Source organism: Streptosporangium sp. LJ11 (assembly GCF_051918945.1).
Lineage (GTDB): Bacteria > Actinomycetota > Actinomycetes > Streptosporangiales > Streptosporangiaceae > Streptosporangium.
Genome location: NZ_JBPXMB010000035.1, coordinates 1 through 54,858 on the forward strand (window position 1 = coordinate 1; position 54,858 = coordinate 54,858).

The following is a 54,858-nucleotide window of genomic DNA, read 5'->3' on the forward strand; positions in this document are numbered from 1 at the left end:
TGGAACGGCTGGCCCAGTACTTGGCTGCGCGACAGGCTGATGAACGCGAACTTCGGCTCCGCGACCATAAAGATCAACGACGGCAGGTTCGGGGACCTCCTCTCGCGCTCCAAGCCCGGCGGCATCCCCTTCGACCCCTGGGCCTGACCGGCCCGTCGACGGCCGGCTCCTTCTCCCGAGGCGTCCGCGGCGCGGCCGGCGCGGCCGGCGCGGCCGGCACGACCGGCACGACCGGCACGACCGGCGCGCCCGGTCGTGCTCGCGCCGGGGAGAGGAGCGAGGGCCCGGCCAGGAGATCCGGGAGCCGGCCGCCGGCAGGTCTCAGCGCTCGTCGACGACCTGGCCGTTCAGGGCGGTGTCGTCCTTGGTCAGGGCCATGGCCAGCGGCGCCTCCGGGAAGGTGGGCAGGGCGGCGAACGCGGCGCCCATCTGCTCGGCGGTCTCCCAGTGCCAGATGTCGGTGTAGGTGCCGTCCTCGAGGTGGATCAGCACGGCGCGGGTGAGCCCGGGGTGTCCCTCCCGGACGGTCGCGATCAGCGAGCTCCGGCGGGCCAGGAACTCCTCCAGGTCGGCGTCGGCGACGGAGTAGCGGTGTGAGCGGGCGACGGACATGGCGGTGCCTCCTGCGCGAGGGCCGGCGCTCACCAGCTGCCGGCGATCTGCCGGATCGGGGCGTTCAGGCGGTTGAAGAGGTTGGTGACGGCGGTCATCAGCAGGATCGAGGCCAGCTGCCGCTCGTCGAAGTGGTCGGCGGCGTTGTTCCAGACCTCGTCGGAGACGGCGTCGTCGCGGTCGGCCAGCCGGGTCGAGGCCTCCGCCAGCTCCAGCGCGGCCCGCTCGGTGTCGGTGTAGTACGGGGCCTCGCGCCAGGCGGCGACCAGGCCGATGCGCTCGTCGCTCTCGCCGAGCTTGCGCAGGTTCTTCAGGCCGGCGTCGACGCAGAAGCTGCAGCCGTTGATCTGGCTGACCCGCAGGTGGATCATCTCCATGAGCTCCTGGGGCAGGCCCTGCGACTGGGCGGCCTTCATCAGCTCCTGGATGGGCCGGCCGGCGGCGGGGATGAGCGTGGCGGGGTTCTTCATGCGGGCTTCCATGGTGTTTCCTTCGTCCCGGTTCGTGTGAGATCAGAGTGGCTGCCCGGATTGATACATTCGCTATGCGCGCGCGATGCGACGTTGCTGGAGGGACGATGCTGCGTTTCACCCTTCTCGGTCCCGTCCAGGTGATCGTCGACGGTGTGCCTGTGACGGGTATCGCTCCACGTCATCGGGCTGTTCTGGCCTATCTTCTGCTCAACGGCGGCCGGGTGATCGGCATCGAGCGGCTGATCGAGGCGATGTGGGGTCATGATCGGCCGGACACCGCCCGATCGCAGATCCACGCCTCGGTCACCGCGATCCGCAAGGTGTTGCGCGGTGTGGGAGCGGCAGGGCTTCTCGAGACGCGTGCCGGCGGCTACGTCGCGCAGCCCGAGCCCGGGCAGCTCGACGTGCGGGAGTTCACCGAGCTGGTGGCCGCGGGGGAGCTGCGCGGGGCTCTGGATCTGTGGTGTGGCGAGGCGCTGGAGGATGTGCACGCGCACTATGTCAGCGGTGCCCGGGAGCTCTGGGGTGACCGGCGGCTGTCGGCGTACGAGCGCCTGGTGGAGGCCGAGCTCGCCGCCGGGCGGCACGGCGGTCTGCTCGACGAGCTCGCCGCTCAGGTGAGTGCCGCTCCGCTCCGCGAGAAGCTCAACGGCCACCTCGTCCTGGCCTTGCACCGGGCGGGGCGGCAGGCCGACGCCCTGGCGGCGGCGCGTTCCTATCGCGCGGCTCTGGCGGAGGAGCAGGGGCTCGATCCTGGGCGTGCCTTCGCCGGGCTGGAGCGGGCGGTCCTGGTGGATGATCCGGCTTTGCGGTTGGCCGACGCGGTACCGGCGGTGGCCGACGCGGTGCCGGTGGGGCCGGTGGCTTCCGGCTCGCCGCGTCGCTCCACCTTCTTGCCTTATGACATTTCTGATTTTTCCGGGCGGAATGTCGAGCTGGAGCGGCTCGTGGGTGAGCATCGCGGGCCGGGGGTCGTCACGATCGACGGCATGGCCGGGATCGGTAAGACCGCGCTCGCCGTCCACGCGGCCCACCGGCTGGCCGCTCGCCATCCGGACGGGCGGCTCTTCATCGACCTGCAGGCGCACACCGCGGGCCAAGAGCCGATCGAGGCCGCCGCCGCGCTGGAGGCCCTCCTTCGCCAGCTCGGGGTGCCCGCCGACCGTATCCCGGTCACGCCGGTCGAGCGGGGCGCTCTGTGGCGTGCCGAGCTGGCCGATCGCCGCGTGCTGGTCGTGCTGGACAACGCCTTCGACGCCGAGCACGTGCGTCCTTTGCTGCCGGGGCGTTCCGACACCCTCGTTCTGATCACCAGCAGGCGGCGGCTCGTCGATCTGGACGGCGCCCACGCCCTGTCGGTCGACGTGCTGGGGGAGGAGGACGCCGCCGGGCTGTTCGGGCGGATCGTGGGCGAGCGCGCCCACCGTGAGCCGGAGGCCGTACGCGAGGTGTTGCGGTTGTGCGGGCACCTGCCGCTCGCCATCCGGATCTCGGCTGCCCGCCTGCAGCACCGTCCGCGCTGGAGCGTGTCCTACCTGGCGGGCCGGCTGCGGGAGCATCGACGGCTTCTGGACGGGGTGTCGGCGGCCTTCGCCCTGTCCTACGAGCAGCTGGACGAGGCCGAGCAGCGCATGTTCCGCCTGCTCGGGCTGGTGCCGGGCCGCGACATCGATCCGTGCGGCGCGGCCGCGCTGGCGGGGAGCTCGGAGGAGGAGGCGGAGGAGCTTCTGGAGGGTCTTCTCGACGCCCACATGCTCCTGCAGCTCGAACCGGGCCGGTACACCTTTCACGACCTGCTGCGCGAGCATGCCCGCTCGATCGCGGAGGACGACGGTGCCGTCATGCGGCTGCTCGCCTACTACCTGCACCGCTCCCGGGCGGCGATGGACCGTCTCTTCCCCGACAGCGTCGGCCGGCGGGAGGGCATCCCGCAGCCGGCCGCTGCGGTCGCGCCCGTCCGCGACGCCGCGGAGGCGCTCGCCTGGCTCGACGCCGAGCGTGCCAACATCATCGCGACCGCCGTCCACGGGCCCGAGATCTGTCTCGGTTTCCTGGCTCTGACGATGCGCCCCTTCCTCGACCGGCAGGCGCACCACGACGACGCGCTCACGCTCCACACCCTGACGCTCCAGCGCAGCCGCAGGCTCGGCGACCGCGCGGTTCAGGCGCGAGCGCTCACCGACCTGGCGTGGACCTACTGGCGGCTCGGCGAGTACGAGCGGGCCGAGGAGCACGCCCACCAGGCTCTCGAGGTGTGCGAGGAGGCCCGCGAACGGGCGCGGGCGCTGCTCACACTGGGCAACGTGGCCCTGCGGCGGCGGTGGGACGAGCGGGCGGAGCAGTACCTCAAGCAGGCGCTCGACCTCACCCGGATCGGCGCCGACACCTGGGGGGAGGCTCACGTGCTGGGCATCCTCGCCCTCGTCCTCGATCGGGCCGGCCGCCCGCAGGAGGCCCGGCGCCATCTCGATCTGGCGCTGGCGCTCCATCGCAAGGTCGGCAACCCCGCCGGAGAGGCGGTGATCCTCAACCATCTCGGTGTCGTTCTCCGCCACCAGGGCGAGTTCGACCAGGCACGGATGCGCCATGAGCAGGCGGCGGCCCTCTACCGCAGGCTCGGCAACGCCGCCGACGAGGCGGCCGCGCTCAACGGGCTGGCCGAGGCGGCGGGCGACCCGGCCCGGGCGGCCGAGGAGCACGCGGCCGCGCTCGCGCTCGCCGACGTGACGCGTAACCGGCCGGAGCGGGCGCGCGCTCACGACGGGCTCGCGCGTGCCCATCTCGCGCTCGGGCGCCCGGGGCAGGCCGGGGAGCATGGGCGGCTGGCTTTCCGTCTCTACCGGGAACTCGGTGTTCCGGAGGCCGAGGAGGTCCGCGCCCTCCTGGAACGTGCCGGGGAGTTCGCGAGCGGGCCGTGACCGCGGAGCGGGTGGCAGGTGTGCGATGGGAAATGCGAGATCAGGCACACCGACCTGGATTTGCTATTTTGGTTAGCCTAACCTAACTTTGTCGCGAAGTTTCCCTTTGCGAGATAGGAACACCGCATGCGCACGTCGCGTCGGGTTCTCGCCGTGGCGGCGTTGGGCCTTGCGCTCACCGGTTGCGGTGCACAGAACTCCCCGGGCACGCAGAACTCCCCGGGCGCACAGCCCTCGTCGTCCGGCCCGTGGTCGTTCACCGACGGCTCCGGTGAGACGGTCAAGGCCGACAGGACCCCCACCCGGATCATCGCGCACGCGGGTGAGGCGGCCGCGCTGATGTCGTTCGGCATCAAGCCGGTCGGCGTCTACGCCGACGAGTCGGTCAAGACCGACCCCAACCTGAAGGACCTCGACCTTTCCGGGATCGAGCTCCTCGGCCAGGAGTGGGGCAAGATCGACGTGGAGAAGGCGGCCGCGTTGCGGCCGGATCTGATCGTCGCGGACTGGTGGCCGGCCGAGAAGGCGCACAGCGGCCTGGAGGAGGGGGTCGACGAGAAGAGCAAGAAGCTCGCCGAGCTGGCTCCGGTGGTGGGCGTCTCCCAGGGCAAATCCATCGAGGACCTGGCCGAGGGATACGAGAGCCTCGCCAAGAGCCTGGGCGCCAAGGTGGACGCTCCCGAGATCGCCGCGAACAAGAAGCGTTTCGAGGAGTCCGTCGAGAAGTTCAAGGCGGCGGTCGCGGGCAAGCCCGGGCTGACGGCCCTCGGCATGTCGCCCGCCGACGACAAGCTGTACGCCGCCAACCCCGAGTACGCGCCCGAGCTGCTGGACTTCCAGCGCTGGGGCCTGAAGGTGATCAATCCCGCCAAGCCGGACGCGGGTTTCCCGTACTGGGAGAACCTCAGCTGGGAGAACGCCGACAAGTACCAGCCTGACCTGATTCTGTGGGACGGCAGGTCCTTCACGCCCACGGCCAACGCCGAGTGGGGCAGGAAGCAGCCCACCTGGTTCAAGATCAAGGCGGCCAAGGCCGGTGCGGTGGCGGCGTGGCCGGCGTACTGGCTGCACACGTTCGGCGACTTCGCCACCGAGGTGGACAAGCTCACCGAGGCGGTCAAGGTCGCTGACGAGAACCTCGGCGACTGATCCTCTTCGATGCCCAGCACGCTTTCGATACGACGGGCCCCGGTCCTCGGACTCGGGCTCGTCGCGCTCTGCGCCCTGCTCGCCGCGGTGGCCTTCCTCAGCGTGACCCTCGGCTCGCGCGACATCGGCCTGCCCGATGTGCTGCGGGCACTGGGCGGCCTCGGCGCCGACGAGTCGATCACCGGTACGGTGACCCTGGAACTGCGCGTGCCGCGTACGCTCCTGGGCGTCCTGGTGGGTGCGGCCCTGGGCGTCGCGGGCGCGATCCTGCAGGCGGTCACGCGCAACCCGCTGGCCGACGCCGGCATCATGGGGATCAACTCCGGCGCGGCCGTCCTGGTGGTCTTCGCGTTCACGGTCCTGGGAATCCGGGGGGTGGGCGTGTACGTGTGGTTCGCCTTCGCGGGCGCGATCGTCGCGACCCTGCTGGGGTACGCGATCGCGTCGCTGGGCCGTGAGGGCGCCACCCCCGTCAAGCTGGCCCTGGCCGGCGCGGCGGTCACCGCCGGCCTCGGCTCCGTCACCACGGGCATCATCATGACCAACGTCGACGCGCTGAACGAGCTGCGTTTCTGGCAGGTCGGGTCGCTCGCCGGTCGGTACGCGCCGATCCTGACCGGGGTCGCGCCGTTCCTGCTGGCGGGCCTGGCGGCGGCACTGTGCCTGGGCAGGGCGCTCAACGGGCTCGCGCTCGGCGAGGACGTCGCGCGCGGGCTCGGCCAGCGGGTCGGCCTCACCAGGGCCGTCGCCTTCGGGGTCGTCGCGATACTCGCCGGCGCGGCCACGGCGGCCTGCGGGCCGATCGTGTTCATCGGGCTGGTGGTGCCGCACCTCGCGCGGGCGCTCTGCGGCCCGGACCACCGCTGGGTCCTGCCGTACTCGATGCTGCTGGCGCCTGTCGTGCTGCTGCTGGCCGACGTGCTCGGCCGGGTCGCGGGCGCCCCCGGGGAACTGCAGGTCGGCGTGGTCCTCGGAGTGCTCGGCGCGCCGGTCTTCGTGGTGATCGTGCGCTACGGCCGGCTGTCGGAGGTATGACGAGATGGCCACGACTCACGACGCCTTCACGACCGTCTCCGACACCGTCCGCGCCACCCGGCGCGGCCGCACGGCCCGGATCGTGGTGGTGATCTCCGCGCTGGCCGCGACCGTCGCCACCCTGTTCGTGGTGACCATGATGGTGGGCAGCTTCCGTCTTTCGGCCGCCGAGGTGCTCGGGTCGCTGCTGGGCACGATCGACGACCCGAGCCTCGACTTCGTCGTGCTGGGACTGCGGCTCCCCACCGCCGCGACCGCGCTCTCGGTCGGGCTCGCCCTCGGCGCGTCCGGGACGATCTTCCAGCAACTGCTCCGCAATCCCCTCGCCTCACCCGACTTCGTGGGCATCTCCTCCGGCGCCGGCCTGGCCGCGGTCACCGGCATCGTGTTCCTGCAGGCCGGCGGGATCGCCATCGCCGGGCTCGCGTTGGGCGGGGCCGTCGTGGCCGCGCTGCTGATGTACGTGCTCGCCTGGCGCGACGGGGTGAGCGGCTACCGCTTCATCCTGATCGGCATCGGCATGGCGGCCTTCTTCGAGGGCCTCACCGGGTTCGTGCTGACCCGCGCCCAGCTGTTCGAGGCGCGCCAGGCGATGCACTGGCTGACCGGTTCGGTCGGGCAGGCCAGTGACACCGAGCTGCGGCTGCTGCTCGTCGCGCTGGTTGTCCTGCTGCCCCTGTCCATGCTGCTGCAACGGCAGCTTCGCGTGCTCGAACTCGGCGACGACGCCGCGCGAGGGCTGGGCGTGCCCACCGAGCTCGCCCGCGCGGGCCTGCTGGCCACCGCCGTGGTCCTGGTCGCGCTGGCCGTCGCGGCGGCCGGGCCCCTGATCTTCGTCGCGCTCGTCGCGGGACCCATCGCCAACCGGCTGCTCGGCCCCGCCACCGGCGGCGTGGTCGCCGCCGCCCTGGTGGGCGCGGTGGTCCTGCTCACCGCCGATCTGATCGCCGTCCATCTGCTGCCGAGCGCGCTGCCCACCGGTGTGGTCACCGGCGCGGTCGGCGCACCGTACCTGTTGTGGCTGCTGGCCACCACGAACAGACAAGGAGCAGGCGGATGAGCCGCCTCCGCGCCGAAGGCCTGTCCCTGGGCTACGACGATCGAGCCGTCATCACCGACCTCGACCTCTCCGTGCTCGACGGGAAGATCACCGCGATCGTCGGCGCCAACGCCTGCGGCAAGTCGACGCTGCTGCGCGGCCTGGCCCGGCTCGTCAGACCGCGCCGGGGAGCCGTGTATCTCGACGACAGGGCGCTCGGCGACCTGAGCACCCTGGACGTGGCCAAGGTGCTCGGCCTGCTGCCGCAGACCCCCGTGGCGCCCGACGGCATCACGGTCGCCGACCTGGTCTCCCGCGGCCGCTACCCGCACCAGGGCTGGTTTCGCCGGTGGACCGACCGTGACCACGAGGCGGTGACCCGGGCCCTGGCCGCGACGGACACGGCCGACCTGATCGACCGCCCGCTGCGCGCTCTCTCCGGCGGGCAGCGGCAGCGGGTCTGGGTCGCCATGGCGCTGGCCCAGGACACCGACCTGCTGCTGCTCGACGAGCCCACCACGTTCCTGGACATCAACCACCAGGTGGAGCTGCTCCGGCTGTTGCGCAGGCTCAACGCCGAGTCCGGCAAGACCATCGTCGCGGTATTGCACGACCTCAACCTCGCCTGCCGCTTCTGCGACCACATCATCGCCATGGCCGGCGGCGCCGTCGTCGCCGAGGGCCCCCCGGCCGAGGTGATCACCGCCGAACTGGTCGAGAAGGTCTTCGGCCTTGCCTGCGTGATCGTCCCCGACCCGGTCGCCGGAACTCCCATCGTGGTGCCCGCCTAGAAGATCACCGATGTCGCCGGCGCCGGGCCGGTTCAGCCGGCGGGACCTCCCGGGATCGGCGTCGCCGGCGGTGTCGGCTCCCGATCCGGCCTCATCCCCTCTTCGAGAAGGGGGCTCGGGTCCTGCTGTCGCAGGGCGCTCACCGCCTCGGGCAGGGTCAGGCGAACCTCGAAGTGATCCACCATGCGCGTCAACACGAAGAGACGGCGCGCACGCCCCTGCGGGGGAAGGACCACGATCAGGCGCCCCCGGCGCCGGTGGACTTTCCGCCGCATCTCCACCAGGGCGCCCACCCCGACCGAGGCGATGAAGGTCACCTGGGTGAGGTCGACGACCAGCGACAGGTCGTCGAAGGTGAGCAGCGCCTCATCGAACTTCACCGCGACGCCCGGGACCGTCACGGCGTCCAGCTCACCGATGACACGCAGCACCCGCACCGGCCCCAGGCGCCAGCTCTGCACCTGCGGCGCAGTTCGATCACCCGGCACGACGCCACCTCCTCGCGGTCACGCCATGTGCCAACCGGATCATTGACCGGATTGTTTCAGGCGGCGTCCATTCGGTCCTCGGGGACCGGTGGGGGAAACAGCGGCCGAGGCCGGCACCCGCGGCTCCGGCGAGTGGCCGCGCCACGCCATCACGCCGGAGGCGGCGAAGGCCTATGACGACCCCTGATCCTGGTCGAACGTGCGGGTGTCGCGAGGCTCGACGTAGGGTTCCCGCCCCTCCGGCTGCCCCGCCTCGATGGCTCGGCCGCGGGCGAGCTCGGCGTCGAACTCCACGCCGAGAAGCACCGCGACGTTGGAGATCCACAACCAGATCAGGAAGACGATGACCCCTGACAGGGCGGCGTAGGTCTTGTTGTAGGCGCCGAAGTTGGCCACGTAGAAGCCGAACGCGGCGGAGGCGACGATCCACAGCACGACGGCGAGGGCGCTGCCGGGGGTGAGCCAGCGAAAACCCGGGTGCCGGACGTTGGGCGCCGCCCAGTACAGCAGGGCCAGAATGCCCATCACGACGACGACCAGCACGGGCCATTTGGCGATGCCCCAGACGGTCAGCGCGCTCTGCCCGACTCCCAGGACCTTTCCCGCCTGCTCGGCGAGCCCGCCGGTGAACACGACCGCGACCGAGCCGGCCGCCATCAGGACCACCAGGACGGCGGTGATGGCCAGGCGCAGCGGCAGGGTCTTCCAGATAGGCCTGCCCTCGGGCATCTCGTACATGACGTTGGCGGCGCGCATGAAGGCGCCGACGTACCCCGAGGCGGACCAGAGGGCGACGGCGATACCGATGAGGGTCGCGATCCCGGCCGCGCGCTGGTTGCTCTGCAGGGCCTGCAGCACGGTGTCGAGGATCTGCTTGGCGGGTCCCGGGGCCAGGGCGCCGAGGTTGTCGATGAGGGGCTTGGTGGCGGACTCGCCGAACAGGCCGAGCAGCGAGACCACGGCCAGCAGCGCCGGGAAGATCGACAGCACCGCGTAGTAGGTCAGCGCGGCGGCCCAGTCGGTCAGGTTGTCCTGCTGAAACTCCTTGACGGTGCGTTTGAGTACCGCCCACCACGACTGTCTGGGTAGTTCGGTGGGGCTTCCCGGAGCCCTGTGCTCTCCCGTCGCGCGTTCGGCGCCGGCGGTCGGGCGTCGCGTGTCGTGGCCGGACATGGGGGCACCGCCTCCCTCGGGGGTACCGCCGCCCCCGAAAACGGGGGCGGCGGTGGTCGGATCCGTTCCTACTGGTGACCGGGGGTGGAGCGGGCGTGTTCGCCCACCTGCCGGGCCTGCTCGCGAGCGTGGTCGCCCGTCCGGTGCGCGGCCTCCGCGGCGGTCTCCTTGACCTGCTGGGCGGCCTGCTGAGCCGCTTCCCTCGCCTCATGGCCGAGGGTCTGGGCCGACTCCTGCACCGCCTGCCTGACCGGCTGGATCACCCCGTCGGCCTGCTCCATGAGCTGTCCCGCGGCGCGCTCCTCGGCCTCGGTCCTGGGAATGAGGGCGGCCGCCAGCAACCCGGCGCCGAAAGCGATCACCCCGGCCGCCAGCGGGTTGCCCTGCGTGCTGCGCATCGCCTGCCGCGGCGCGTTCTGGACCACCTCGGCGGCCTGCTGGGCACCGTGCTTGACGGTGCCGGCGGTGTCGGAGGCGACTTCGCGGACGGTCTCGGCCGTGCCGGAGGCCGTGTCGCGCACGCTGTCCGCGGCGTACGACGCCTGCCTGCCGACCGTGTGGGCGGCGTGGGACGGCGTCCCCATCACCCGCTCGCGCACCGACCGCAGGCGCCGGCGCACGTTGTCGGTGCGCCGCCGCGCGATCCGCGCCGGGCTGGTGCGGTCGGCGAGACGCTCCACGTCCGCGGCCAGCTCGGCCCGGGTGGCGTCGATCTCGGCCCTTATCTCGTCAGGTCTCGCGCCCATCGCGCATCCTCCTTGAGCGTTTCAACGGTACGTTCCGGCTTGGGGGAGACCTGGCGCAGCCGGGCGCGCCCGGTCACGTACAGGGCCGCACCGGCCGCCGCCCAGATGACGGCGACGATGAGCGCGGCCCAGCCCAGGTCCATCACGTTGCCCAGGCCGAACATGACGGCCAGCGTCACCAGGACGGCGACCATGTATCCGGCGAACCCCGCTCCGCCGAGCAGCCCGGCCGCCTTGCCCGCCTCCTCGCGGACCTCGGCCTTGGCCAGCAGCAGTTCCTGGCGGACCAGTTTGGACAGGTCCTCGCCGATCTCCCCGACCAGCTCTCCCAGCGACGGTTCCCGCGCCCCGGGACCGGGGTGGGTCATCGGACCTCACCGCCCGGACTCCTGGGCGCGGGCGTGGTTGCGGAGCCGCCGAACTCCTCCTGCGGTGTGATCGGCCGGCCGGGATACGGCTCGACCGGCGGCTGCACCGGCGGCTGGGCGGTGACCGGCGCGGGCCGGGCCGAGACCGGTGGCTGGACCGGCGGCCGGACCGGAGCAGGCGGCACGGTGGCGGCCGGAGCCGGGGTGTAGGTCCCCGGCCCGTACGGGCTGCCGGCCCTCGAGCCGGGAGAGCTCGCCGAGTCGGTGTTCCCCGACACCTTGGCGACCCTGCCGATGAGGAAGCCCACGGCGGCCGCACCGGCCAGGAACGCTCCAGGACGACGGCGCGCGAAGCTCTGGACCTCCTGGACCACCCCGGTCAGGCCGTGCTGGTCCAGGTAGTCGGCCGCCCGCCGCCCGCCGTCGGCGACCTGCTGCACCACACCGGAGACCGGCGAGTCGGGCTTGGCGACCTCGCCCATCGAGGCCAGGTCGTCGGCCCACTGGCGGATTCCCTGGGCGGCGCGCTGGCTCTGGTGCTGCGCCTGGTCGCCGACCCGGTTCCGTAGCCGGTCGACCACCTGCCGGGCCTGCTGCTTGACCTCTCCGGCCACTGCCTGCGTCTGCCCCTTGGCGGTATCGGCCACCTCTCCGGCGGCGGACCTGGCGTGCTGAGCCGTGCTCTGGAAATCCTGGCTCTGGCCTGGGCGCTCCCCCGCCCCGGTGGAATACTCACTCATCGATGCCCTCCAAAGGTTGTGCATCTTCGACTGAGCCGCCGATTACCCTCATGACTTCGTCCCATTCCGCGAAGTGCCGGGAAGCTTTCCCGAAGATCGGTAATTCCCCGGGTTTTCGACCACTGAGCTGCGCGTGGACGCCTTGGATAATTTTCTGTCACCTTGCCCTGTCCGGGGCAGGCGGCCCGGGTCGCGGGCCGAGGGCTTCAGGCACCTCGCGCGAGGGCCGTGCGGAAACCCGCCGGAGCGTGATCCACCGGGACGACGGGGCCCGGCCCGACCGCGCAGGCTTCATCCGGCGCGTCCGGCCGGCCGTGGACACGCCTGTCGCGGCGGGCGAGCCATCGCCGTGCGCCGCACGGGATGATCGCCCATGATGTGCCGGATGCGGTCATCGCCCATTCGCGGATTACCAGTAAAGCTAACAATATGGTGATATGTGGCATTGTCGCCGATTCAATGAGCCACCGGTATCGGCCGGTAGGTGCAAAGGTAGAGGACTGGTTCCACTCTTTCCTATTTGAACGGATATCAGGGCTTAAGTCAGGTTTGTTGCCGAGGGTGGGCTCATGGCCTCCGCCCTTGTGTCACCCCGGCTTTCTTCTCAGTGGTGATCCCGGACCAAGGCTTTGTGTTATGTGGGGTGAACGTCCGGATGTCCGGGAACTAGCGTTTTACGTGACGTCGATTCAACATATTTCCGGAAACTGCATTGGCGTTTTGTCAGCCGTGAAAGCAGGCCGGGCCCGACATCAGACACGGAGTGATCTTTCATGTTCAAGCAGGCTCTCACCGCCGGCGCATTGACGGCTTCCGGTTTCGTCATCGCCATGGCGATGACGGCTCAGCCCGCCGGGGCGAGCGCGGCAGTCCGGGAAGCCGCTCAGGTGCACCTCCTTCTGAGCGATCCCCCTCCCGGCCATCACCACCATCACCCCTGGCCCGGCCATCACCACCATTGGCCCGGACACCATCACCCCTGGCACGGCCACCACCATCACCATCACCCCTGGCCCGGCCACCACCACCATTGGCCCAGCCACCACCATCACCATCACCCCTGGCCCGGACACCACCACCATTGGCCCCACGGCCACCACTAGATTCCCTGTCCCGGGCGGTGTCCCCGCGGTCCCCGCGGTGCTGTTCACGACCGCGGCGGCGCGTGAGATGGCGGCCTCGCCGTAGCGGGTGCGGCCGGCGTCAGGAACTCGTGAGGATGACGAGTTGCCCGGTCGCCCGGGTCATGGCGACATAGCGGTCGACCGCTCCCTCGATGCCCGCGCCGAACGCCTCCGGGTCGACGAGGACGACCAGGTCGAACTCGAGCCCCTTCGACAGCTCCGGGGTCAGCGACCGGACGCGGGACGTCGCCCGGAACGTGGGATCGCCGATGACACAGGCGATCCCGTCGGCATGCGCGGCGAGCCAGGTGTCGAGGATCGAGCCCAGATCCGCAGCGGATCCGTGTACGACGGGGACGTCGCTGCTGCGGATGGAGATGGGCACGTTGGCGTCCGGGAGCACGGCCCGGATGACCGGCTCGGCTTCCGCCATGATCTCCTCCGGCGTCCGGTAGTTGACGCTCAGGGAGGCCAGGTCGATCCGGTCGAGCCCGATCCGCTCGAGCCGTTCCCGCCACGACTCGGTGAACCCGCGCCTGGCCTGGGCGCGGTCCCCGACGATGGTGAAGCTCCGGGACGGGCAGCGGAGCAGCAACATCTGCCACTCCGCGTCGGTCAGTTCCTGCGCCTCGTCCACGACGATGTGCGCGAACGGTCCGGCGAGCAGGTCCGGTTCGGTGCCGGGCGGCGCGGTCTCGTCGACCAGGGCGTCCTTCATGTCCTGTCCGCGCAGCATCGTCACCGCACCCTCGCCGTCGTCGTCGGCCTCGAGCAGGGCCTCGACGACGGTGGCCATGTGCTCGCGCTCGGTGGCGACAGCGGCCTCGTGGCGGCGCCTGCGCCGCGCCGCCTCCGGGTCGCCGAGCCGCTGCCGTGCCGCGTCCAGGAACGGCAGGTCGGACACCGTCCAGGCCTGGGCGTCCTCACGCCGCAGCTTCCGGAGGTCGTCGGGGCTGAGCCAGGGGGCGCACATCCGCAGGTAGGCCGGTACCGACCACAGGTCCCCGACGAGGTCGGCCGCCTCGATCAGCGGCCACGCGCGGTTGAAGGTCGTGAGCAGCTCCCTGTCCCGCAGCAGTGACCTGCGCAGCAGGTCGGCCGAGACCTCGCCCTCGTGCTTGTCCGTCAGGATCGTGAGCAGTTCCTCCCAGATCCGGTCGCGCGCCTCGTTGTGCGGAGTACCGGGTTCCGGTGCCTCGAACGCCTCGGCCCAGTCCTCGGCGCTCAGCCAGATGTCGGACCAGGGGGTCGTGACCGTCATCCCCTTGCCGGGCGGGTTCTCGTAGAACCTGACGGCCGGCTCGATCGCCTTCACCAGGTCCGCGGACGACTTCAGCAGGGCCACCTCCGAGTCGGCCTCGACCGCCGCCGCGGCTCCCTCGGCGACGAGGTCTCGCAGGGTGCAGGTCTGCACGCCCTCCTCTCCGAGGCTGGGCAGGACGTCGGCGACGTAGGCCAGGTAGGGCTGGTGCGGACCGACGAACAGCACGCCGCCCCGGCGGTGACCGAGGCGAGGGTCGGAGTAGAGGAGGTAGGCGGAGCGGTGCAGAGCCACGACGGTCTTGCCCGTGCCCGGACCGCCGTCGACGACGAGAGCGCCACGAGATCCCGCACGGATGATGGCGTCCTGGTCGGCCTGGATGGTGCCGAGCACGTCCCGCATCCGGGGCGACCGGTTGCCGCCCAGGCTGGCGATGAAGGCGGACTGGTCGTCGAGCGCGGCGTGCCCTTCGAACCCGTCCGAGGTGAACACCTCGTCCCAGTAGTCGCTGATCCTGCCGCGGGTCCAGCGATACCTGCGGCGGCTCGCCAGCCCCATCGGGTTGGCGTGGGTGGCTCCGAAGAACGGCTCGGCCGCGGGGGAGCGCCAGTCGAGCAGCAGCCGGCGGCCCGCGCTGTCGGTGAGGCCGAGCCGCCCGATGTGCACGGGCTCGGGGTCGTCCGCGCCGACCATGTGCCCGAGGCACAGGTCCAGGCCGAAGCGACGCAGCGCGCGCAGCCGAACGGTCAGCCGGTGGATCTCCAGGTCCCGGTCCAGCACCTGCCGGCCCTTGCCGCCGGGTGCCCTGCGCTCGGCGTCGAGACGGTCGGACAGGTCGGCGATCGACCGCTCGAGGCTGTCCGCGATGGCCGCGAAGTGCTGCTCGTCGCCGGCGATCAGCGCCGGGTCGGCCTTGGGGGAGAGGTGGTCAGGAAGGTCAAACGCGCTGGTGGTCAGCGGTTTCACGTTGTTTGCTCCGATCTGATGACGCTTGCGCTGTCGCGCGTGGTGAGGGGGATGAACCACACCGGCCGGCGGCTCCGCGGACTCCCTGTCCGGCGGCGCGCACACCCGTATCCGCGCGCAGGGTTCCCGTGATCGCACCGTGGGTGCCACCGGTTCGACGTCCCCGCGCGACCCGTGCGCCGACAACGCCGGCGCACGTCGTACCCCCCGTTTCCGCAGGCTCTGGCCTCGGCCGACGATTCTGCAGCACGACCTGGGTCTTGTGGCAAGCCCCCCGGTGCGCTATACATTGAGAGTGGAAAGGAGTGGGTTCTCCCCTTTCCGCCTCATTGTCCGCTCTGGGCGGGCGACCTCCTCGCGAAACGGCGCGACCTCCTCACGAAGCGGCGATGCGTCGCGTACGCCGGCACCGCCGGCCCAGGGGGATCGCAAGGCGCGGCCACGACGCCGTGCCGGCGGCCCCGAAGCGCCGGAACCCTCGCCGTGTCATCGCATCGCGGTCAGCACGAACCCGAAGACGAGGGTCGCCCTCGGCGCGGGCCGCGTCGCGTTTCGCGGTCATTCCCGATGAGCCAGGTGGGATCGCGTCTCCGTTTATTTCTCGTTCGCCGGGAAGACGGAGCGCGTCATCGTTCTCGGAAAGCAGGGAGAAGGCGACGATGCCTGGTCTGCGCATGGGCGACACGGTCACGGCGGCCGTACTGGTCGGTTGTCTGGCCGCGTGCGGGGGAGTCGGGGCCGATCGCAAGGCGAGCGAGCCGGGCGGGGGGCCGGCGACGCTGACCACGATGGGGTTCGGCCTGCCCGACGAGATCGCCACCGTCCGGGTGGACGCCTTCAAGAAGGCGCGTCCCGACGTGAAGCTGACGATCAACCAGGGCCAGTTCGACGAGCAGGCGTTCCTGTCGGCGGTGGCCTCGGGCAACCCGCCCGACGTCGTCTACCTGGCCCGGGAACGGATCGGCGGCTACGCGGCCCGCGGCGCCATCCAGCCGCTGGACCGCTGCGTGGCCGAGCAGTCCATCGCGACCGGCGACTTCTACCCGGCCGCCCAGCAGCAGGTGAAGTACGACGGCGCCTGGTACGGCATGCCGGAGTTCTACAACTCGATCGTGCTGGTGGTGAACAACAAGGCGGCCCGGGAGGCGGGGGTGGACCCGGCGCGCATCGACACCTCCGACTGGGACGGGCTGGCCCGGCTGGCCAAGAAGATGACCCGGATCGAGGACGGCAGGATCGAGCGGTTCGGCTTCCACCCGAAACTGCCCGAGTTCCTGCCCCTGTGGGCCAAGGCCAACGGCGCGGACCTGCTCACCGCGGACGGCCGTACCTCCCGGCTGGACGATCCGAAGGTCACCGAGGCGATGCAGTACGCCGCGCGGCTGGTGGAGTCCCAGGGCGGCTGGAAGAAGCTGAAGGCCTTCACCGACACCTTCGACTACTTCGGGCAGGGCAACCCGTTCGCCAAGGACCAGCTCGGCGCGATGCTCACCGAGCAGTTCGTGGTCAGCGCGATGGCCGGCGTCGCGCCGGACGCGGACATCACGGTGCTGCCGTTCACCGACCGGCAGGGCAGGCCGGTCAACAACGTGGGCGGCAACGCCTGGGTGATCCCCAAGGGCGCCCGCAACCCCGACGCCGCCTGCTCGTGGATCAAGACCATGACCGCGGCCGACACCTGGGTCGCGGCGGCCAGGGCCCGTGCGGACAAACGCGCCAAGGAGGGCAAGGTCAACATCGGGACCTACACCGGCAACGCCAGGGCCGACGAGGTGATCTTCTCCGAGCTGGTCAAGCCCAGCGGCCACCAGGCCTACGACGACGCGGTGAAGACCATCCGCGCCGTACAGAACGCCGGTTTCGTGGTTCCGCAGTCGGCCGCCGCCGCGGAGTTCACGAACGCCTGGAAGGACGCGGGCACCCGCGTGCTGCAGGGACAGCAGGACGCGGCCGCCGCGCTGCGGCAGGCGCAGGCCGAGGCGCAGAAGGCCATCGACCAGGCCACCTCATGACCGCCACCGCTCCCGCACGCCTACCCAGGTGGAGGGCCCTGAGCGGCGAGACGCGCTGGGCGTACGTCTTCCTGCTGCCCTGGCTGATCGGCCTGCTCGTCTTCCAGCTGGGGCCGATGATCGCCAGCCTCGCGCTGTCCTTCACCGACTACGACCTGATCGGCGCGCCGCGCTTCACCGGCCTCGACAACTACACCGCGATGGCACAGGACCCCAAGGTCGTCCGCGCCGTGGGCAACACCCTGCTGTACACCGTGACGCACGTCCCGCTGTCGATCGCCCTGGCCCTGGCCCTGGCGCTGCTGCTGAACCGCGTCACGGGCCGGTCCGCCGGGGTGTTCCGGACGATCTTCTACCTGCCGTCCATGACCCCGCACGTCGCGGTCGGCGTGCTGTTCTTGTTCCTGCTGAACGGCCAGGCGGGCGTGGTCAACCGGATCCTGGGCCTCTTCGGGGTCGAGGGGCCGCAGTGGACGACCGATCCCGACTGGATGCTGGCCGGCATCGTGCTGATGTCGCTGTGGAACCTGGGCTCGACCACGATCATCCTGTTCGCCGCGCTCCGCAACGTCCCGCGCGAGCTCAGCGAGGCCGCGATGATCGACGGTGCCGGCCCCTGGCAGCGGTTCCGGTCGGTCACCGTTCCCATGATCAGCGCCGCCCTGTTCTTCGTGGTGATCATCAACACGATCACCTCGCTGCAGATGTTCGACCAGGTCTACACGATGTTCTTCGGCACCCAGAGCGCCCGGGAGGCGTACGGCGACGCCGCGCTGTTCTACGTCGTCTACCTGTTCCAGCAGGCCTTCCAGTTCCTGCACATGGGGTACGCCTCCGCGCTGGCCTGGCTGCTGTTCCTGGTCATCGCGCTCATCACCGCCGTCCAGGTGAAGGTGGGCAACAGGCTCGTCCACTACGAGACCGAGGAGCACGGCCGATGACCGCCGTACGAGACGCCCGGCCCGTCATCGCCGTCCCGCCGGCCGCGCCGGACACCGCGGCGCGGCCGACACGCAGGATCTTCTTCCTCACCGTCCTGTCCGCCGTCTCGGTGGTCTTCCTCTATCCGTTCGTGTGGCTGGTCACCGCGTCGCTGAAACCCCGTGACCAGACGTTCTCCAACCCCTTCCTGCCCTGGCCGGTGCCGTTCCGCCCGGAGAACTACCTCGCGGTCTGGGACGCGGCACCGATGTTCGGCTGGCTGGTCAACACGCTGGTGGTCGGGGTGACGGCCGCGCTCACCGTGACGCTGTCGAGCGCCTTCGTCGCCTTCGGCTTCGCCTACTTCCGCTTTCCCGGCCGCAACCTGCTGTTCGCGAGCGTGCTGGGCACCATGATGTTGCCCGCCGCGGTCACCCTGGTGCCCACCTACCTCATCTGGAAGTCGGCGGGGCTGACCGGCACGCAGGTGCCGCTGTGGGCGGGCAACCTGTTCGGCTCGGCCTTCTACATCTTCCTGCTGCGGCAGTTCCTGCTCGGCGTGCCCCGCTACGTCTTCGAGGCCGCCCGCGTGGACGGAGCCTCCTACCTCGACCTCTTCCGGCGGATCGCGCTGCCCCTGTCGCGGCCCGCCCTGATCATCGCGTTCGTCTTCGAGCTCAAGGCCAGCTGGTTCGACCTGATGAAGCCGCTGATCTATCTGCAGGACCCCGCGCTCTACACGCTGCCCCGGGGGCTGAAGGCGGTCGTCGACCAGTTCTACCAGGGCGGCGACCCGAAATGGGAGATCGTCCTGGCGGCCAGCGTGATCACGACCGTGCCGCTGATCGTGATCTTCTTCCTCGGCCAGCGGCACTTCCTCCAGGGAATCGCCACCACCGGTCAGCGCGGATGAGACCGCAGGAGGAGCATCAAAAAGGTCTGGGGCGGTGACGAGGACGACGGCCTTTTCCCGGCCGGGTACCGATCGCGTTCTGCCTGCTCATCACACTGGCGATCGCCTTTTTTCAGGTGCCTTCGGCTTCGCCGCCGAGGGTGTCGGCACGGAGATCGGGGGTAGGCGAGCCGACACCCGAACCGCCCGCTTCGGGCGGCAGCGACGAAAGGAGCGGAGAATGTCCACGGCACGAGAGATCATGACGCCGGACGCCGAGTGCGCGCGCGCTGAGGAGACGGTGTTGGAGGCGGCCGAGAAGATGGCCCGGCTGGATGTCGGCTCGCTGCCGATCTGCGGCTCCGACGACCGGCTGCAGGGCATGCTCACCGACCGTGACATCGTGGTGAAGGTGCTGGCCGCGGGCAGGGAGCCCAAGGCGTGCCAGGTCGGCGAGTTCGCCCAGGGCAAGCCCGTCACCATCGGCGCCGACGACGACGCCCGGGAGATCCTGCGCACGATGGCCTCGCACAAGGTACGGCGCCTGCCGGTCATCGACGGCCACACCCTGGTGGGGATGGTGGCGCTGGCCGATGTGGCCCGCGCCCTGCCCGACGCACCGGTCGGCGACCTCCTCGACGCGCTGACCAGCGACTGAACAATGCCCTTGGCCGGGAGAAAAGCGGCTCCGCCCCGCCCGGGGGGAGCCGCTTTCTCATCGGGAAAACGGCGCGCGGCAGGAGTGACGACAGCGGTCCTGGCAGGTGAGGGGCACGAGCGGACATCATGACCGCGGGCGGACCGCCGCGAGAGGTCCTCCTCAGCCGGGCATCGTCTCGCCACCGACCGGTGCGAGAACCTCTCCCGTGTAGTACGAGGAGAGCTGCTCGGCGGCGAAGAAGACGTAGGAAGGAGCGATCTCATCGGGTTGCGCGGCGCGTTTCATCGGCGTCTGCTGCCCGAACTTCTCCACCTTTTCCGGAGGGAAAGTCGCCGGGATCAGCGGCGTCCACACCGGCCCCGGGGCCACCGCGTTCACCCGGATGCCCCGCTCCAGCAGCGTCTGCGCCAGCGAGTAGGTGAAGGCGAGGACCGCGCCCTTGGCCGCCGAGTAGTCGATGAGCGTCTTGTTACCGCGAAGCCCGTTGACCGACGAGGTGTTGATGATCGCCGCCCCCTGCGGGAGATGAGCCAGCGCCGCCTTGGTCACCCAGAAGTAGCTGCCGATGTTGACTGCGAAGGTCCGTTCCCACTGCTCGTCGTCGAGCTCCTGCAGGGAGTCCACCGGCGACTGGGTCGCGACGTTGTTGACCAGCAGGTCAAGCCCTCCCAGCGCGCCGGCGGCGGCCTCGACGACCTCCCGGCAGTGCTCGGGCACGGCCAGGTCACCGGGGAGCAGTACGCATCGCCGGCCCTCCTTCTCGACGAGCTCCTTGGTGTGCTCGGCGTCCTCGTGCTCGTTCAGGTAGGCCACGGCCACATCCGCGCCCTCTTTGGCGAACGCCACCGCGACCGCCCGGCCGATCCCGGAATCGCCTCCGGTCACCAGTGCTTTCCGTCCCGGCAGCAGGCCGCGACCGGTGTACGCGCGCATCTCATCTCGCGGCTCCGGGGTCATCGCCCCGCTGTGTCCCGGATAGGGCTGTTCCTGCGGCGGCTGCCCGGCGCCTTCTTGGTTGTCCGACATGGGGTGCGCCTACCCGTCACCGCCCCACGCGAACGGCCTTCGAGATCAAATTTCTTCTCCTGTCGGGGAGATCTCGGCCTGCTGCGAGCCGGCCGGTGACGCCATCCTGCCGGCCCGTGCCGAGGGGCGGAGCGCGCCTGTCTCCTCACGCGACAGGCCACCGCTTCGCACGGCGCGTCGCCAGGGCCGTCGTTTGCGTGTCGTCCGTCGGGGCACACACCCGGCCATGACCATGCAGTCCTATTGGATGGAATCGGCACCCGGCGTCTCCCATCCGGTTCTCGAACGCGATCTGCGGGTGGACGTCGTCGTGATCGGTGCCGGGATCGCCGGTCTGAGCACGGCCTGGGAACTCACCCGGGCGGGGCGCACGGTGGCCGTCCTGGAGGCGGGCCGGGTCGCGGCCGGGGTCACCGGCCACACCACGGCGAAACTGTCGGCCCAGCACACCCTGATCTACGCCGACCTCGCCTCCTCGGCCGGGCCGCAGGCGGCCGGCCTGTACGCCCGCTCCCAGCAGCAGGCCATCGAGCACCTCGTCGCCACCGCCGCCGACCTCGGCGTCGACTGCGGCCTCGAACGGGTCCCGGCCCTCACCTATGCCGAATCGGCCGACGGCCTGGACCGTCTGCGGGCGGAGGCCGAAGCCGCCGCGCGGGCCGGGCTGCCGGCCTCCTTCGTGACCGAGAGCTCACTGCCCTTCCCGATCGCCGGGGCGGTACGGGTGGAGGACCAGGCCCAGTTCCACCCCCGCGCCTACCTCCTCGCGCTCGTCCAGGCCATGACCGCCTCCGGCGCGCTCGTCTTCGAGGGCACGCGCGTCGTCGGCCTGGCGGAGGGGAGTCCCTGTCGTCTCACCACCTCCACCGGGCTCACCGTCACCGCCCGGGACGTGGTGGTGGCCACGCACTACCCGATCTTCGACCGTGCCCTGCTGTTCGCCCGGATGCAGCCGCACCGCGAGCTGGTCGTCGCCGCCGCCATCCCGGCCGAGCAGGATCCCGGCGCCATGTTCATCACCACCGAGGACAACACCCGCTCGGTCCGCACCGCCCCCTACGGGAACGGGCAGCGCCTGCTGATCGTCACCGGCGAGCCCTTCACCCCCGGCGCCGGTCACGTGAACGACCGGCTGCGGCGGTTGCGCTCGTGGACCACCGACCGGTTCGGCACGACCCGCTTCACGCACTGGTGGGCGGCCCAGGACAACGACACCACCGACCGCCTGCCCTTCGTCGGCCCCCTGCACGCCGGCGCGCGGCACGTCCACGTCGCCACCGGATTCGGCGGCTGGGGCATGAGCAACGGCGTGATGGCCGGCTTGCTGCTCAGCGCGCTGATCACCGGCGAGGAGTCGCCGTGGGCCCGGCTGTACGATCCCCGGCGGCTGCATCCCCTGCGCGAGGCCGGCCCGGCGCTGAAGATGCAGACCGCCGTCGCCCGGCACTTCGTCGCCGACCGCCTGGCGGCGGGCGCCTCCGACGAGGTGACCGGCCTGTCGCCCGGCCAGGCGAAAGTGGTCAAGAACGACGGCAGGCGCTGCGCGGTGTACCGCGACGAGGACGGAGGCCTGCACGCGGTGTCGGCCCTGTGCACCCATCTGGGGTGCGTGGTGGCCTTCAACGAGGCCGAACGCGCCTGGGAGTGCCCATGCCACGGCTCACGCTTCGGCATCGACGGCGCCGTCCTGCAGGGGCCCGCGGTGAACCCGCTGGAACAGGTCGAACTCTCACCGGAAGGCGAGACGCCCGAGTAGAACGCCCTCTTTCCGGCCGGCAGCGCCTCGTGCGCGGCAGGTCCACCGCCTACGACCACGACGTGCGGCTGCCGCTGCCGGTCAAGCGCCCGGAGGCGGGACGCCGCGTCGCCTTCGGCCCGCCGCCGACGCCGACGAGGAGGCATGAGCTCCAGGTGCGTCCGGCGGTGGCGGCATCGCCGTACGCGGCGCGTCACCGCTTCGGGAGGGGCCTGCCCGTCCGCGACGGGCGACAAAAGGCAAAGGCAAGGAGCTCACACACTCCTTGCCACTCTCAACATATAGCGCACCGGGGGGCTTGCGGCAAGACCCGGGTCATGCTGCAGAATCGTCGGCCGAGGCCAGGACCTGCGGAAATCAGGAGTTCGCGAAGCACGTGTTCCTTTGTTGATCGACGTACGAGGCACGCGGGACCTCGAACCGCCGCCGGACCGCGCGGAGCGGCCGGCCGAAACGCGACCTTGTCGAATGGGGGGTTCTCATGATTGACGTGATCGTCGCCGGTGGGGGGCCGACCGGCCTGATGCTGGCCGGCGAGCTGCGGCTGCACGGCGTGCGCGTGCTCGTGCTGGAGAAGGAGGCGGAGCCGACCGCGTATGTCCGCTCGCTCGGCCTGCACGTGCGCAGCATCGAGGTGATGGACCAGCGCGGCCTGCTGGAGCGGTTCCTCGCGCACGGCCGGCGGCATCCGGTCGGTGGTTTCTTCGCCGGCATCACCAAGCCCTCGCCCGACCGGCTGGACACCGCCCACGGCTACGTCCTCGGCATCCCGCAGACCATCACCGATCGCCTGCTGGCCGAGCGCGCCGCCGAGCTCGGCGCCGAGATCCGGCGCGGCTGCGAGCTGGCCGGGCTGAACCAGGACGAGCACGGGGTGACCGCCGAGCTGGCGGACGGCACGCGACTGCGCTCGCGCTACCTCGTCGGCTGCGACGGCGGCCGCAGCACGGTGCGCAAGCTGCTCGGCGTCGGCTTTCCCGGTGAGCCCTCCAGAATCGACACGCTGCTGGGCGAGATGGAGGTGGCCGTGCCGCCGGAGACGCTGGCCGCCGTGGTGGCCGAAGTCCGCAAGACCCAGCTGCGGTTCGGCGTCGGCCCCATCGGGGGCGGGGCGCACCGCGTCGTCGTGCCCGCCGAGGGGGTGGCCGGGGACCGCTCGGTCCCGCCGACCCTGGAGGAGTTCAGGCGACAGCTGCGGGTCTTCGCCGGCACCGACTTCGGCGTGCACTCACCGCGCTGGCTGTCCCGCTTCGGCGACGCCACCCGGCAGGCCGAGCGCTACCGGGTCGGCCGGGTGCTGCTGGCCGGCGACGCGGCGCACATCCACCCGCCGATGGGCGGGCAGGGGCTCAACCTCGGCGTGCAGGACGCGTTCAACCTCGGCTGGAAGCTGGCGGCCGAGGTCGGCGGCTGGGCACCGGAGGGGCTGCTGGACAGCTACCACACCGAGCGTCACCCGGTGGCCGCCGACGTGCTGGACAACACCCGCGCGCAGACGGAGCTGATGTCCACCGAGCCGGGGCCGCAGGCGGTGCGCCGGCTGCTGGCGGAACTGATGGACTTCGAGGACGTGAACCGGCACCTGATCGAGAAGATCGTCGCGATCGGGGTCCGCTACGACGTCGGCGAGGGACACGACCTGCTCGGCCGGCGGATGCGGGACGTGGCGCTGAAGCGCGGTCGCCTCTACGAGCTGACGCGCGGCGGCCGCGGGCTGCTGCTCGACCAGACCGGCCGGCTCTCGGTGGAGGGCTGGGCGGATCGGGTCGACCACGTCGTCGACGTCAGCGAGGAACTGGACGTCCCCGCCGTGCTGCTGCGGCCGGACGGCCACGTGGCGTGGGCGGGTGAGGATCAGCGGGATCTGCTCGACCGGCTGCCCAGGTGGTTCGGCGCCGCCGTCGGCTGAGCGCGGTCGCGGGCTCGCGACGCCGCGTGTGCGGTGTCGCGTGTTCCCGTGTTCGAGACGGTTCGATCGGGGACCGACGCGGGCGGTCACGGGCTCGTCGTGAAGGTGATCTGGTCCGGTGCCGCGTCCAGGAGGATCAGGACTCCCGCTATCCCGACGATCCAGCGCAGTGTCGAGCGCGATCCCGAGGAGAGCTTGTCCCGCCACCGCTCGAACCGCTCGCGCGTCCGTTCGCCCAGGGCGGCCCACGCGGCGAGGAGCAGGATGCCCGGGAGCACCATGACGGTCACGTACACGCCGAGGAGCGGCGACCACTGGACGGCGGTCAGGTGGGCCGCGGTCATGACGCCGATCGCGGCGAAGTACGGCACGGCGGTGGCGAACTCGAACAGCCAGGTCCCCAGCCCCAGCAGCAGCATCGAGCCCAAGGTGAAGGACCGGGCCCGGACGGATGCGCGTTCGGGGTCCTTGTCGGGGATGAAGTAGCTCCCCACGATGAGCGCCACGCCGAGGACGGCCTGTCCCCAGGCCCACACGGTGTCGTCGATGACCGGCACGACAGCGCCCAGGCCGAACATGAGCAGCACGCCCAGGGCGAAGTACGCGATCGCGACCGATCCGAGATACACCCCGAGCAGCGCGCCCACGCGGCGCGGCCTGGCCAGCAGCAGGTAGAGCGTCACCCCGATCACGGTGGGGCTCAGCGTGTCGAGCAGGGCCAGCCCGAGCACCGCCCCGATCGTCTCGATCGACAAACCTGTCTCCTTACGGGAGCCAACGAGCCGTAATAATACGCCCGTGTCAGTTAAAATAACACATGCGTGCTAATGTGTTGACGTGCCACGACTCGTTGATCATGACCGGCGGCGGGCCGAGCTCGGCGAGGCCGCCATCCGGGTGATCCTGCGCGAGGGCCTCGCCGGTGTGACCGTCCGCGGGGTCGCCGCCGAAGCCGGCTGGTCCACCGGGTCGCTGCGGCATTACTTCGGCAACCAGCACGAGTTGCAGGCCTACGTCGTGCGGGCCACCACCGACGCCCTCCGCCGACGGGTCCTGCCGCGCGTCCAGCGGCCCCGCACGCGGGGTTCGGCGGTCGAGCGGATCGCCACGATCGTGGAGGAGATGCTGCCGCTCGACGCCGAGCGGCGCGAGGAGTACGCGCTGTGGTCGGCGATCGTGGAATGGGAACGCCGGCACCCTCCGGAGGGAGGCTCTGTGACGTGGAGCGACCAGCGGGCGCTGTACCGCCAGTGCGTCGCCGTCCTGCGCGGGCACGAGTCGATCCGCGAACCGGACCGGGCCACGGTCCCGCACCCCGATGCCCAGGTCGAGCTCTGGGCGGCGCTCCTGCACACGTTCGTCGACGGACTCGCCGCCCAGATCGTGAACACCCCCGGCGAGGTGTCCGCCGGCACCGCCGCGCGGCTGCTGCGTTCACTGCTGCACGCCGTGCCTTGCGCGGGGCCGGATCGGTGTGCGCACCGGCCGTGAGCCGAAGGCGCGGCGCGGGCCGCGCGGGTTCGGCGGCGTCGTCCAGGACGAGGCGGGGAGATCGGGGCACCGGTGAGGCCGGACCGGCGCGTCCACCCGGAAAGCTCCGGGCAGGGGAGAGTGCCGGTGTGCGGCTTCAGGATCTGCGGGCCGTGCCGGGGTTCGCGGGGGCGGGGGGCGGGGCGGCGCGGCTTTTGCGCGGGGCGGGCGAGCGGGGTGGCCGGGCGCGCACGTGGTCGCCCGCCCGGTTCATGATGTCGCCGAGGTGGTGCGGATCCCCGCCCGGAGGCGTCCGGGCCGGCCGGCAGTGCCGCCCGCAGCCGCCGAAACGCACCGGATCGATCGGGGTGAAGGAGGTGGCCCTCACGCCCCTCAGCGCGCCGATCATGGTGTCCTTCCAGATCGGCCCGGGAATGGTGGCCCCGAAGACGGCGCCGTGGTATCTGCCGCCGATGGTGACGTTGTTCAGCTTGTGCGCGACGGCGCCTCGGGGGTCGCCGATGCTCACCGCGCCGGCCAGGTCCGGGGTGAACCCCGCGAACCACGCGCTCGCCTGGTCGTCGTTGGTGCCGGTCTTGCCGGCGGCGGCGCGGCCGATGCCGCCCACCGCTCGCATCGTGCCCTTGGTGAACACCCCCGACAGGATGTGCGCCGTGGCGTCCGCGATCTCGGGATCCAGCACCTGGCGGCACTTCGGCCGGTAGCCGGTCGCCCTGCCGTTCCGGTCGGTGACCCGGGTGACGACCATGGGAGCGCAGTACTTCCCGCGCGCGCCGATGGCGGCGTAGGCGCTCGCGACGGTCACCGGGTCCATCTCGTTGATGCCGAGGGTGAAGGTCTCGTACTCCTGCAGCTCGCGGTTGTCGGCGCGCTTGATGCCCAGCGACCTGGCGGTCCGGACGGTGTCGCACAGGCCGACGCGGCGCTCGAGTTCCATGAAGAAGGTGTTGACCGACTGCCAGGTGCCGGTCTGCAGCGACTTGAAGCCGGGAGATCCCTCGTCGTTGGTGACGGTGTGCGTCGGGTCGCCGATGTTCTCGCCCTCGCAGTTCTTGAAGTCGGCGTAGCCCGAGGCGCGGTAGCCGTTTCCGACGGTGAAGCCGTCGTCGATCCTCATGCCCTGCTTCAGGGCCGTGATCAGGGTGAAGGTCTTGAACGTCGAGCCCGCCTGGAACCCGCCGATGCCGCCGTGGTCGGTGTCGGCCACGATGTTGTACGACATCTCGCGCCTGCGCGCGGAGGTGCCGTACTCGCGGCTGGCCGCCATGGCCTTGATCATCCCGGTGCCCGGCTGGACCAGCGCCTCGGCGGCGACGGGGTCGTCGGAGGCGTGGACGTGTCTCTTGACGGCTTTCTCGGCCGCGGCCTGCATGCGGGGGTCCAGCGTCGTCCTGATCGTCAGGCCGCCGCGGTAGAGGAGCCGGGCGCGCTGCTCCGCGGTCCTGCCGAACGCGGGATCGCGCAGGAACTCCTCGCGCACGTACACGCAGAAGTAGGGGTACGGGCTGGCCGTGCAGTTGCCGGGCAGGGGAGTGCCCCGGTAGCCGAGCTTCCTGGACTTGGCCTCGGCGGCCTGCCGCGGGGTGATCGCGCCGAGCTCCGCCATCCGGTCGAGCACGACGTCGCGCCGTTCCAGCAGCCTTCGCCGGTTCTCCCTGCCGCCCTCCGGATCGGTGGCGGTGGGCAGCTGCACGGCTCCGGCCAGGGTGGCCGCCTGCCACAGGTTGAGCCGGGAGGCGCGCACGCCGAAGAACCGCCTGGCCGCCGCCTCGATGCCGTTGGCCCCGGCGCCGAAGTAGGCGATGTTGAGATACTTCTCGAGGATCTGGTCCTTGGTGTACTTCCGCTCGACCCCCATCGCGTAGCGCAGCTCGGTGAGCTTGCGCGCGTAGCTGGCCTCCAGGGCCTTTTCCTTCTCCTTCTCGGTGACGGCGGTGTTCAGCAGCACCTGCTTGACGTACTGCTGGGTGATGCTGGAACCCCCCTGGCTCGTCCTGCCCGAGGAGAGGTTCTTGGCCAGGGCCCGCATCGTGCCTTCGAGGTCGATCGCACCGTGCTCGTAGAAGCGGTAGTCCTCGATCGAGACGATGGCCCTCTTCATGACGTCGGAGACCTGGCCGAGCGGTACGACCTCGCGGTACACGTCCCAGAACTGCGCGATCGGACGGCCCCCGGCGTCGAGGACGGTCGTCTTCTCGGCGAGCGGAGGCTCGGCGAGCTCCGCGGGATTGAGGTCGAGCCCGTCCGACGCTCCGACGATCACCACCCCCGCGCCTCCCACGGCCGGCAGGGCGAGCCCGGCCGTCAGCACCCCCACCGCCGTCGCCGCGCCGGCCAGACGCACGATCTTCGCCCCCGCCGACGATCGGGTCCCGGCCCGGCGCGGGCGGTGCGCCCGCCGGACGGCGTCGTCCGGCTCCTCGCCGAAGGGGTTCATCCTTCGCCCCTGGCGCGCATCGGACGAACGGGGCCGGGGAGCGCGGCGAGAGAGGTGATCCCCGGCTCTTCACGCTGTCCCGGCATCAGAGCCTGCCGAGGCCGCGGGCGAGGATGGTGGCGGTCTTCGCGACCACCTTGTCGTCGACGGCGCCGTCCGCGGTCCGGCGGTTGGTGTAGATCGACATGATGACGGGGGCGGCCGACCTGCCCGGCCAGACCACCGCGATGTCGTTCCCCGCCCCGTACCTGGAGCTCGTACCGGTCTTGTCGCCGATCGTCCAGGTCCTGGGCAGGCCCGCCCGGATGCGGGCGTCCCCGGTCGTGTTCGCGATCAGCCAGGCGTTCAGCCGTTCCCGGTCCTTGGCGTGGAGGGCGTTCCCCACCGTGACCGCGCGCAGGTCACGGCCCATGGACGCGGGCGTCGTGGTGTCGCGCCTCTCCTTGGGACTCCAGTCGTTGAGCTCGGTCTCCCACCGGTCCAGCCGGGAGATCGGGTCCTTCAGCGTCCGGAGGTAGCGGGTCAGGCCGGCGGGGCCGCCGATCTGCCTCAGCAGCATGTTGGCCGCGGTGTTGTCGCTCCGGGTGACGGCCGCCTCGCACAGCCGCGCGACGGTCAGCCCGTCCTTCACGTGCTTCCCGGTGACCGGGGAATGCTCCCGCAGGTCGGCGGCCGTCCAGCGCACGACCTTGTCCATCAGGCCGGGCTCGGAGGTGCGGGCCCTGTGCAGCACGGCCGCGGCGGCCATCGCCTTGAAGGTGGACAGCATCGGGAAACGCTCGCCCGACCGGTGGCCGATCGTCGCGCCGGTGGCGGTGTCGACGGCGTACGCGCCGATCCGGCCCTTGAAGGACGCCTCCAGCGCGCGCAGCTCCTTCGCGGCCCGGATCTGGCCCGGCGCCGGCGCGGCAGGGACGGTGGACGGGGCGGCGGACGCGTGGCCGGTCGCGGTGACCCCCGCCATCGGGACGAGCGCGAGGGAGGCCAGCGCCCGGAGCGCGGCGCGTCGGAGAAGCCGGGTGGGCACGGTGGGATGCCTTCCTGTCATGGATCGGGGCGGAGAGAAGTCTCACGCCGGCATCCGATGCCGTCAAAGACGGAAACAGGCAAATCTATGCTGAAATGGCATACGCCCAGGTTGTGGAGGTCTTCAGGAGCATGCCGTCCAGCCGGTGGCGTGTCACGATCCGGCGGCCTTTCGCGCCGGTCTCACGTCCGAGCCAGTAACGCTCGTACGCCGGGTGTGATCGTCATGTGGAACGCCGCGTCCAGTTCGGCCGGCGTGGCGTCGATCTCCCCGTCCACCCACTTGCGCACCAAGGCCATGAACGCCCCGACGGCGCAGGTGACCACCAGATCGAGCGAGGCACCGGCGCGCCCGCCCCGGGCGAGCAGCTCGTCGCGGATGACGGCCTGCAACAGTTGCTCGCCGTGGGCCATCACCATCCGGCCACCACGGCGTCCGAGCAATGCCCGCACCAGCCTGCGCTGCTCCTGTACGTGCTCGAACATCGCCAGGCTGAAACCGAACAGCGGGCCGTCGGTACTCGGGGCCGGATGCAGAAAGGCGATCTCGTCCAGGTTGGCGAACAACACGGCCTGCTTGTCGGCGAAGTGGGCGTAGAAGGTCGAGCGCCCGACGTCGGCGCGGTTGATGAGGTCGGTGACGGTCACCGGCTCATACCCCTTCTCCAGGATCAGCTCCACCAGCGCGCGCTGGATCGCCTGCCGGGTGCGCCGCACCCGCCTGTCGGTGTTTCCGGACACTTCACCGGTCCTGTTCGGTATGGCACAGCAAGGCGGAAGTGGTTGTTGACCCCGTCATGCTAACGAACGGATCATTCATTATTGAACAGGTTGTTCGAGAGGAGAACGGTAATGGGACTGGGCAGATTGCTCCACGATCACGCCGAGCACGCCGACGAGGGCGGGACGATCGATCACCCCCGCGCCTACGACATCGCGGCCGACATCGGCCTGCTCGGGCGACGACGCGAGATCTTCACCCGCCTGGCGGCGCTGTCCGGAACCCGGCCGGGCGACCAGGTGCTCGACGTCGGCTGCGGCACCGGCTACCTGACCCGGATCCTGGCCCCGCTCGTCGGCCCGGCAGGCCACGTGACCGGCGTCGACCCCTCACCACCCATGATCGACCATGCCCGCCGACGCGCCCCGGGCAACTGCTCCTACGTCGCGGGCGCCGGGCAGGCGCTCGACCTGCCCGACGCCTCCTTCGACGTGGTGGTCTCCAGCCTGGCCGTCCACCACATGCCGGCCGCCGAGCGCGGCGCCGCCGTAAGGGAGATGTTCCGGGTACTGCGGCCGGGCGGGCGGCTGCTGATCGCCGAGTTCCGCCCGCCCGCCAACCACCTGCTCGCCCATCTCGTCGGCATGGTGTCGGGCCCCGCGATGCGGCACAGCCCTCGGGACCTGCTCGGCGACCTGATCCCCGACGCCGGATTCCACATCACCGACGAGGGCGACCTGCCGGTCATGCTCTACTACGTCCGGGCCTCGCGCCCCTCGGCCTGAGGAGCGCGGCGGATCGAGAGGGCGGCCTGCCCGGCAGGACCGTCGCGGCACGGCAGGCGCCATGGAGGAGGCCTTCGAGGCGCACGGCTTCCACGGAGGCGGCCTGCTGGGCGTCGAGCATCGGGCGTATCCGGTCGGTGCTCGCCGGTGCCCGTCAGTGGTGGTAGGCGTGGACAACGGCGTGTCCCTTGCCCCGGCCGATGATCCACTTGTTGATGGGCGTGGTGACCAGGAAGGCCACCAGGAGGGCGAAGGCGAGGGCGCCCCAGAACAGGCCGGACGTCAGCTCGGCGTCCATGGCGCCGGGGACGGCGATCATCACCCCGTTGTCGACGATCTCCATGACGAGGATGGACAGGGTGTCGGCCGCCAGCGCCAGTCGCAGGGCCTTGCGCCAGTCGACGCCGGCCCTGCGCAACCCGACCAGGGTGAGCGCGTAGCCGAAGAAGAAGGCCAGCACGATGGCCAGGACGATGGTGGGCACGTTCGGCCATCCCAGAGCCGTGCCGATCACCATGCCGAGCACCTCACCGATGGCACACCCGGTGAGGCAGTGCAAGGTCGCCGAGGCGGCTACTCGCCAGGTGGCCTTCTGCGCATGACCGGCGTGCCCGAGGTGGTCGTGCCCGTGGGGCTCGTCGTGTCCGGCATGATCCCTGGAACCCATCGATTCCGCCATCACAGCCTCCCGGTCTGCGCACTGTCTCGACACTTCACTCACCTTATACGGGTAGGGGGTATATGGACAACACTCCTTGTGCCGGAGGTCGCGGGCCGCGGGCCCGCCCGGATCGCGCCCCCGGCGACCGGCGGGCCGGGGGCCGAGGTGACGCACGGTCGGACCTCTACGACGGCCGGTGGCGGTAAGTGATCAGCCGGTAGAGGGAAGTCTCGCCTGATGCGCGGTCCGGGAGACCTGGAGTCCACGATCATGGAGTGCCTGTGGTCGTATCACCGGCCGGCGTCGGTCGGGGACGTGCTCGAACGCGGCCGCACCGGTGTCTCGCTATGTGAAGGTGCGCAGGCGCAGGCTGTTGCCGACCACGAAGACCGAGGAGAACGCCATCGCGGCCCCGGCGATCATCGGGTTGAGCAGGCCGAGCGCGGCCAGGGGCAGGGCGGCCACGTTGTAGGCGAAGGCCCAGAACAGGTTGCCCTTGATGGTGGCCAGGGTGCGGCGTGACAGCCGGATGGCGTCGGCGGCCACCCGCAGGTCGCCGCGGACCAGGGTGAGGTCGGAGGCCTCGATGGCCGCGTCGGTGCCGGTGCCCATGGCCAGGCCCAGATCGGCTTGGGCGAGCGCCGCGGCGTCGTTGACGCCGTCACCCACCATGGCCACCGACCTGCCCTCGGCCTGCAGCCGCCTGACGACGTCGACCTTGCCGGCGGGCAGCACCTCGGCGATGACCTCGGTGATGCCGACCTCGGCCGCGACCGACCGCGCGACGGTCTCGTTGTCGCCGGTGAGCAGCACCGGCCTCAGGCCCAGGGCGCGTAGCCGTCGGATCGCCTCGGCCGAGGTGGGCTTGACGGTGTCGGCCACCGCCAGGACCGCGCGAGCCCGGCCGTCCCAGCCGACCGCGACGGCTGTGCGGCCCGCCGCCTGCGCCTCGGCGAGTGCCCGCTCCAGGCCGGTGGGCAGGTGCTGGGACCACTCGGCGAGCAGCGCGGGGCGGCCCACCAGCACGGCGTGTCCGTCGACGATGCCCTGTACGCCGAGGCCTTCGCGGTTGGCGAAGTCCTCGGGGGTGGGCAGCTCGCCCACGCGTTCGGCCGCTCCTCGGGCGACGGCCTGGGCGACGGGGTGTTCGGAGGCGTGCTCCAGGGCGCCCGCCAGGCGCAGCACCTGCGTCTCGTCCTCGCCGTCGGCGAGATGGACACCGACCAGGGTCATCTTGCCCTCGGTGACGGTCCCGGTCTTGTCGAGCACGACGGTGTCGATCTTCCTGGTGGATTCCAGCACCTCCGGGCCCTTGATCAGGATGCCGAGCTGGGCGCCGCGCCCGGTGCCGACCAGCAGGGCGGTCGGCGTGGCCAGACCCAGGGCGCACGGGCAGGCGATGATCAGCACGGCCACCGCGGCGGTGAAGGCCGCCCCGGCCCCGTCGCCGATTCCCAGCCAGTAGCCGAGCGTGCCGACGGCCAACGCGATCACGACCGGCACGAAGATCCCGGAGATGCGGTCGGCCAGCCGCTGGACCTGGGCCTTACCCGTCTGAGCGTCTTCGACCAGCCTGGCCATCCGGGCCAGCTGGGTGTCGGATCCGACGCGGGTGGCGCGGACGAGCAGGCGGCCACCGGCGTTGACGGTCGCGCCGGTCACCGCCTCGCCGGGGCGCACCTCCACCGGCACCGATTCGCCGGTGAGCATGGAGGCGTCGATGGCGGAGGTTCCCTCTTCGATCACGCCGTCGGTGGCGATCTTCTCGCCGGGCCGGACGACGAACCGGTCACCCGCCTTGAGCTCCTCGGCGGGGACGCGGGTCTCGACACCGTCGCGCAGGACGGCGACGTCCTTGGCCCCCAGCTCCAGCAGGGCCCGCAGGGCGGCGCCCGCGCGGCGCTTGGAGCGGGCCTCGAAGTAGCGGCCGGCCAGGATGAACGCCGTCACTCCGGCGGCGGCCTCCAGATAGATGTTGCCCGAGCCGTCGGTGCGCTCGATGGTGAACGCGAACGGGTGGGTCATGCCGGGCGTGCCCGCCGTGCCGAAGAACAGCGCCCACAGCGACCAGCCGAGCGCGGCGACGGCGCCGAGGGAGACCAGGGTGTCCATGGTCGCGGCGCCGTGGCGCAGGTTCGTCCAGGCGGCCCGGTGGAAGGGCCAGCCGGCGTAGACGACGACCGGGGCGGCCAGGGTGAGCGACAGCCACTGCCAGTTGACGAACTGCAGGGGCGGGATCATCGACATGGCGATCACCGGCACGGCGAGCACCACCGAGGTGATCAGACGCTGGCGCAGCGGAGCGAGCTCATCGGCCGGTTCACCTCCCGCCTCGCCCGGCGCATTGTCAGCCTTCGGCTCCGCGGGGAGCGCGGCGGTATAGCCGGTCTTCTCCACCTCGGCGATCAGCGTCTGAGGATCGACGCCTTCACCGAAGGTGACCTTGGCTTTTTCGGTGGCGTAGTTCACGGTCGCGCTCACGCCGTCGAGCTTGTTGAGCTTGCGCTCGATCCGGTTGGCGCACGACGCGCAGGTCATGCCGCCGATCGAGAGTTCGACCGTGTCTTGGGCCCTGTCGTCGGTGAGGGAGGACATCACCTGCTCCTTTCGCTCGTCATGCCGGCTGTCAGTGGTCGTGGTCGCCGTGCGAGGCGGATGCGGACGGCGTGGCCGCCGCCGGGCTCGGCGTCGTGGCCGGGGCGGGGAGTTCACCGGCGCGGACGGTGAAGTCGGCGGTGCGCACGGTTCCCTCGTGCTGGAAGTCCAGGAACAGCCGGTAGTCGCCGCGGCTGGGCACCTCGGCGTAGAAGGTGATCCGCGGGCCCGGCGGAGTCTTACCGTCACCTGGTTCCCCGTCGGGGTGCACGTGCAGGTAGGCCAGGTCTCCGGCGCGCAGGGCGACCAGGTGACCGTAGGCGCCCAGGTAGGGCTGCAGGTCGGCGACGGGGTGGCCGTCCTTGCCGACCTTGAGGGTGAGCCTGCTGGAGGCGCCGGGAGTCAGGTCCCCGTCCAGGGTGACGGTGTAGCCGTCGACCGTGGCGGTACGGCTCGTCGCGGGCAGCGCCTCGGGTTCCTGGGCGCCGGGGGCCTGCAGGTCGACGCCCAACGTCAGCCCGCGGCCGCCCTCGGGGGCGAAGTCGGCGAACGCCCGGTAGGTGCCCGCCTCGGGCAGGGTCAGCTTCACCGACCACACGCCGTCGCCGGTCAGTTCGGGGTGCAGGTGCTGGAAGCTGCCCAGATCGCGGGAGACCACGATGAGGTGCAGCCTCTTGCCGTGCTCTGTCCGGTAGGCGGTGACGGGCTTTCCATCGGGGCCGATCACGCTGAACCGGAAATCCGTCGTCTTGCCCGGCTGGAGTGTGAGGGTTTGGGGCAGCAGGGTGTAACCGTCCTGGGACACCTGCAGACCTCCGGGAACGGGCTTGCCGGTCGTGGCCGGGGCAGGGGCCGGGTCGGTGTGGGTTGCGTGATCGCCCGCCTGGCTCGCGGTCGGGGTCGCGTGGATCGGGTGAGCGTCCGCCGTGGGGGCGGGTCCGCTCGCGCCCACCGCATTGCCGGCCCCCAGAGCGCCGCCGAAGATCACGACGAGTCCGAGGGCGTAGGCGCCCAGCCTGGCCGGTGTGTTCATGACGGAGTCACCACTTCGTATCCGGCTTCGGCGACCGCGGCGGTGATCTGCGCCGTGTCGATCGGGCTCTCGCTGCGGACGGTCACCAGGCCGGTAGCCAGATCCACGTCGACGCCGGTGACGCCAGGGACCCCGCCGACCTCTTCTTCGACGGAGGAGACGCAGTGGCCGCAGGTCATGCCTGTGACGGTGTAGGTGGTGGTCATAGCGATCACTCCTTCTGTGTGCTGGGTTTCGTCGATCAGGAACGGACGAGGCGGGCGATGGCCTCGGTGGCCTCCTTGACCTTCTCCTCGGCCTCGGCGCCGCCCTTGGCGGTGGCCTCGGCCACGCAGTGCGCCAGGTGCTCTTCCAGCAGGGACAGCGCGAAGGACTGCAGGGCCCGGTTGGCCGCCGACACCTGGGTGAGGATGTCGATGCAGTATTTGTCCTCCTCGACCATCCGCTGCAGGCCCCGTGCCTGCCCCTCGATCCGGCGCAGCCGCCGCAGGTGGTCCTGCTTGTTGTGGGTGTAGCCGTGCATGTCCCCGCCCTTCGTCGTCATCTCCTACAACAGGATACCCCCGTATGGTATTCCGGAGTTTTGGGTCGCCAGGCGCGATCCGCGGCGGCGTTGCGGGGGCGCGCCTGCGACGCGCCCCCGGAACCGTCACACACCGGCCGGCTGCGGCTCCTGCGGCCGCGTTCGCGCCGCCTGCTTCGGCGTGCGCATGAGCAGCAGGGTCAGTACGGCACCGGCGGCGGCCACGGCCGCGGCCCCGATGAAGGCGGCCTGGAAACCGCCGGTGAGCGCGGGCAGGTTCCCCGGCTGCGCGGCCCCCCGGGAGGTGGCGATCGCGGTCATCACGGCCAGGCCGAGCGCGGAGCCGACCTGGTAGGTGGTGTTGACGATCCCCGAGGCCAGACCGCTCTGCTCGGGCCGCACCCCGGACATGGCCGACATCATGGCCGGGATGTAGGCCAGGGACATGCCGACCGCGGCGATCAGTGAGGCGGGCAGCACGTCGACGGCGAACGTCCCGCCCGGCCTGGCGAGCGACAACCCTGCCAGGCCCACGGCCAGGACGAGCAGGCCGGCGACGATCAGCGGCTTGGCGCCGAACCGGCCCAGCAGCCTCGCGGTGACGCCGATCATGAAGATCATGATGGCGACGGTCATCGGCAGCAGGGCCGCGCCGCTGGGAAAGGCGCCGTAGCCGAGCACCTGCTGCAGGTAGAGGTTGAGGAAGTACCACATCGGGATCCAGGCGGCCCCCAGCAGAGCCATCGCGAGGTTGGCGGCGGCCAGGCCGGGCGTCCTCCATACGCGAAGCTGCATGAGAGGCTCGCGAACCGTGCGCTGGATCACCAGGAACAGTGCCAGCAACGCGACCGCTCCGGCGAGTTCCAGCAGCGTGGTGGTCGAGCCCCAGCCCTGTTCGGGGGCCCGGACGACGGCGTGGACCGCCAGGGCGACACCCGCGGTGACCGAGATCGCGCCCAGTACGTCGACCGAGCCGCGCCTGCCCGAGACGGCGGGCAGCAGGGCGGGGACGGCCGCGAGGGTGGCCAGGCCGATCGGGACGTAGACGACGAACACCCAGGGCCAGCTGAGGTACTCGGTGATGACGCCGCCCAGGAACACCCCGGCGGTGCCGCCCGCCGGCGCCGCCGCGCCGTACAGGGCCATGGCCTTGCCCAGCTCGCGCGGGTCGTGGCCGAAGAGCATCATGAGCAGGGTCATCGAGGACGGCGCGATGAGCGCGCCGCCGACGCCCTGGACGCCGCGGCCGAGGATCTCGATCCAGGCCTCGCCCGCCAGCGCGGCGACGACGGAACCGGCGATCAGGATGATCCAGCCGGCGGTGAAGATCCTACGGGCGCCGAACAGGTCCGACAGCCGGCCGCCGAGCAGCAGCAGGCCGCCGAAGGCGATGACGTAGGCGTTGAACACCCACTGCAGGTCGCCGGGGGAAAAGCCGAGGTCGCGCTGCATGTCGGGCAGCGCGACGCCGATGATGGAGGTGTCCATGATGACCATGAACTGCGCGGCGGCGAGCACGATGAGTGCCTGCCACCTGCGGGGGTCGACGGCGTTCATGCCGCGCTCCTGATTCCTCGCATCCACGCCGTGATGGCAGGATGCGTCATGGGGTTGGGTGTGACGTCGAGTCCGGTCGGCCCCGTGGGTGGGCGTGCATGCCAGTGCACGCCCACCGTTCGTTCTCTCGGGCGAAGTCGCCCTAGGAGGCGTCGGCCACCGTGTAGCCCGCCCGGTCCACGGCCGCGCGGATCTCCTCGTCGGAGAAGCCCGCCCCGCTGACGGTGACGGCGCCGGTGGCCAGGTCGACCTGAACGTCGCTCACGCCGCCGACCTTGCCGATCTCGCCGGAGACCGAGGAGACGCAGTGCCCACAGGTCATCCCGCTGACCTGGTAGACGCTCCCGCCGCCGGTCTCCACCTGCGCGGAGACGCTCTCCGCGGTACCGCACGCGCATGCCGTGCACATAAGGGTCTCCTCTCACGGATACCTGGGTGGGGTATCTCGATCTGCGACCTCAACATACCCCCTAGGGGTTAAATTGCCAATGGGGTCGGGACTCGCCGACATCGCCACCGGGGGAGGACGACGGGATCTCGGCGACGTCGGCGTCCGGGAAATCACAACGGGCGGGGCGCGAGCGGTGAGTTCGTGAGCCGGTGGCACGGAGTGTTCGGGTTCCGCGCGGGCTCGCCGATCCCGGTGGTGGCCACGCCCGCCGGGAGCACGGGGCGGCGCGCTACTTCGGTGGCGCGTGAGAGTCCGGCGGGGCGGAGACCAGGATCGCCTGTGCCGTCGCGATGACGACGCGGGCGGCCTCACCCGTCTCCATGCGCCCGGTGCGGCTCTCCTCCGCGGCGCCTTTCAGGATGTAGTGCAGGACATTGATCAGCCAGGAGATCGGCAGGTCGGTGCGGAACACGCCGTCGTCCTGGCCGCGGCGGATGAGCTCTTCGACGCGCCGCGCGGGGGCGGCGTGCAGCTCGCGAACGCGCCCGGCGGGAAGGGCTTTCTGCGCGGCGCTCGACAACGCCATGGACTCGGCCACGAGGGCCCAACTGGAGTCGAGCAGCCGGGCCAGGGCGTCTCGGGCGTCTCCGGTGAGATCGACGGACGACAGCGCCTCCTCGCCGGCGCGCAGCGCGTCGACCAGCGCGGCCTCGACGAGTTCCGCCCGGGTGCGGAAGTGGCCGTAGAGCGTCATCCGGCCCACTCCGGCGGCCTTGGCGATGTCGTCGACACTCGCGTCCGGATCGCTGCTCAGGCGCTCGCGCGCTGCGGAGACGATGCGGGCGATGCTGCGTTCGGCGTCCGCGCGCCGGCGCGGACCGGCAGAGACGGTAGGCATGCCACCACCTTAACTCGTACGTGGATATACGTGTTACTCTCACGGCTCGAAGTCGTACACAACCATACGAGTTAGCTGGAGGCTCTCGGTGACGCACCATGAGATCCACGAACCATCTCCGCCGGACAGCTCGGCTCATCCGTCGCGATGGCGCATCCTGGCCTTTCTCGGGGTGGCCCAACTGATGTTGATCCTCGACGTCACGGTCGTGGCCATCGCGCTCCCGCACATCGAGACCGACCTGGACCTGAGCCGTGAGGCGCTGACGTGGACCGTCAGCGCGTACACGTTGACGTTCGGCGGCCTGATGCTGCTGGGCGGGCGGCTCGCCGACCTGGCCGGGGCCAGACGAGTGGTCCTCGCCGGCCTGCTGATCTTCACGGTGGCGTCATTGGTGACCGGGTTCGCCGACTCCGCCGGCATGCTGCTGGGCGGACGCATCGCGCAGGGAGCCGGTGCGGCGCTGCTGTCTCCGTCGGCCCTGTCACTTCTGGTGACCCTGTTCGACGGCGACGAGCGGAACAAGGCGCTCGGCGTCTGGTCCGCGCTCGGCGGTGGGGGCGCGGCTCTCGGCGTGCTGCTGGGAGGGCTGCTCACCGCCGGCCCGGGCTGGCCGTGGGTCTTCTACGTCAACGTGCCCATCGGGCTGGTGATCCTCGTCGCCCTTGCCCGGATGCTGCCGCACCACGGCGTGGCCGCGCCCAGGGCCCGGCTCGACGTGCTCGGTGCGCTGCTGGTCACCGCCTCGTCCGGTGCCGTGATTTACGCGATCACTCGCGCCGGGGACCACGGGTGGCTCACCGCCACGACCGGATGGCTCCTGCTGGCGGCCGCGACGGGCTACCTGGCGTTCGTGGCCAGGCAGAAGACCGCCGCCTCGCCCCTGATGGACGTCACACTGCTGGTCCGGCGCCCGGTGGCCACCGGCACGTTCCTCATCGTGATGGCGACGGCGCTGATGGTCGCGGTGTTCTTCCTCGGCACGTTCTACTTCCAGCACGCCCAGGGCTTCGGCGCTCTGCAGACCGGTCTGCTGTTCCTTCCGGTCGCGGCGGCGACGATGCTCGGGGCCGACCTCACCGGCCGGGCCATCGCCCGGGCCGGAGCGCGCCGGCTCGCCGTGGCCGGGTTGCTCACCGCCGCGATCGGCATGGCCGTGCCCGCCCTGTCGACGCATACCGTGACCGTGGTGGCGGGCACGGCGCTCGCGGCCGCCGGGACCGGCGCCCTGTTCGTCGTCGCCTCGGCGACCGCTCTGGGCCAGGTGGCCCCGCACGAGTCCGGCATCGCCTCCGGCATCGTCAGCACGTTCCACGAGTTCGGCGCCTCCATCGGAGCCGCCGCCATCTCCAGCGTCGCAGCGGCCAGCCTGGTCGGGGACACGCTCTCGGGGTTCACCAACGGCTACGTCCTCGCCGCGGTCGCCGCAGGTGCCGCGGCCCTCGTGGCCGCCGTCCTGACACCCGGCCGGGCCGGCACCGGGTCCGGAGGGGCGAGCGTGCGGAATCCCTGAGGCGGCTGGGTTCAGCGCCGGTCGAGCAGTTTCCGCATCCGCCCGATCTCCGTCCGCTGAGTGGCCTCGATGGTCGTGGCCAGTTTCCCGGCCTCCGGGTCGGACCCTTGAGTCCGCTCGATTCCGGCCATCTCGATCGCCCCCTGGTGATGGGCGATCATCATCTGCAGGAACATGCGGTCGAATTCCCTGCCCCTGGCCGCGCCGAGCCTCTTCATGTCCTCGCCGGTCATCATTCCGGGCATGCGGTGTCCCCGCATTCCTCCGGAAGGCGTCGCGGGTTCGCCCCACCGCGCCAGCCAGCCCGTCATGGTGGTGATCTCCAACCTTTGAGCCTTGTCGATCGTGGCCGCCAGGTTCCTGATCTCCGGGTCTCGGGTACGCGTACGGGCCAGCTCGGCCATCTTCACGGCCTGCCTGTGGTGCTCGGTCATCATCTGGGCGAACGTCACATCCGCCGCGTTGAAGGAAGCGCCCGGCCCCTGGGTCGGGGAGGCGGCCGGAACGCCGGCCACGCCGGGGAGCCCGGCCGTGACGTCGCCGCTCGCGCAGGCGGTCAGGAGTGCGAGCACACCGGCCGTCACCGTGACGGCCGGTGCGAGCCTGCGGGGCAAAGGTCGGTTGATGGGCATGGGTGTCGCTCCTTCTGGATTCTCGAATGCCGCCAGACCTTGCCGTCGCGGGCAGGTCTCGGGGACGTGCCGCGTACACGCTCGTCATGGATGCGGGCTATCGAAAACCGTTGAAGGTGCGGCATTTATGTGCCCGAAGACGTCCTGGCCACACGACATGACCTGCGGGTCGTGGCGGACGCGGGGAAGATTGACGCTCGCGGGCACAGGCCGGGAGCCGGCGAGGCGCGCCACGCCGATGACGTGCCGGGTAAGGCCATCCGGCGGTCGTCACAGGGTTTCCGGCGGCCCGGTCACCGGGCGCGCCCTCCCGGAACGGGTGCACACCGGGCTACCGCGACAGGTGGGTTTTGAGCCTGCGGGTGAGGTGGCGGGCGTCGCGGCCCACTCCGCGCAAGGTGTTGGAGGCGGGGGTGCGCTGCCATTCCAGGCCGAGGAAGCCCAGGCCGGGATGGACGGTGGACAGGCCGTGGACGTGGCGGGGGCGGCCGGTCTCGTCCAGGGCGTCGAGCCCGTCCAGGTAGTCCAGGCTGGGCCGATACCCGGTGGCCAGCAGTATCACGTCGACGGATTCACGGCTGCCGTCGGCCCACACCACGTCGTCGCCGTCGAGGTGGGTGAACATCGGGCGCCGGTCGAGCTCGCCTTCGCGCAGTGCCCGGCGGTAGAGGCCCTCGTCCAGGACGGGGGCGGTGGGCGGAGTTTTCACCAGGCGGGCAGGCAGGCGGTCGAAACCGGTGACGGTGAACCAGAAGTGCAGGTCCTTGCCCAGGATCCGCTGGTCGACGAAGCGGATCGGCGTGCGGGTGGCCAGTGTCACCGTGCTGGTCCGCGCGAGTTCGCAGGCGATCTGCACGGCCGAGTTGCCGGCGCCGACCACGACGATGCGTCTGCCCGCGTACGGCAGGGGGTTGGTGTAGGCGGCGGCGTGCAGGATCTGGCCGGTGAAGCCGTCGCGGCCCGGTAGGACAGGCAGGTGGGGGCGGTCGAACGATCCGCTGGCGGCGATCACGAGGGGCGCGTTCAGCGTGCCGCCGCCGGCGAGGTGCACGACGAAGCCACTGCCCCGGGCACCGGCTGTGACGGCGGTGACGCGGGCGCCGGTGCGGATCTCGGCGCCCCCGCGGCCGAGATCGCGGGCGTAGCGGGCCAGATGGTCCACCACCTCGTCGCGGTGCGGGTAGCGGTCGCCGTCACCGCCGAAAGGAAGGCCGGGCAGGGAGCTGTAGCGGGCGGGGGAGAACAGGGTGAGGCTGTCGTAGTAGCGCCTCCAGGAGCCGGTGGTCTGGTCTGTTGCCTCCAGGAGCACCGGAGTCAGGCCGGCGTCCAGAAGAGCTCGGGTGGCGGCCAGCCCGGCCTGGCCGCCACCGATGACGATGGTGTTCATGCGCCGCATCGTATCGTCAAATCAAGAAATGACAATATGAAGGATAGGGTCATCCCATGGAGACGGCGAGCACCGACATCGAGTTGACCGAGGCCGCGCGCGGCTTCCTCAAGGCGATGGCCAGCGACACCCGCCAGCGGATCCTGATGCTGTTCGCCGGCGGGATCGAGCTGACGGTGGGAGAGGTCGCCGAGCGGATGGCGCTGGCGCAGTCGGCCACCTCCACCCATCTGGCGACGTTGCGCGACGGCGGGGTGCTGAGCGCTCGGCGGGAGTGGAAAACGGTCTACTACCGGGCCGACCCCGCCCGGATCGGCCAGGCGCTGAGCGATCTGCAGGCCGGCCTGCGGGCCTGCTGCCCGCCCGGCGACCGCCCTTCCGGCGCCACCTGCGGGTGAGCCCAGTCCGCCTGCCGATCCACTGATTTGACAAATCTCTAATCAACGAGGCACTCTCTTCACTACTTAGATGTTCTTCTAAACAAGGGGTGTGCGGTACGCGCCCCGCTTCGTCGGTTCTGCTCCACCGCTGAGACCCGACGATCACACATCGCGCGAATTGCAGGAGAGGCCATCATGAGTGACGGATGCTGCGGCACCACCACCGCTGTCGAGATCGAGCAGATCGTGGCGCACGCCGCGCCCGGCGCCCTGCCCGTCGTGGTCATCGGCGCCGGCCCGGTCGGCCTGGCCGCCGCGGCGCACCTGGCGACGCGCGGCCTGGACTTCCTCGTGCTGGAGGCGGGGCAGCAGGTCGGCGCGTCGGTCGCGCAGTGGGCTCACGTGCGGGTCTTCAGCCCGTGGCGCCACAACATCGACAGCGCCGCCCGCCGCCTTCTCGAGGCCGAGGGCTGGAGTGGCCCCGACCAGGACTGGCTGCCCACCGGCGCCGAACTGGTCGAGGACTACCTCGCCCCGCTGGCCGAGCACCCGGCCATCGCGCCCCGGCTGCGCCTCGGGGTGACGGTGACCGCGATCAGCCGCCTGGGCTACGACCGGGTCCGCAGCAACGGCAGGGACGATGTCCCCTTCCTGCTGCGGCTTTCCGATGGTGAGGAGTTGCGGGCCGGGGCGGTCATCGACGCCTCCGGCACCTGGACCACGCCCAACGTGCTGGGGGCGAACGGCCTCCCCGCCCACGGCGAAGCCGAGGCGGCCGCGCTCATCGACCACGCGCTGCCCGACGTGCTGGGCGCCGACCGCGAGACCTACGAGGGCCGCCACACCCTCGTCGTGGGGGCGGGCCATTCGGCGGCCACCACGCTGCTGGCCCTGGCCGAGCTGGAGGAGACGCAGATCACCTGGGCGATCCGCGCCACCAACGCCGGCCGTGCCTACGGTGGCGGCAGTGCCGACGCCCTCCCGGCCAGGGGGACGATCGGCACCCGGCTGCGGGCGCACGTCGACTCCGGCCGCATCACGCTGCTGACCGGATTCTTCACCCACTCCGTCACCGAGACCGGCGGCCGGGTGACGGTGATCGGCCGCGACCCCTCCGGCGCCGAGCGGTCGGTCACCGTCGACCGCGTCGTGGCCGCCACCGGATACCGTCCCGACCACTCCATCGCCTCCGAGCTGCGCCTGGACCTCGACCCGATCCTCGGCTCCACCCGGGCGCTGGCCCCGCTGATCGACCCCAACCAGCACTCCTGCGGCACCGTTCCGGCGCACGGCGTCCGCGAGCTGTCCCACCCGGAGTCCGGCTACTACGCGGTCGGCGTCAAGAGCTACGGCCGCGCCCCGACGTTCCTGATGGCCACCGGATACGAGCAGGTCCGATCCGTCGCCGCCGCCCTGGCCGGGGACTGGGAGGCCGCCCACGACGTGCGGCTGGAGCTGCCCGAGACCGGCGTGTGCTCCTCCGGCCTGGCCGAGGCGCAGGAGCGGCGGGTCGGCCTGGCCACCGGCGTCGGTGGCGGCCTGCTCGCCGCCCCGCTCCCGCTGGTCACCGTCGGCGGCGGTGACGGCGACGGCGGTGGCTGCTGCGGGTGAGCGCCGGCCGTCGACCGGCGCCGAAGCCGCACCGGCACGTCACGATGGTCTGCGTCGCCGCCCTGGCCGTGACGCAGACCATCGGCTACGGCGTGCTCCACTACGCCTTCTCCGTCGCCGGCAAGGCGCCGGCTCCGCTGGGCGCGGTCGCGCCGGCCCAGGCGGCCGGCTACGCGCGGGTGATGGCGGCCGTGGCGGTGGCCTGCGCCGTCGTCGCGCTCGCGCTGGTCGCCTACCACCGCGTATGATTTAGACAAATGTCGAAGTAGGGGAGTTGTCGCATGACCGCCACCACCGTCCAGTGCTGCGCGCCGATCGCCCGCGAGCCACTGTCGGAGGATGACGCGGCCGATCTGGCGGTGATGCTCAAAGCCGTCGCCGATCCGGTCCGGCTGCGCCTGTTGTCGATGATCGGCTCCCACGCGGGCGGTGAGGCGTGCGTGTGCGACCTGACCCCCGCCTTCGACCTGAGCGCTCCCACGATCTCCCACCACCTCAAGACCCTGCGGACGGCCGGGTTGATCGATTCCGAGCGCCGCGGCACCTGGGTCTACTACTGGATCATCCCCGAAGCGGTGAACAGGCTCGGCGCCCTGTTCACGCCGCCGGCCGAGCCCGCTCACCGCCCGGTCGGCCTGGAGCTCACCACCGTATGACACGCCGATCCCGCGGGTGAGCACCGATGAGCGGATGCGACGGCTGGAGCATCGCCGCGGCTTCGTCCGTCGAGGCGGGCGGACCCGCCCGTGCGCCGGTGGCCGCCGCGCGATTGCCGGTGGCCACCGGGTCGCTGCCGGCCGGGTCGCCGCAGGCCTGAGGCAGGCGGGGTGGCCGCGATCCGGTCACCCCGCCTGGCCTGGGCGAGGGCGGGGCCGTGGTCACCTGGCGTCGAGCTCGGCGATCAGTTTCTCGATGCGAGCGCGGATCTCGTCGCGGATGCCCCGTACGGCCTCGATGTCCTGGCCGGCCGGATCGTCCAGCTTCCAGTCCTCATAGCGCTTGCCCGGGAAGAACGGGCAGGCGTCCCCGCAGCCCATGGTGATCACCACATCGGAGTCCTGTACGGCCTCGGTGGTGAGGATCTTCGGTGTCTGGCCGGTGATGTCGATACCGGCCTCGGCCATCGCCGCCACGGCGACGGGGTTGATGCTCTCGGCGGGGGCCGAGCCCGCGGAGCGAACCTCGATGCGGCCCGCGGCCAGGTGGGTGAGCCAGCCGGCGGCCATCTGGGAGCGTCCGGCGTTGTGCACGCAGACGAACAACACGCTGGGTTTGTCAGGCATGAACCGATCCCTCGGAGGTGGTGGTGGGGGTGGTGAACAGGCGGCGGCCCCAGAGGCTGACGTAGACCAGGGCGACCAGGACGGGTACCTCGATGAGCGGGCCGACCACTCCTGCCAGGGCCTGGCCGGAGGTGACGCCGAACACGCCGACCGCGACCGCGATGGCCAGTTCGAAGTTGTTGCCGGCCGCGGTGAAGGCGAGCGTGGTGGTGCGCTCGTAGCTCAGGCCGATCGCCCGGCCGGCCAGGAAGGAGCCACCCCACATGAGAGCGAAGTAGGCCAGCAACGGCAGCGCGATGCGGGCCACGTCCGCGGGCTGGGAGGTGATCGTCCCGCCTTGCAGGGCGAACAGGATGACGATGGTGAACAGCAGTCCGTACAGGGCGATGGGCCCGATCCTCGGCAGGAAGCGCTCCTCGTACCAGTCGCGGCCCCGGGCGCGTTCGCCGAGCCTGCGCGACAGGTATCCGGCGGCCAGCGGGATGCCGAGGAAGATGAGCACGTACCGGGCGATGTCCCAGGCCGAGACCTGTAGCGCGGTGCCCTCACCCAGGCCCAGCCAGCCTGGCAGGACCTCCAGGTAGAACCAGCCGAGCACGCCGAAGGCCACCACCTGGAAGACCGAGTTGATGGCGACCAGGACGGCGGCGGCCTCGCGGTCGCCGCAGGCCAGGTCGTTCCAGATGAGAACCATGGCGATGCACCGCGCGAGTCCGACGATGATCAGGCCGGTGCGGTACTCGGGCAGGTCCGCCAGGAACGTCCAGGCCAGCACGAACATCAGCGCGGGGCCAAGCACCCAGTTCAGCGCGAGGGAGGCGATGAGCAGGCGGCGGTCGCCGGTGACGGTGCCCAGGCGGTCGTAGCGGACCTTGGCCAGCACCGGGTACATCATCAGCAGCAGGCCGAGTGCGATCGGCAGCGAGATCTCGCCGATCTTGACCGCCTCCAGCGCGGAGTTCAGGCCGGGCACCAGGCGCCCCAGCAGCAGTCCGGCGGCCATGGCCAGGCCGATCCACACCGGCAGGAACCGGTCCAGGGTGGATAGGGCGCCCATCACGCCGCTCTGACTCGCGGTGGCCGGAGGTGGAGGTGGGCTTGAGGACATGGATCTTCCTTAACGGTGCGGCGGTGCGAGCTCAGACGGTGGCGGGGGTGTTCAGCAGGGCCGACAGCTCGGTCAAGGTCTCGGGGACCAGGCGGTAGTAGACCCAGGAGGCGCGCCGCTCGGAGGTCAGCAGCCCGACCTCCTTGAGCACCTTGAGGTGGTGGCTGATGGTGGGCTGGGACAGCTCGAAGGCGCCGGTGATGTCGCACACACACACCTCGCCGCCCGAATGGCTGGCCACGATCGACAGGATCCGCAGCCGGACCGGGTCGCCCAGGGCCTTGAACACCTGCGCGATCCCGGTGGCCTGCTCGACGTCCAAGGGCTCGCGAACCAGCGGCGGGCTGCACTCAAGGAGATGAAGCAGCTCCATCGGACCTCCGGGAATAGATACTCGTCGAAGTCATGCGCTGTCTATATTGACAGGTGTCTATGGGTGCTCGGCGTGCGGGGGTCAGCTGACGGGCACGCCGAGCTCGCCGAGCAGGGTCCGCACCCGGCGCTCGATCTCATCACGGATCGGGCGCACCTCCTCGGCGCTCTTGCCCGCCGGGTCCTGCAGTTCCCAGTCCAGGTAGCGCTTGCCGGGAAAGATCGGGCAGGTGTCCCCGCAGCCCATGGTGATCACGACGTCGGCGGCCCGGACGATCTCCTCGGTCCACGGCTTGGGGAACTCCCGGGAGATGTCGATGCCGCGCTCGGCCATCGTGGTGATCGCGGCCGGGTTGATCTCCGTGGCGAACTCCGAGCCGCCCGACCAGCCGACCGCGTGCTCGCCGGCCAGATGGGAGAAGAAGCCCAGGGCCATCTGGGAGCGGCCGGCGTTGTGCACGCACAAGAACAACACGATCGGCCGCCCGTCGCTTTTGCCCTCGACGCGGGCCAGGGCGTGCAGGCGCTGGCGGGCGAAGCGCTCGGCCGGCAGCGGCAGGAAGTTGGCCACCGCGGCGCGGGTGGCGAACTGGTCGTAGCTGGTGTGCAGGAACCGCTCGATCGTCTCGACCGAGAAGGTGCCGGCGAACTCCTCACCCAGCCTGCGGGCTGCGGTGGCAATCGCCAGCTGCTGGTCGATGGTCAGGTCGTCGCGCTTGTCGGTACTGGTCATCGCTGGCTTCCGGGGCATCCGCACATGGAATCGACGAGTGTCTAATTCGATTAGTTTCGATATTGGCATCTATCGATTCCATGGTGGGTAAACGGCGCATGAACAGCGGACGTGCGCATCACCTACAGGTTCGGACCTGGACGGGAAGTAGCGCCACGAACTCAGATGATCACGGTGATGGTGGTCGCCGTCCCGCGCGTCGCCTGCTGGAGGCGGTGCGAGACCGTAGAAGCCCGCGCACCCGGCGCGGGCGCCGGGCAGTGCCAGGAAGTGAGGAGCGTGGTGGGCGTGAGCGCGAACGAGGCCGCCGTACCCTCTCGTGCGGCGGGGTCGGCGCCGCTGATCTTCGGCGCCGGGGCGGCGGTGGGCGTGCTGGGCGGGATGATCGGCCTGGGCGGCGCGGAGTTCCGGCTGCCGTTGTTGATCAGCCTGTTCGGCTTCGCCGCCCTGTCGGCCGTTATCGTGAACAAGGCGATGAGCCTGCTGCTCGGCGCCGTCCCCGACCTGATCCTCATTCCCGCTCTCGCCGCCATCCTGCTGATCTCGGCGGTCAAACTGGCCCGCCACGCCCCCGCGGGCAGATGAACCTCCCCGCGCCTCGGAGCCGGTGGCCCGTTCGTCAATGGCGTCCGGACACACCGAAGGCCCCGCCCTGACTCGGGGCGGGGCCTTGGTTTCAACGTGTGCGTACCGGTGTGCAGGTCGCCTCTCGGCGAGATGCGCAACGCGGCTCCAGCCGAACGGTGTTCCGCGAAGGCGATAGGTGAGGCCCGGGGACACTGGGCACACCGGCCACGAGATGCACAACCACCGCCGGCCGCCGGATGTTCCCGCACCTCACCCCCGGCCTGCCCCGGGGTCATCGCCCGACGACCGTGCTGCGCCGCTCCATCATGATCACATCGCGCCAGGTGCCGTGGTGGCAGCCGACGCGCTCGCGGGTGCCGACCACGCGGAAGCCGAGCGCCCGGTGCAGCGAGAGGCTGGCGGCGTTCTCCGGGAAGATCCCGGACTGGATCGTCCAGATCCCGGCGTCCTCGCCGGCGGCGATGAACGCGGCCAGCAGGGCTCGGCCGATCCCGTGGGCCTGGCAGCCGGGGTGGACGTACACGCTGTGCTCGACGACTCCGGCGTACACCGAACGCGCCGACACCGGGGAGGCGGCCACCCAGCCGACGACCTCACCGGTGCCGGTGTCGGCGGCGACGTAGCGCAGATGCGCGAGCCTGCTCGCGGTGAAGCCCTCCCAGCTGGGGGCCGTCGTCTCGAAGCTGGCCTGGCCGCTTTCCAGTCCTGCCCGGTAGATGGCCAGCACCTGCTCGGCGTCGGTGTCGCGCATCGGCCGGATCTCCAGCCCCGGCGAGATCGCGGGCTTGACCGCCTGGACGATCGCCGAGTGGACTCCCTCGCCGTGATCGGCGGTCAGCGTGATCGAGGTGGCCACGAAACCGGTCGCCGCCAGCAGCCGGCGGTACTCGGCGACGCTGAGCGAGCCGGCGACGCAGCCCACCCGAAGCTCGGCGGCCACCCGCGGTTCAGGGGCGAGGGCGCCTTCGGTGACGACGTCGCTGATGCCGAGGCGTCCGCCGGGCCGCAGCACCCGGAAGGCCTCGGCCAGCACGGCCGCCTTGTCGCCGACGAGGTTGATCACACAGTTGGAGATGACGACGTCGACCGCGTGATCGGGCAGCGGGATGGCCTCGATGGTGCCGCACACGAACTCGGTGTTGGCCGCGCTCGCCTGCTCGGCGTTGCGCCGGGCCAGCTCCACCATGTCGGCACTGGCGTCCAGGCCGTAGGCCTTTCCGGACGGGCCGACCCGGCGGGCCGACAGCAGGACGTCGATGCCGCCCCCGGAGCCGAGGTCGAGCACGGTCTCACCCTCACGCAGCTCGGCGACGGCGACCGGGTCGCCGCAGCCGAGGCCGGCCCGCAGCGCGCCCTCGGGCAGTCCCGCGGTGTCGTCGTATCCGGCCGCGCCGAAGCGGCCCCTTTCGAAGGCGTCCGCGCCGCAGTCGGCGACGGTCTCACCGGCCAGTGCCGCGCGGGCCAGGCCGGAGTAGCGGTTGACGACCTCGTCGTGTGCCATGGCGTGCTCCTACTCGCAGGCGGGAGTCGCGGGAACGGGATTGCCCATCACCACGTCGGCGGCGGTGGGAAAGCAGTTCACGCAGGCCTCGTTGATCCGGTACAGGCTGGAGGTGCCGTGCCGCTCCACCAGGACGAACCGCACCTCGGACAGGATCTTCAGGTGGTGCGAGACCGTCGACTGGCCGATCCCGACGGCGGTGACGATCTCCCCGACGCTCATCGGCTCGCGCCGCCGGGCCAGCAACGACACGATCTGGATGCGGGTGCCGTCGGCCAGCGCCCTGAACCAGCTCGCGTACTCCTCCGCCGCTTCGCGCTCCAGCGGCTCCAGCCTCTCATTCATCGAAAATCGACGATAATCGATGAAAGCTGGAAGGGCAACGCTTTCCACTCCGCCCGGCCGCCATCCGGTGGCTCAGGCTTCGCCGTCGTCTCCGCATCGAGTACGAGATGCTCTCTCCGGACGCCTGATCGGCGTATGGCCATCACGCGGGCTGTCTTGCCAGGCTCGCAATTAATTTCAATTGATACCATATTAAATGAAAACATAGCGGGTAATATGCTTTCATGACCGCAGACGTTCCTCACGGAACCACCACTTCGCGTGCGACCGACCGCCCCGGGGATGCCTCGCCTTTCACTCTCGGCTTGCTGCTGCGCCGGGCGCACTGGCGCGCGGCCGCGGTGATGACGGAGGCGCTTCGGCCGCTCGGCATCGAGTTGCGGCACTTTGCCGCCCTGATCGTGCTGGTCGACCGCGGGGCCACGGTGCAGCGGGACCTGGCGGCGGCGACAGGGTCGGACAAGGCGGGAATCATGCGGGTCGTGGACGATCTGGAGCGCATGGGTCTGGCCGTGCGCAAGGCCGTTCCGGGGGACCGGCGGGCGCGGGCGGTGGAGATCACGCCCAAGGGCGTCGAGCTTTTCGACGCGGCCCATGTGGCGGCGGAGCCGCTGGCCGAACGTCTGGTCGCCGAGCTGGGGCCCGGCGAGCCCGAGCAGCTGAGGGATCTTCTGACCCGGTTCGCCTATCCGCCGGGCGGCGAGGCGTAGGCCGTGCGCCGGTCGCCCGCCGCACGGGTGGGGCGGTAGACGGCGGCGACGTTCGCTGCCGGTGCCCTGGGAGTTGTCTTCGTCACAATGTGCTCCCAGCCCACCAGATGGTATTGATTGATACCATCGTAAATGATACGGTCTTAAGTGTACCGAAGCTGGACGCGTCGAGCGGATGGGGAGGTGGCCATCGTGGACGTCTACGAGGCGGTCACGAGCCGACGGGCAGTGCGCGGATTCACCGACCAGCCCGTCCCGAGGGAGGTGCTGGAGCGCGTGCTGTCCGCCGCGGCCTGGGCACCGTCCGGATCGAACCTCCAGCCGTGGCACGCCTACGTGCTGACCGGCGCGCGGCTGGCCGAACTCAAGAAGCGCGTCGGTGAGCGTGTGGCGGCAGGCACTCCCTGGGACGAGCGGGAGTACGAGATGTACCCGTCCGGGCTGAAGTCCCCGTACCGCGAGCGCCGATCAGCCTTCGGCGCGCAGCGCTACGGCGCACTCGGCATCTCGCACGATGACTGGGAGGCGCACCAGAGGGCCGCCGCCGCGAACTGGAGCTGTTTCGGTGCGCCCGCAGCCCTGTTCTGCTACATCGACCGCGACATGGGCCTGCCCCAGTGGGCCGACGTCGGCATGTATCTGCAGACCGTCATGCTGCTGCTCCGCGCCGAAGGGCTGCACAGCTGCCCGCAGATGGCGTGGTCGGTGTATCACAGGACCGTCGCGGAGGTCCTGTCGCCCCCGGACGGGCTCATCCTCTTCTGCGGCATGTCGATCGGGTTCGAGGACGTCACGGCGGGTCACGCCCGTACCGGCCGGGCGCCGCTCGAGGAGACGGTCACGTTCGTCGAGAGTCCGGTCACGCGATCGCACGCGGCGTGAGCGGAGCGCCTCCCGCCCGGAGCGGCTGTCGCCGCTTCGCCGCCGGTCACGCCTCCGGCCGGGCATCGCGCAGAAGCCGATCCACCGCCAGGCACCACATCACATCACGAGGAGAGACATGACCGGCCAGTTCCGCCTCGGCGGCGACCTGACGATCGACCGGCTCGGTTTCGGCGCCATGCGCCTGCCCCACGGCGGTCCGGGCGGACCCGCCCGCGATCCCGAGTCCGGCCGCGCCGTCCTGCGCCGTGCCGTCGAGCTCGGCGTCGACCACATCGACACCGCCGACTTCTACCGCAGCGAGAACGGCGCGGTGCACGCCAACACCCTGATCCGTGAAGCCCTGTTCCCGTACCCGGACACCCTGGTCATCGCCACCAAGGTCGGCCCGGTCTTCGGTCCCGGCGGGCCCGGCCAGGGCACCGCCGCCGACCTTCGGCCCCAGGTCGAGGCCAACCTCGAGAGCCTGGGCCTGGATCGCCTCGACCTGGTCTACCTGCGCATCGGCATGATGGAACCCCCGCACGGCGAGTCGCTCGCCGAACGCTTCGAGGCGCTCGCCGCGCTGCGCGAGGAGGGCCTGATCCGCCACCTGGGCATCAGCAACGTCGATGTCGGCCATCTCGCCGAGGCCCGCACGATCGCTCCTGTCGCGGCCGTCCAGAACAACTTCCACATCGCCAATCGCGACGAGACGGCCGTCCTGGAGGCCTGCGCGCAGGCCCGCATCGCCTTCGTCCCGTTCTTCCCCCTCGGCGGCGGCAGGGCCGACATCAACGACCCCGGTTTGGTCAAGGTCGCCGAACGGCACGGTGCGACCGTCCACCGGATCGCCCTGGCCTGGCTGCTGGCCCTGTCTCCGGTCACCCTGGCCATCCCGGGCACCGGTTCCGTGGCTCACCTGGAGGAGAACCTGGGCGCCCGGTCGATCACCCTCACCGAGGAGGATCTCGCCGACCTCGCCTGATCGCAAAAGTGAGGCCCCTTCCACGCGGAGGGGCCCCTGAGCCGGCATGGCCGCCCCGGGCGGGCGCCACCGCGAGCCTCCCGGGCAGTGACAGGGGACGTGTCGGCTTCGGCATTCGGTGCGCGGTGGTTCACGACCGAGGGCCGGGACCTCTGGCGGCGCCGCGGGCTTCGTGCCGTGGACCGCATTGTTGCTAGCCGGAGCAGCCGATCGGCTGCTCCGGAGGATTCGCCGCAGGAGCGTTGAGCGATGTCACCCGTCGTGGTCGTTGTGCTGTTGCTCGCGGGGTTGTCCGAGGCCGCCGGGCGGATTCTGCCGCTGATAGCGCGCCGGCCCGGTGTGTCGCGGTCGGTCGCGGTCGAGTTGCTGCTGGTGGGTGCCGTGGTCGAGGGCGTGGTGTTCGCGCTGTGGCCGGTGAGCGCGTGGACCCTGGCCGAGCTGGTGGGATCGGCGCCGCGATCGGGTGCGGCGACGTTCGTCTGGACCCCCGGCCGGGTCGCCCCGCTGCTTCTCGCCGCGATCTTGGCGTTTCCCTTGCTCGGGCCGTTGCTGCACCTGCTGCTGCTCACCGGGGTCGGGGCCGGGTTGGCCGGCCCGCTGGCCGCGGCCACCGGGCTGGGCTGGTGGGCCGCGGCGGGCTGTCTGGCCGTGGCCGGAGCGGGTCTGGGCGCCGCCGTCGAGGCCGTCCGGCGCCTGGTCGTGAAGATCAGCGCCACCGGGACGCGGCAGGTGCTGGCATGAGCGGCTTCCCTGTCCTGGTCGTGGTGCTGCTCGGGGTGTTCGGGCTGGTCCTGCTCGCCGAGGCGTTGCTGGCCCGCTATGAGCTGATGGCCTACACCGCAGGCTGGCGCGCGGCCACCAGCGAGCTGCCCCCGGGCATGCCCTATGCGCGAGGCGCCGATCCCGGCCGGCCCGCGCGGGCCTACCTGGTCTATCTCGACGGTATCGGCAAGCGTCGCTTCGGGGACACCCGCGACGGGGGCCGGCTGGTTCAGGCGCTGATCGCCGCGGCGCCGGAGCTGCGGGTACTGGGCCAGGTGCAGCCCTACTCCCCGCTGGCCGATCCGCTGGTCAACCGGCCCGTGTGGGAGTGGTTGCGCCACCGGGTGGAGCTGGTGTTGTTCCTGCACAACGTGATGCAGATCTTCGTTGCCGCCGACCACCGCTACCGTCCGTTGTACAACCGGGCGGTGGGCGCCCAGATCGCCGATCAGCTGACCCTGGCCGGCTACCGGGCCGACAGTGCTGTCCCGGTGGTGTTGCTCAGCTACAGCGGGGGCGCCCAGGTCGCCACCGGCGCGGTCGAGGAGTTACGCGCCCACCTGCGTGCCCCGCTGTTGCTGATCACGCTCGGCGGGTTCCACAACGGCGCCAACGATCTCACCGGCGCCCATCATCTGCATCAGCTCACCAGTGCCGGCGACTGGATCGAGCGCAGCGGCGCCTGGATCTTTCCCCAGCGGTGGCGGTGGTGGTCCGGCAGTGGATGGAACCGGGCCCGCCGTGCCGGAAAGATCACCGTGCATCGGCTGGATCCGGCCACGCACGTGGGGCGGGGCAGCTACATCAGCCGCGAGGCGCGGTTACCCGATGGCCGCAGCCACCTCGAGCGCACCGCCGAAACCGTGATCGCGCTCATCCGCGCCCACTACGGCGCCCACCACGACAGATGATCCGTCGCCAGGTCGATCCTCCGACGGGCGTGCTGCCGACCCTGGCCGCCCCCGCGTCCTGGCTGCTGTTCGCGCTGGTCGTGGCCGCCGACGTCGGCATCTCATCCCTGTACCACCAGGACGCCGTGGCCATCGCCGCTCGGACGGTGATCGGCGACGACCGGGCCCCGGGTACGCGGCGCCCCGGGAAAGATCCGTTATCGTGCCTCGCGTATCCCGAGAATGTACGTCGCGGTGAGCGCGACGGCACGGTCCTCGTCATGTGCCAGATCCGCGAGGGCACGTGACGCCGTGAGCCCCGGGATGTCCGCGAGCGCCTGGGTCAGCCGCCGGCGTGCGGGCGATTCGACGGTGCCGTGGGCGAGGCGGTCGACGAGCCCGGCGGCGATCCGATCCGCCGACGCGGGACGACTCGCCAGCGCGCTCAGCGCGTCGGCCGCGTCGACGTCGTTCGTCCCCTCGACGACCATGTCGATGAGGGTCGGGACGGCGTCGGCCACTCCACGTACCCCGAGCGCCAGAGCCGCGTACCCGCGGACCACGATGTCGGGGTGCGCGAGGGCGTCCCGCAGCAGTGCGGTCGCCGCGTCGTCCGGAATCTCGGTGATGGACTGGACGGCACGTTTCCGCACCTCGGCCGTCGGCGAGCCGAGGCCCTCCGCCAGCAGCGCCAACCCGCCGTCGCCCGACTGCGCCAGAGCCCATCGAAGGGCTCCGGCGACGTTCGGGTCCGTCTCGCTCAGCGCCGCCTCGACCAGTGCCTCCACCGGCACCGGGACCTCCTCGACCGAGGACAGGGCCGCGCGCTGGCGCTTCCCGGCGCTCTTCGAGCCCAGTGCCTGCAGGAGCGCGACGGTCTGGAGGACGTCATCCCAGCCCGCCGGTTCCGCGGCACCGATACGACGCAGTCGCGTGAGCAGCTCCTTCTCACCCGCGATGCGTTCTCGCGTCCGGCGGATGAGGTCGTCGACGAGCGCCGAGGGCGCGAAGCCGGG

Annotated in this window: 56 protein-coding genes (1 of these 56 only partly in view); 25 read left to right on the forward strand and 31 right to left on the reverse strand. The window is 71.0% G+C overall.

Translation table 11 applies throughout. The features are described from left to right. Positions 1-321: 321 nt before the first annotated feature. Positions 322-612 (reverse strand): hypothetical protein, encoded by a 291-nt coding sequence (locus tag ACTOQ3_RS37395; protein ID WP_440088310.1) that lies wholly within the window; start codon positions 610-612, stop codon positions 322-324. Between the two features lie 29 nt (positions 613-641). Further along, a complete protein-coding gene (locus tag ACTOQ3_RS37400) occupies positions 642-1,094 on the reverse strand; it encodes a carboxymuconolactone decarboxylase family protein (protein ID WP_440088311.1) in 453 nt (150 codons plus the stop codon). Positions 1,095-1,189: 95 nt separating this feature from the next. Between ACTOQ3_RS37400 and ACTOQ3_RS37405 the strand changes: the two genes are divergently transcribed. The 5 genes from ACTOQ3_RS37405 (at position 1,190) to ACTOQ3_RS37425 (ending at position 8,017) form a co-directional block, all read left to right on the forward strand. Next, entirely contained in the window at positions 1,190-4,003 is a 2,814-nt protein-coding gene (locus ACTOQ3_RS37405; protein ID WP_440088313.1) for a BTAD domain-containing putative transcriptional regulator, read from the forward strand. 126 nt (positions 4,004-4,129) lie between these two features. Beyond that, positions 4,130-5,152 carry an ABC transporter substrate-binding protein gene (locus tag ACTOQ3_RS37410; protein WP_440088314.1) on the forward strand — a complete coding sequence of 341 codons (1,023 nt, stop codon included), beginning with the start codon at positions 4,130-4,132 and terminating at the stop codon, positions 5,150-5,152. 9 nt (positions 5,153-5,161) lie between these two features. Then, complete coding sequence (locus ACTOQ3_RS37415) at positions 5,162-6,187, forward strand: FecCD family ABC transporter permease (protein ID WP_440088315.1); 1,026 nt, start codon at positions 5,162-5,164, stop codon at positions 6,185-6,187. A 4-nt stretch (positions 6,188-6,191) separates the two neighbouring features. After that, entirely contained in the window at positions 6,192-7,247 is a 1,056-nt protein-coding gene (locus tag ACTOQ3_RS37420; RefSeq protein ID WP_440088316.1) for a FecCD family ABC transporter permease, read from the forward strand. Beyond that, positions 7,244-8,017 carry an ABC transporter ATP-binding protein gene (locus ACTOQ3_RS37425; protein ID WP_440088317.1) on the forward strand — a complete coding sequence of 258 codons (774 nt, stop codon included), beginning with the start codon at positions 7,244-7,246 and terminating at the stop codon, positions 8,015-8,017. The genes ACTOQ3_RS37420 and ACTOQ3_RS37425 overlap by 4 nt, the downstream gene beginning before the upstream one ends. 32 nt (positions 8,018-8,049) lie before the next feature. On the opposite strand, the gene ACTOQ3_RS37430 is transcribed toward ACTOQ3_RS37425, so the two are convergent. The 7 genes from ACTOQ3_RS37430 to helR form a co-directional block, all read right to left on the reverse strand. Beyond that, positions 8,050-8,505 carry an STAS domain-containing protein gene (locus ACTOQ3_RS37430; RefSeq protein ID WP_440088319.1) on the reverse strand — a complete coding sequence of 152 codons (456 nt, stop codon included), beginning with the start codon at positions 8,503-8,505 and terminating at the stop codon, positions 8,050-8,052. Between the two features lie 171 nt (positions 8,506-8,676). Next, positions 8,677-9,678, reverse strand: coding sequence for a YihY/virulence factor BrkB family protein (locus ACTOQ3_RS37435; protein WP_440088320.1), 1,002 nt, complete (start codon positions 9,676-9,678; stop codon positions 8,677-8,679). A gap of 68 nt (positions 9,679-9,746) precedes the next feature. Next, positions 9,747-10,424, reverse strand: coding sequence for a DUF3618 domain-containing protein (locus tag ACTOQ3_RS37440; RefSeq protein WP_440088322.1), 678 nt, complete (start codon positions 10,422-10,424; stop codon positions 9,747-9,749). Then, entirely contained in the window at positions 10,400-10,792 is a 393-nt protein-coding gene (locus ACTOQ3_RS37445; RefSeq protein WP_440088323.1) for a phage holin family protein, read from the reverse strand. The genes ACTOQ3_RS37440 and ACTOQ3_RS37445 overlap by 25 nt, the downstream gene beginning before the upstream one ends. Further along, complete coding sequence (locus ACTOQ3_RS37450; RefSeq protein ID WP_440088324.1) at positions 10,789-11,532, reverse strand: hypothetical protein; 744 nt, start codon at positions 11,530-11,532, stop codon at positions 10,789-10,791. Before ACTOQ3_RS37450 ends, ACTOQ3_RS37445 begins: the two co-directional genes overlap by 4 nt. Positions 11,533-12,284: 752 nt before the next feature. Beyond that, positions 12,285-12,629, reverse strand: a complete 345-nt coding sequence (locus ACTOQ3_RS37455) for a hypothetical protein (RefSeq protein WP_440088326.1) — start codon at positions 12,627-12,629, stop codon at positions 12,285-12,287. A gap of 106 nt (positions 12,630-12,735) precedes the next feature. Continuing rightward, positions 12,736-14,883, reverse strand: coding sequence for an RNA polymerase recycling motor ATPase HelR (helR, locus tag ACTOQ3_RS37460; RefSeq protein ID WP_440088327.1), 2,148 nt, complete (start codon positions 14,881-14,883; stop codon positions 12,736-12,738). A gap of 659 nt (positions 14,884-15,542) precedes the next feature. Between helR and ACTOQ3_RS37465 the strand changes: the two genes are divergently transcribed. The 4 genes from ACTOQ3_RS37465 to ACTOQ3_RS37480 all read left to right on the forward strand — a co-directional run bounded on the left by ACTOQ3_RS37465 (position 15,543) and on the right by ACTOQ3_RS37480 (position 19,366). Continuing rightward, on the forward strand, positions 15,543-16,895 hold the full coding sequence (locus ACTOQ3_RS37465; RefSeq protein ID WP_440088329.1) for an ABC transporter substrate-binding protein: 1,353 nt from the start codon (positions 15,543-15,545) through the stop codon (positions 16,893-16,895). Continuing rightward, positions 16,892-17,836: a carbohydrate ABC transporter permease gene (locus ACTOQ3_RS37470; protein WP_440088330.1), complete on the forward strand. Its 945-nt coding sequence runs from the start codon at positions 16,892-16,894 to the stop codon at positions 17,834-17,836. The genes ACTOQ3_RS37465 and ACTOQ3_RS37470 overlap by 4 nt, the downstream gene beginning before the upstream one ends. Continuing rightward, positions 17,833-18,729, forward strand: coding sequence for a carbohydrate ABC transporter permease (locus tag ACTOQ3_RS37475; RefSeq protein WP_440088332.1), 897 nt, complete (start codon positions 17,833-17,835; stop codon positions 18,727-18,729). The genes ACTOQ3_RS37470 and ACTOQ3_RS37475 overlap by 4 nt, the downstream gene beginning before the upstream one ends. 220 nt (positions 18,730-18,949) lie before the next feature. Then, entirely contained in the window at positions 18,950-19,366 is a 417-nt protein-coding gene (locus ACTOQ3_RS37480; RefSeq protein WP_440086813.1) for a CBS domain-containing protein, read from the forward strand. A gap of 162 nt (positions 19,367-19,528) precedes the next feature. Here the strand turns inward: ACTOQ3_RS37480 and ACTOQ3_RS37485 are convergent, their stop codons facing one another. Continuing rightward, positions 19,529-20,395, reverse strand: coding sequence for an SDR family oxidoreductase (locus ACTOQ3_RS37485; protein ID WP_440088334.1), 867 nt, complete (start codon positions 20,393-20,395; stop codon positions 19,529-19,531). Positions 20,396-20,642: 247 nt separating this feature from the next. Here ACTOQ3_RS37485 and ACTOQ3_RS37490 point away from each other — a divergent pair, with 247 nt between their 5' ends. Then, positions 20,643-22,151 carry an FAD-dependent oxidoreductase gene (locus ACTOQ3_RS37490; protein WP_440088335.1) on the forward strand — a complete coding sequence of 503 codons (1,509 nt, stop codon included), beginning with the start codon at positions 20,643-20,645 and terminating at the stop codon, positions 22,149-22,151. 481 nt (positions 22,152-22,632) lie between these two features. Continuing rightward, complete coding sequence (rox, locus tag ACTOQ3_RS37495; protein ID WP_440088336.1) at positions 22,633-24,060, forward strand: rifampin monooxygenase; 1,428 nt, start codon at positions 22,633-22,635, stop codon at positions 24,058-24,060. Between the two features lie 86 nt (positions 24,061-24,146). Here the strand turns inward: rox and ACTOQ3_RS37500 are convergent, their stop codons facing one another. Further along, positions 24,147-24,815 carry a GAP family protein gene (locus ACTOQ3_RS37500; protein ID WP_440088337.1) on the reverse strand — a complete coding sequence of 223 codons (669 nt, stop codon included), beginning with the start codon at positions 24,813-24,815 and terminating at the stop codon, positions 24,147-24,149. Positions 24,816-24,897: 82 nt separating this feature from the next. Here ACTOQ3_RS37500 and ACTOQ3_RS37505 point away from each other — a divergent pair, with 82 nt between their 5' ends. Then, positions 24,898-25,551 carry a TetR/AcrR family transcriptional regulator gene (locus ACTOQ3_RS37505; protein ID WP_440088339.1) on the forward strand — a complete coding sequence of 218 codons (654 nt, stop codon included), beginning with the start codon at positions 24,898-24,900 and terminating at the stop codon, positions 25,549-25,551. A gap of 136 nt (positions 25,552-25,687) precedes the next feature. On the opposite strand, the gene ACTOQ3_RS37510 is transcribed toward ACTOQ3_RS37505, so the two are convergent. From ACTOQ3_RS37510 to ACTOQ3_RS37520, 3 genes are all read right to left on the reverse strand, one after another. Beyond that, positions 25,688-27,988, reverse strand: coding sequence for a transglycosylase domain-containing protein (locus ACTOQ3_RS37510; RefSeq protein WP_440088340.1), 2,301 nt, complete (start codon positions 27,986-27,988; stop codon positions 25,688-25,690). 85 nt (positions 27,989-28,073) lie between these two features. After that, positions 28,074-29,015, reverse strand: a complete 942-nt coding sequence (bla, locus tag ACTOQ3_RS37515; RefSeq protein ID WP_440088342.1) for a class A beta-lactamase — start codon at positions 29,013-29,015, stop codon at positions 28,074-28,076. Between the two features lie 182 nt (positions 29,016-29,197). Further along, complete coding sequence (locus tag ACTOQ3_RS37520) at positions 29,198-29,755, reverse strand: TetR/AcrR family transcriptional regulator (protein WP_440088343.1); 558 nt, start codon at positions 29,753-29,755, stop codon at positions 29,198-29,200. Positions 29,756-29,866: 111 nt separating this feature from the next. Between ACTOQ3_RS37520 and ACTOQ3_RS37525 the strand changes: the two genes are divergently transcribed. Next, on the forward strand, positions 29,867-30,520 hold the full coding sequence (locus tag ACTOQ3_RS37525; protein WP_440088344.1) for a class I SAM-dependent methyltransferase: 654 nt from the start codon (positions 29,867-29,869) through the stop codon (positions 30,518-30,520). A 154-nt stretch (positions 30,521-30,674) separates the two neighbouring features. On the opposite strand, the gene ACTOQ3_RS37530 is transcribed toward ACTOQ3_RS37525, so the two are convergent. The 8 genes from ACTOQ3_RS37530 to ACTOQ3_RS37565 all read right to left on the reverse strand — a co-directional run bounded on the left by ACTOQ3_RS37530 (position 30,675) and on the right by ACTOQ3_RS37565 (position 38,178). Further along, on the reverse strand, positions 30,675-31,199 hold the full coding sequence (locus tag ACTOQ3_RS37530; protein ID WP_440088345.1) for a DUF4396 domain-containing protein: 525 nt from the start codon (positions 31,197-31,199) through the stop codon (positions 30,675-30,677). A 327-nt stretch (positions 31,200-31,526) separates the two neighbouring features. Further along, on the reverse strand, positions 31,527-33,776 hold the full coding sequence (locus tag ACTOQ3_RS37535; RefSeq protein ID WP_440088347.1) for a heavy metal translocating P-type ATPase: 2,250 nt from the start codon (positions 33,774-33,776) through the stop codon (positions 31,527-31,529). Positions 33,777-33,807: 31 nt separating this feature from the next. After that, the gene (locus tag ACTOQ3_RS37540; protein WP_440088349.1) at positions 33,808-34,809 is read right to left on the reverse strand and encodes a hypothetical protein; all 1,002 of its coding nucleotides are present in this window, start codon (positions 34,807-34,809) and stop codon (positions 33,808-33,810) included. Beyond that, positions 34,806-35,015 carry a heavy-metal-associated domain-containing protein gene (locus tag ACTOQ3_RS37545; protein ID WP_440088350.1) on the reverse strand — a complete coding sequence of 70 codons (210 nt, stop codon included), beginning with the start codon at positions 35,013-35,015 and terminating at the stop codon, positions 34,806-34,808. The genes ACTOQ3_RS37540 and ACTOQ3_RS37545 overlap by 4 nt, the downstream gene beginning before the upstream one ends. 35 nt (positions 35,016-35,050) lie before the next feature. Beyond that, positions 35,051-35,332, reverse strand: a complete 282-nt coding sequence (locus ACTOQ3_RS37550; RefSeq protein WP_389925783.1) for a metal-sensitive transcriptional regulator — start codon at positions 35,330-35,332, stop codon at positions 35,051-35,053. Between the two features lie 126 nt (positions 35,333-35,458). Beyond that, positions 35,459-36,889 carry an MFS transporter gene (locus ACTOQ3_RS37555; RefSeq protein ID WP_440088351.1) on the reverse strand — a complete coding sequence of 477 codons (1,431 nt, stop codon included), beginning with the start codon at positions 36,887-36,889 and terminating at the stop codon, positions 35,459-35,461. A 142-nt stretch (positions 36,890-37,031) separates the two neighbouring features. Beyond that, entirely contained in the window at positions 37,032-37,298 is a 267-nt protein-coding gene (locus ACTOQ3_RS37560) for a heavy-metal-associated domain-containing protein (protein WP_440088352.1), read from the reverse strand. Positions 37,299-37,569: 271 nt separating this feature from the next. Beyond that, the gene (locus ACTOQ3_RS37565; protein ID WP_440088353.1) at positions 37,570-38,178 is read right to left on the reverse strand and encodes a TetR/AcrR family transcriptional regulator; all 609 of its coding nucleotides are present in this window, start codon (positions 38,176-38,178) and stop codon (positions 37,570-37,572) included. A gap of 172 nt (positions 38,179-38,350) precedes the next feature. Between ACTOQ3_RS37565 and ACTOQ3_RS37570 the strand changes: the two genes are divergently transcribed. Further along, positions 38,351-39,691 carry an MFS transporter gene (locus tag ACTOQ3_RS37570; RefSeq protein WP_440088355.1) on the forward strand — a complete coding sequence of 447 codons (1,341 nt, stop codon included), beginning with the start codon at positions 38,351-38,353 and terminating at the stop codon, positions 39,689-39,691. Between the two features lie 11 nt (positions 39,692-39,702). Here the strand turns inward: ACTOQ3_RS37570 and ACTOQ3_RS37575 are convergent, their stop codons facing one another. Then, a complete protein-coding gene (locus ACTOQ3_RS37575; RefSeq protein WP_440088357.1) occupies positions 39,703-40,323 on the reverse strand; it encodes a DUF305 domain-containing protein in 621 nt (206 codons plus the stop codon). Between the two features lie 331 nt (positions 40,324-40,654). After that, positions 40,655-41,710, reverse strand: coding sequence for a flavin-containing monooxygenase (locus ACTOQ3_RS37580; protein WP_440088359.1), 1,056 nt, complete (start codon positions 41,708-41,710; stop codon positions 40,655-40,657). A gap of 56 nt (positions 41,711-41,766) precedes the next feature. Between ACTOQ3_RS37580 and ACTOQ3_RS37585 the strand changes: the two genes are divergently transcribed. The 5 genes from ACTOQ3_RS37585 to ACTOQ3_RS37605 all read left to right on the forward strand — a co-directional run bounded on the left by ACTOQ3_RS37585 (position 41,767) and on the right by ACTOQ3_RS37605 (position 44,518). Further along, positions 41,767-42,108, forward strand: coding sequence for an ArsR/SmtB family transcription factor (locus tag ACTOQ3_RS37585; RefSeq protein WP_440088361.1), 342 nt, complete (start codon positions 41,767-41,769; stop codon positions 42,106-42,108). A 177-nt stretch (positions 42,109-42,285) separates the two neighbouring features. Continuing rightward, positions 42,286-43,701, forward strand: a complete 1,416-nt coding sequence (locus ACTOQ3_RS37590) for an FAD-dependent oxidoreductase (protein WP_440088363.1) — start codon at positions 42,286-42,288, stop codon at positions 43,699-43,701. Continuing rightward, entirely contained in the window at positions 43,698-43,949 is a 252-nt protein-coding gene (locus ACTOQ3_RS37595) for a hypothetical protein (RefSeq protein WP_440088365.1), read from the forward strand. Before ACTOQ3_RS37590 ends, ACTOQ3_RS37595 begins: the two co-directional genes overlap by 4 nt. Positions 43,950-43,982: 33 nt before the next feature. Beyond that, a complete protein-coding gene (locus ACTOQ3_RS37600) occupies positions 43,983-44,357 on the forward strand; it encodes a metalloregulator ArsR/SmtB family transcription factor (RefSeq protein ID WP_440088367.1) in 375 nt (124 codons plus the stop codon). A 26-nt stretch (positions 44,358-44,383) separates the two neighbouring features. After that, a complete protein-coding gene (locus ACTOQ3_RS37605) occupies positions 44,384-44,518 on the forward strand; it encodes a hypothetical protein (protein ID WP_440088368.1) in 135 nt (44 codons plus the stop codon). 61 nt (positions 44,519-44,579) lie between these two features. On the opposite strand, the gene ACTOQ3_RS37610 is transcribed toward ACTOQ3_RS37605, so the two are convergent. The 4 genes from ACTOQ3_RS37610 to ACTOQ3_RS37625 form a co-directional block, all read right to left on the reverse strand. Beyond that, positions 44,580-44,984, reverse strand: a complete 405-nt coding sequence (locus tag ACTOQ3_RS37610) for an arsenate reductase ArsC (RefSeq protein WP_440088371.1) — start codon at positions 44,982-44,984, stop codon at positions 44,580-44,582. Further along, positions 44,977-46,041: an ACR3 family arsenite efflux transporter gene (gene arsB / locus ACTOQ3_RS37615; RefSeq protein ID WP_440088373.1), complete on the reverse strand. Its 1,065-nt coding sequence runs from the start codon at positions 46,039-46,041 to the stop codon at positions 44,977-44,979. Before arsB ends, ACTOQ3_RS37610 begins: the two co-directional genes overlap by 8 nt. A gap of 82 nt (positions 46,042-46,123) precedes the next feature. Next, positions 46,124-46,465 carry an ArsR/SmtB family transcription factor gene (locus tag ACTOQ3_RS37620; RefSeq protein WP_440088375.1) on the reverse strand — a complete coding sequence of 114 codons (342 nt, stop codon included), beginning with the start codon at positions 46,463-46,465 and terminating at the stop codon, positions 46,124-46,126. 81 nt (positions 46,466-46,546) lie between these two features. Continuing rightward, positions 46,547-47,197 carry an arsenate reductase ArsC gene (locus tag ACTOQ3_RS37625; RefSeq protein WP_440088377.1) on the reverse strand — a complete coding sequence of 217 codons (651 nt, stop codon included), beginning with the start codon at positions 47,195-47,197 and terminating at the stop codon, positions 46,547-46,549. A 288-nt stretch (positions 47,198-47,485) separates the two neighbouring features. Between ACTOQ3_RS37625 and ACTOQ3_RS37630 the strand changes: the two genes are divergently transcribed. Continuing rightward, positions 47,486-47,782: a hypothetical protein gene (locus ACTOQ3_RS37630; protein ID WP_440088379.1), complete on the forward strand. Its 297-nt coding sequence runs from the start codon at positions 47,486-47,488 to the stop codon at positions 47,780-47,782. Positions 47,783-48,056: 274 nt separating this feature from the next. On the opposite strand, the gene ACTOQ3_RS37635 is transcribed toward ACTOQ3_RS37630, so the two are convergent. Both ACTOQ3_RS37635 and ACTOQ3_RS37640 read right to left on the reverse strand, forming a co-directional pair. Continuing rightward, positions 48,057-49,286, reverse strand: coding sequence for a GNAT family N-acetyltransferase (locus ACTOQ3_RS37635; RefSeq protein WP_440088382.1), 1,230 nt, complete (start codon positions 49,284-49,286; stop codon positions 48,057-48,059). Between the two features lie 9 nt (positions 49,287-49,295). Further along, positions 49,296-49,631 (reverse strand): ArsR/SmtB family transcription factor, encoded by a 336-nt coding sequence (locus tag ACTOQ3_RS37640; protein WP_440088384.1) that lies wholly within the window; start codon positions 49,629-49,631, stop codon positions 49,296-49,298. Between the two features lie 305 nt (positions 49,632-49,936). Between ACTOQ3_RS37640 and ACTOQ3_RS37645 the strand changes: the two genes are divergently transcribed. The 5 genes from ACTOQ3_RS37645 to ACTOQ3_RS37665 all read left to right on the forward strand — a co-directional run bounded on the left by ACTOQ3_RS37645 (position 49,937) and on the right by ACTOQ3_RS37665 (position 53,863). Continuing rightward, complete coding sequence (locus tag ACTOQ3_RS37645) at positions 49,937-50,341, forward strand: MarR family winged helix-turn-helix transcriptional regulator (RefSeq protein WP_440088386.1); 405 nt, start codon at positions 49,937-49,939, stop codon at positions 50,339-50,341. A 183-nt stretch (positions 50,342-50,524) separates the two neighbouring features. Beyond that, the gene (locus ACTOQ3_RS37650; protein ID WP_440088387.1) at positions 50,525-51,223 is read left to right on the forward strand and encodes a nitroreductase; all 699 of its coding nucleotides are present in this window, start codon (positions 50,525-50,527) and stop codon (positions 51,221-51,223) included. 118 nt (positions 51,224-51,341) lie between these two features. Then, on the forward strand, positions 51,342-52,190 hold the full coding sequence (locus tag ACTOQ3_RS37655) for an aldo/keto reductase (protein WP_440088388.1): 849 nt from the start codon (positions 51,342-51,344) through the stop codon (positions 52,188-52,190). Positions 52,191-52,439: 249 nt separating this feature from the next. Next, on the forward strand, positions 52,440-52,931 hold the full coding sequence (locus ACTOQ3_RS37660) for a hypothetical protein (protein WP_440088390.1): 492 nt from the start codon (positions 52,440-52,442) through the stop codon (positions 52,929-52,931). Further along, positions 52,928-53,863: a hypothetical protein gene (locus ACTOQ3_RS37665; protein ID WP_440088391.1), complete on the forward strand. Its 936-nt coding sequence runs from the start codon at positions 52,928-52,930 to the stop codon at positions 53,861-53,863. Before ACTOQ3_RS37660 ends, ACTOQ3_RS37665 begins: the two co-directional genes overlap by 4 nt. A gap of 197 nt (positions 53,864-54,060) precedes the next feature. On the opposite strand, the gene ACTOQ3_RS37670 is transcribed toward ACTOQ3_RS37665, so the two are convergent. Beyond that, on the reverse strand, positions 54,061-54,858 hold the 3' portion of the coding sequence (locus ACTOQ3_RS37670) for a HEAT repeat domain-containing protein (RefSeq protein ID WP_440088392.1). The gene runs 207 nt beyond the window's last position; only the last 798 of its 1,005 coding nucleotides appear in the window; its start codon lies beyond the right edge, outside the window; it ends in the stop codon at positions 54,061-54,063.

Bases quoted from the DNA above. Each gene is read 5' to 3' on its own strand.
- ACTOQ3_RS37395 (WP_440088310.1), bottom strand. From the start codon at position 612: ATGTCCGTCGCCCGCTCACACCGCTACTCCGTCGCCGACGCCGACCTG.
- ACTOQ3_RS37400 (WP_440088311.1), bottom strand. From the start codon at position 1,094: ATGGAAGCCCGCATGAAGAACCCCGCCACGCTCATCCCCGCCGCCGGC.
- ACTOQ3_RS37405 (WP_440088313.1), top strand. From the start codon at position 1,190: ATGCTGCGTTTCACCCTTCTCGGTCCCGTCCAGGTGATCGTCGACGGT.
- ACTOQ3_RS37410 (WP_440088314.1), top strand. From the start codon at position 4,130: ATGCGCACGTCGCGTCGGGTTCTCGCCGTGGCGGCGTTGGGCCTTGCG.
- ACTOQ3_RS37415 (WP_440088315.1), top strand. From the start codon at position 5,162: ATGCCCAGCACGCTTTCGATACGACGGGCCCCGGTCCTCGGACTCGGG.
- ACTOQ3_RS37420 (WP_440088316.1), top strand. From the start codon at position 6,192: ATGGCCACGACTCACGACGCCTTCACGACCGTCTCCGACACCGTCCGC.
- ACTOQ3_RS37425 (WP_440088317.1), top strand. From the start codon at position 7,244: ATGAGCCGCCTCCGCGCCGAAGGCCTGTCCCTGGGCTACGACGATCGA.
- ACTOQ3_RS37435 (WP_440088320.1), bottom strand. From the start codon at position 9,678: ATGTCCGGCCACGACACGCGACGCCCGACCGCCGGCGCCGAACGCGCG.
- ACTOQ3_RS37440 (WP_440088322.1), bottom strand. From the start codon at position 10,424: ATGGGCGCGAGACCTGACGAGATAAGGGCCGAGATCGACGCCACCCGG.
- ACTOQ3_RS37445 (WP_440088323.1), bottom strand. From the start codon at position 10,792: ATGACCCACCCCGGTCCCGGGGCGCGGGAACCGTCGCTGGGAGAGCTG.
- ACTOQ3_RS37450 (WP_440088324.1), bottom strand. From the start codon at position 11,532: ATGAGTGAGTATTCCACCGGGGCGGGGGAGCGCCCAGGCCAGAGCCAG.
- ACTOQ3_RS37465 (WP_440088329.1), top strand. From the start codon at position 15,543: ATGCCTGGTCTGCGCATGGGCGACACGGTCACGGCGGCCGTACTGGTC.
- ACTOQ3_RS37470 (WP_440088330.1), top strand. From the start codon at position 16,892: ATGACCGCCACCGCTCCCGCACGCCTACCCAGGTGGAGGGCCCTGAGC.
- ACTOQ3_RS37475 (WP_440088332.1), top strand. From the start codon at position 17,833: ATGACCGCCGTACGAGACGCCCGGCCCGTCATCGCCGTCCCGCCGGCC.
- ACTOQ3_RS37480 (WP_440086813.1), top strand. From the start codon at position 18,950: ATGTCCACGGCACGAGAGATCATGACGCCGGACGCCGAGTGCGCGCGC.
- ACTOQ3_RS37485 (WP_440088334.1), bottom strand. From the start codon at position 20,395: ATGTCGGACAACCAAGAAGGCGCCGGGCAGCCGCCGCAGGAACAGCCC.
- ACTOQ3_RS37490 (WP_440088335.1), top strand. From the start codon at position 20,643: ATGGAATCGGCACCCGGCGTCTCCCATCCGGTTCTCGAACGCGATCTG.
- rox (WP_440088336.1), top strand. From the start codon at position 22,633: ATGATTGACGTGATCGTCGCCGGTGGGGGGCCGACCGGCCTGATGCTG.
- ACTOQ3_RS37510 (WP_440088340.1), bottom strand. From the start codon at position 27,988: ATGAACCCCTTCGGCGAGGAGCCGGACGACGCCGTCCGGCGGGCGCAC.
- ACTOQ3_RS37525 (WP_440088344.1), top strand. From the start codon at position 29,867: ATGGGACTGGGCAGATTGCTCCACGATCACGCCGAGCACGCCGACGAG.
- ACTOQ3_RS37530 (WP_440088345.1), bottom strand. From the start codon at position 31,199: ATGGCGGAATCGATGGGTTCCAGGGATCATGCCGGACACGACGAGCCC.
- ACTOQ3_RS37535 (WP_440088347.1), bottom strand. From the start codon at position 33,776: ATGTCCTCCCTCACCGACGACAGGGCCCAAGACACGGTCGAACTCTCG.
- ACTOQ3_RS37540 (WP_440088349.1), bottom strand. From the start codon at position 34,809: ATGAACACACCGGCCAGGCTGGGCGCCTACGCCCTCGGACTCGTCGTG.
- ACTOQ3_RS37545 (WP_440088350.1), bottom strand. From the start codon at position 35,015: ATGACCACCACCTACACCGTCACAGGCATGACCTGCGGCCACTGCGTC.
- ACTOQ3_RS37550 (WP_389925783.1), bottom strand. From the start codon at position 35,332: ATGCACGGCTACACCCACAACAAGCAGGACCACCTGCGGCGGCTGCGC.
- ACTOQ3_RS37555 (WP_440088351.1), bottom strand. From the start codon at position 36,889: ATGAACGCCGTCGACCCCCGCAGGTGGCAGGCACTCATCGTGCTCGCC.
- ACTOQ3_RS37560 (WP_440088352.1), bottom strand. From the start codon at position 37,298: ATGTGCACGGCATGCGCGTGCGGTACCGCGGAGAGCGTCTCCGCGCAG.
- ACTOQ3_RS37565 (WP_440088353.1), bottom strand. From the start codon at position 38,178: ATGCCTACCGTCTCTGCCGGTCCGCGCCGGCGCGCGGACGCCGAACGC.
- ACTOQ3_RS37575 (WP_440088357.1), bottom strand. From the start codon at position 40,323: ATGCCCATCAACCGACCTTTGCCCCGCAGGCTCGCACCGGCCGTCACG.
- ACTOQ3_RS37580 (WP_440088359.1), bottom strand. From the start codon at position 41,710: ATGAACACCATCGTCATCGGTGGCGGCCAGGCCGGGCTGGCCGCCACC.
- ACTOQ3_RS37585 (WP_440088361.1), top strand. From the start codon at position 41,767: ATGGAGACGGCGAGCACCGACATCGAGTTGACCGAGGCCGCGCGCGGC.
- ACTOQ3_RS37590 (WP_440088363.1), top strand. From the start codon at position 42,286: ATGAGTGACGGATGCTGCGGCACCACCACCGCTGTCGAGATCGAGCAG.
- ACTOQ3_RS37600 (WP_440088367.1), top strand. From the start codon at position 43,983: ATGACCGCCACCACCGTCCAGTGCTGCGCGCCGATCGCCCGCGAGCCA.
- ACTOQ3_RS37605 (WP_440088368.1), top strand. From the start codon at position 44,384: ATGAGCGGATGCGACGGCTGGAGCATCGCCGCGGCTTCGTCCGTCGAG.
- ACTOQ3_RS37610 (WP_440088371.1), bottom strand. From the start codon at position 44,984: ATGCCTGACAAACCCAGCGTGTTGTTCGTCTGCGTGCACAACGCCGGA.
- arsB (WP_440088373.1), bottom strand. From the start codon at position 46,041: ATGGGCGCCCTATCCACCCTGGACCGGTTCCTGCCGGTGTGGATCGGC.
- ACTOQ3_RS37620 (WP_440088375.1), bottom strand. From the start codon at position 46,465: ATGGAGCTGCTTCATCTCCTTGAGTGCAGCCCGCCGCTGGTTCGCGAG.
- ACTOQ3_RS37625 (WP_440088377.1), bottom strand. From the start codon at position 47,197: ATGACCAGTACCGACAAGCGCGACGACCTGACCATCGACCAGCAGCTG.
- ACTOQ3_RS37635 (WP_440088382.1), bottom strand. From the start codon at position 49,286: ATGGCACACGACGAGGTCGTCAACCGCTACTCCGGCCTGGCCCGCGCG.
- ACTOQ3_RS37640 (WP_440088384.1), bottom strand. From the start codon at position 49,631: ATGAATGAGAGGCTGGAGCCGCTGGAGCGCGAAGCGGCGGAGGAGTAC.
- ACTOQ3_RS37655 (WP_440088388.1), top strand. From the start codon at position 51,342: ATGACCGGCCAGTTCCGCCTCGGCGGCGACCTGACGATCGACCGGCTC.
- ACTOQ3_RS37660 (WP_440088390.1), top strand. From the start codon at position 52,440: ATGTCACCCGTCGTGGTCGTTGTGCTGTTGCTCGCGGGGTTGTCCGAG.
- ACTOQ3_RS37665 (WP_440088391.1), top strand. From the start codon at position 52,928: ATGAGCGGCTTCCCTGTCCTGGTCGTGGTGCTGCTCGGGGTGTTCGGG.